Source organism: Clostridium sp. BSD2780061688st1 H5, from assembly GCF_005845155.1.
Taxonomy (GTDB): Bacteria; Bacillota; Clostridia; order Lachnospirales; family Lachnospiraceae; genus Claveliimonas; species Claveliimonas intestinigallinarum.
Window position 1 is genome coordinate 53,204 of the sequence record NZ_SPGT01000012.1, and the last position, 55,476, is coordinate 108,679.

Annotated in this window: 59 protein-coding genes and 1 pseudogene; 18 read left to right on the forward strand and 42 right to left on the reverse strand. The window is 51.0% G+C overall.

Annotated elements, in window-relative coordinates; genetic code table 11:
- From FGQ86_RS16240 to FGQ86_RS09270, 3 genes and pseudogenes are all read left to right on the forward strand, one after another.
- A pseudogene (locus FGQ86_RS16240) lies at positions 1-283 on the forward strand (hypothetical protein); the annotation flags it as partial.
- Positions 284-315: 32 nt separating this feature from the next.
- Positions 316-744: a hypothetical protein gene (locus tag FGQ86_RS09265; RefSeq protein WP_138303624.1), complete on the forward strand. Its 429-nt coding sequence runs from the start codon at positions 316-318 to the stop codon at positions 742-744.
- A 151-nt stretch (positions 745-895) separates the two neighbouring features.
- Positions 896-1,144, forward strand: coding sequence for a TIGR03905 family TSCPD domain-containing protein (locus tag FGQ86_RS09270; protein ID WP_033126194.1), 249 nt, complete (start codon positions 896-898; stop codon positions 1,142-1,144).
- A gap of 344 nt (positions 1,145-1,488) precedes the next feature.
- Here FGQ86_RS09270 and FGQ86_RS09275 read toward each other — a convergent pair whose 3' ends face one another.
- Both FGQ86_RS09275 and FGQ86_RS09280 read right to left on the reverse strand, forming a co-directional pair.
- A complete protein-coding gene (locus FGQ86_RS09275; protein ID WP_138303626.1) occupies positions 1,489-1,980 on the reverse strand; it encodes a DUF6147 family protein in 492 nt (163 codons plus the stop codon).
- Positions 1,981-2,059: 79 nt separating this feature from the next.
- Entirely contained in the window at positions 2,060-2,971 is a 912-nt protein-coding gene (locus FGQ86_RS09280) for a DUF4367 domain-containing protein (RefSeq protein ID WP_138303628.1), read from the reverse strand.
- Positions 2,972-3,085: 114 nt separating this feature from the next.
- On the opposite strand from FGQ86_RS09280, the gene FGQ86_RS09285 reads away from it, so the two are divergent.
- The gene (locus FGQ86_RS09285; RefSeq protein WP_138303630.1) at positions 3,086-4,153 is read left to right on the forward strand and encodes an undecaprenyldiphospho-muramoylpentapeptide beta-N-acetylglucosaminyltransferase; all 1,068 of its coding nucleotides are present in this window, start codon (positions 3,086-3,088) and stop codon (positions 4,151-4,153) included.
- Positions 4,154-4,195: 42 nt separating this feature from the next.
- On the opposite strand, the gene FGQ86_RS09290 is transcribed toward FGQ86_RS09285, so the two are convergent.
- Together FGQ86_RS09290 and FGQ86_RS09295 are read right to left on the reverse strand one after the other, a co-directional pair.
- On the reverse strand, positions 4,196-4,765 hold the full coding sequence (locus tag FGQ86_RS09290; protein WP_138303632.1) for a sigma-70 family RNA polymerase sigma factor: 570 nt from the start codon (positions 4,763-4,765) through the stop codon (positions 4,196-4,198).
- Positions 4,766-4,786: 21 nt separating this feature from the next.
- A complete protein-coding gene (locus FGQ86_RS09295) occupies positions 4,787-5,206 on the reverse strand; it encodes an HIT family protein (protein ID WP_033126135.1) in 420 nt (139 codons plus the stop codon).
- A 90-nt stretch (positions 5,207-5,296) separates the two neighbouring features.
- Between FGQ86_RS09295 and FGQ86_RS09300 the strand changes: the two genes are divergently transcribed.
- Entirely contained in the window at positions 5,297-6,022 is a 726-nt protein-coding gene (locus FGQ86_RS09300) for a HAMP domain-containing sensor histidine kinase (protein WP_138303634.1), read from the forward strand.
- Here FGQ86_RS09300 and FGQ86_RS09305 read toward each other — a convergent pair.
- The 12 genes from FGQ86_RS09305 to FGQ86_RS09360 form a co-directional block, all read right to left on the reverse strand.
- Entirely contained in the window at positions 5,975-6,580 is a 606-nt protein-coding gene (locus tag FGQ86_RS09305) for a rhomboid family intramembrane serine protease (protein ID WP_138303636.1), read from the reverse strand. The genes FGQ86_RS09300 and FGQ86_RS09305 overlap by 48 nt on opposite strands.
- Positions 6,581-6,691: 111 nt before the next feature.
- Positions 6,692-7,519 (reverse strand): DUF6382 domain-containing protein, encoded by an 828-nt coding sequence (locus tag FGQ86_RS09310; protein WP_052084045.1) that lies wholly within the window; start codon positions 7,517-7,519, stop codon positions 6,692-6,694.
- Positions 7,520-7,537: 18 nt separating this feature from the next.
- Positions 7,538-7,969 (reverse strand): TadE/TadG family type IV pilus assembly protein, encoded by a 432-nt coding sequence (locus FGQ86_RS09315; RefSeq protein WP_138303638.1) that lies wholly within the window; start codon positions 7,967-7,969, stop codon positions 7,538-7,540.
- A 49-nt stretch (positions 7,970-8,018) separates the two neighbouring features.
- Complete coding sequence (locus tag FGQ86_RS09320) at positions 8,019-8,507, reverse strand: prepilin peptidase (RefSeq protein WP_138303640.1); 489 nt, start codon at positions 8,505-8,507, stop codon at positions 8,019-8,021.
- A gap of 2 nt (positions 8,508-8,509) precedes the next feature.
- Positions 8,510-9,208 (reverse strand): pilus assembly protein, encoded by a 699-nt coding sequence (locus tag FGQ86_RS09325; protein WP_138303642.1) that lies wholly within the window; start codon positions 9,206-9,208, stop codon positions 8,510-8,512.
- 267 nt (positions 9,209-9,475) lie between these two features.
- A complete protein-coding gene (locus FGQ86_RS09330) occupies positions 9,476-10,975 on the reverse strand; it encodes a DUF5702 domain-containing protein (protein WP_243127206.1) in 1,500 nt (499 codons plus the stop codon).
- Positions 10,956-11,132: a Flp1 family type IVb pilin gene (locus tag FGQ86_RS09335; RefSeq protein WP_081958039.1), complete on the reverse strand. Its 177-nt coding sequence runs from the start codon at positions 11,130-11,132 to the stop codon at positions 10,956-10,958. The genes FGQ86_RS09330 and FGQ86_RS09335 overlap by 20 nt, the downstream gene beginning before the upstream one ends.
- 56 nt (positions 11,133-11,188) lie before the next feature.
- Positions 11,189-12,475 (reverse strand): hypothetical protein, encoded by a 1,287-nt coding sequence (locus tag FGQ86_RS09340; protein ID WP_243127208.1) that lies wholly within the window; start codon positions 12,473-12,475, stop codon positions 11,189-11,191.
- Positions 12,412-13,233 (reverse strand): type II secretion system F family protein, encoded by an 822-nt coding sequence (locus FGQ86_RS09345; protein ID WP_138303644.1) that lies wholly within the window; start codon positions 13,231-13,233, stop codon positions 12,412-12,414. Before FGQ86_RS09345 ends, FGQ86_RS09340 begins: the two co-directional genes overlap by 64 nt.
- Complete coding sequence (locus FGQ86_RS09350; RefSeq protein ID WP_138303646.1) at positions 13,115-14,332, reverse strand: CpaF family protein; 1,218 nt, start codon at positions 14,330-14,332, stop codon at positions 13,115-13,117. Before FGQ86_RS09350 ends, FGQ86_RS09345 begins: the two co-directional genes overlap by 119 nt.
- Positions 14,259-15,233, reverse strand: coding sequence for a hypothetical protein (locus FGQ86_RS09355; protein ID WP_138303648.1), 975 nt, complete (start codon positions 15,231-15,233; stop codon positions 14,259-14,261). Before FGQ86_RS09355 ends, FGQ86_RS09350 begins: the two co-directional genes overlap by 74 nt.
- Positions 15,234-15,482: 249 nt before the next feature.
- Positions 15,483-15,713 carry a pro-sigmaK processing inhibitor BofA family protein gene (locus tag FGQ86_RS09360; protein WP_033126130.1) on the reverse strand — a complete coding sequence of 77 codons (231 nt, stop codon included), beginning with the start codon at positions 15,711-15,713 and terminating at the stop codon, positions 15,483-15,485.
- Positions 15,714-15,835: 122 nt separating this feature from the next.
- Between FGQ86_RS09360 and FGQ86_RS09365 the strand changes: the two genes are divergently transcribed.
- Entirely contained in the window at positions 15,836-16,078 is a 243-nt protein-coding gene (locus FGQ86_RS09365; protein ID WP_138303650.1) for a YaaL family protein, read from the forward strand.
- On the opposite strand, the gene FGQ86_RS09370 is transcribed toward FGQ86_RS09365, so the two are convergent.
- From FGQ86_RS09370 to FGQ86_RS09395, 6 genes are all read right to left on the reverse strand, one after another.
- The gene (locus FGQ86_RS09370; protein WP_138303652.1) at positions 16,075-16,563 is read right to left on the reverse strand and encodes a dCMP deaminase family protein; all 489 of its coding nucleotides are present in this window, start codon (positions 16,561-16,563) and stop codon (positions 16,075-16,077) included. The two genes, FGQ86_RS09365 and FGQ86_RS09370, sit on opposite strands and share 4 nt — an antisense overlap.
- A gap of 40 nt (positions 16,564-16,603) precedes the next feature.
- Positions 16,604-17,233 (reverse strand): uracil phosphoribosyltransferase, encoded by a 630-nt coding sequence (gene upp, locus FGQ86_RS09375; protein ID WP_138303654.1) that lies wholly within the window; start codon positions 17,231-17,233, stop codon positions 16,604-16,606.
- A 20-nt stretch (positions 17,234-17,253) separates the two neighbouring features.
- On the reverse strand, positions 17,254-18,303 hold the full coding sequence (locus FGQ86_RS09380; RefSeq protein WP_138303657.1) for an L-threonylcarbamoyladenylate synthase: 1,050 nt from the start codon (positions 18,301-18,303) through the stop codon (positions 17,254-17,256).
- A 25-nt stretch (positions 18,304-18,328) separates the two neighbouring features.
- Entirely contained in the window at positions 18,329-19,012 is a 684-nt protein-coding gene (locus tag FGQ86_RS09385) for an N-acetylmuramoyl-L-alanine amidase (RefSeq protein ID WP_243127212.1), read from the reverse strand.
- Between the two features lie 133 nt (positions 19,013-19,145).
- Positions 19,146-20,945, reverse strand: a complete 1,800-nt coding sequence (locus tag FGQ86_RS09390) for a glycosyl hydrolase family 18 protein (protein ID WP_138303659.1) — start codon at positions 20,943-20,945, stop codon at positions 19,146-19,148.
- 121 nt (positions 20,946-21,066) lie between these two features.
- Positions 21,067-21,288 (reverse strand): hypothetical protein, encoded by a 222-nt coding sequence (locus FGQ86_RS09395; RefSeq protein ID WP_138303661.1) that lies wholly within the window; start codon positions 21,286-21,288, stop codon positions 21,067-21,069.
- Positions 21,289-21,766: 478 nt separating this feature from the next.
- On the opposite strand from FGQ86_RS09395, the gene FGQ86_RS09400 reads away from it, so the two are divergent.
- The gene (locus FGQ86_RS09400; protein ID WP_138303663.1) at positions 21,767-22,498 is read left to right on the forward strand and encodes an adaptor protein MecA; all 732 of its coding nucleotides are present in this window, start codon (positions 21,767-21,769) and stop codon (positions 22,496-22,498) included.
- A gap of 109 nt (positions 22,499-22,607) precedes the next feature.
- On the opposite strand, the gene FGQ86_RS09405 is transcribed toward FGQ86_RS09400, so the two are convergent.
- On the reverse strand, positions 22,608-22,808 hold the full coding sequence (locus FGQ86_RS09405) for a DUF1858 domain-containing protein (protein ID WP_033126123.1): 201 nt from the start codon (positions 22,806-22,808) through the stop codon (positions 22,608-22,610).
- A gap of 550 nt (positions 22,809-23,358) precedes the next feature.
- Positions 23,359-24,300, reverse strand: a complete 942-nt coding sequence (locus FGQ86_RS09410; RefSeq protein ID WP_033126122.1) for a C40 family peptidase — start codon at positions 24,298-24,300, stop codon at positions 23,359-23,361.
- A gap of 305 nt (positions 24,301-24,605) precedes the next feature.
- Between FGQ86_RS09410 and FGQ86_RS09415 the strand changes: the two genes are divergently transcribed.
- From FGQ86_RS09415 to rbr, 3 genes are all read left to right on the forward strand, one after another.
- A complete protein-coding gene (locus FGQ86_RS09415; protein WP_033126121.1) occupies positions 24,606-25,001 on the forward strand; it encodes a transcriptional repressor in 396 nt (131 codons plus the stop codon).
- 92 nt (positions 25,002-25,093) lie between these two features.
- Positions 25,094-25,636: an NADH peroxidase gene (locus tag FGQ86_RS09420; protein WP_033126120.1), complete on the forward strand. Its 543-nt coding sequence runs from the start codon at positions 25,094-25,096 to the stop codon at positions 25,634-25,636.
- A gap of 156 nt (positions 25,637-25,792) precedes the next feature.
- Entirely contained in the window at positions 25,793-26,329 is a 537-nt protein-coding gene (rbr, locus tag FGQ86_RS09425; RefSeq protein WP_033126119.1) for a rubrerythrin, read from the forward strand.
- Positions 26,330-26,417: 88 nt separating this feature from the next.
- On the opposite strand, the gene FGQ86_RS09430 is transcribed toward rbr, so the two are convergent.
- Positions 26,418-27,035 (reverse strand): ECF transporter S component, encoded by a 618-nt coding sequence (locus tag FGQ86_RS09430; RefSeq protein ID WP_138303665.1) that lies wholly within the window; start codon positions 27,033-27,035, stop codon positions 26,418-26,420.
- A 221-nt stretch (positions 27,036-27,256) separates the two neighbouring features.
- Here FGQ86_RS09430 and FGQ86_RS09435 point away from each other — a divergent pair, with 221 nt between their 5' ends.
- The gene (locus FGQ86_RS09435; RefSeq protein ID WP_171031534.1) at positions 27,257-27,919 is read left to right on the forward strand and encodes a hemolysin III family protein; all 663 of its coding nucleotides are present in this window, start codon (positions 27,257-27,259) and stop codon (positions 27,917-27,919) included.
- Here the strand turns inward: FGQ86_RS09435 and FGQ86_RS09440 are convergent.
- From FGQ86_RS09440 to FGQ86_RS09485, 10 genes are all read right to left on the reverse strand, one after another.
- Entirely contained in the window at positions 27,914-28,198 is a 285-nt protein-coding gene (locus FGQ86_RS09440; protein WP_243127214.1) for a GIY-YIG nuclease family protein, read from the reverse strand. The genes FGQ86_RS09435 and FGQ86_RS09440 overlap by 6 nt on opposite strands.
- Positions 28,199-28,386: 188 nt before the next feature.
- Positions 28,387-29,187 (reverse strand): M23 family metallopeptidase, encoded by an 801-nt coding sequence (locus FGQ86_RS09445; RefSeq protein ID WP_033126118.1) that lies wholly within the window; start codon positions 29,185-29,187, stop codon positions 28,387-28,389.
- Positions 29,188-29,229: 42 nt separating this feature from the next.
- Positions 29,230-30,126, reverse strand: coding sequence for a SpoIID/LytB domain-containing protein (locus FGQ86_RS09450; protein ID WP_138303669.1), 897 nt, complete (start codon positions 30,124-30,126; stop codon positions 29,230-29,232).
- Between the two features lie 43 nt (positions 30,127-30,169).
- A complete protein-coding gene (locus tag FGQ86_RS09455; RefSeq protein ID WP_138303671.1) occupies positions 30,170-32,650 on the reverse strand; it encodes a glycogen/starch/alpha-glucan phosphorylase in 2,481 nt (826 codons plus the stop codon).
- Between the two features lie 24 nt (positions 32,651-32,674).
- Entirely contained in the window at positions 32,675-35,821 is a 3,147-nt protein-coding gene (gene ileS / locus FGQ86_RS09460; protein ID WP_138303673.1) for an isoleucine--tRNA ligase, read from the reverse strand.
- Positions 35,822-36,291: 470 nt separating this feature from the next.
- Positions 36,292-37,659, reverse strand: a complete 1,368-nt coding sequence (locus tag FGQ86_RS09465; RefSeq protein ID WP_138303675.1) for a serine hydrolase — start codon at positions 37,657-37,659, stop codon at positions 36,292-36,294.
- 143 nt (positions 37,660-37,802) lie between these two features.
- A complete protein-coding gene (locus FGQ86_RS09470; RefSeq protein WP_033126113.1) occupies positions 37,803-38,549 on the reverse strand; it encodes a sulfite exporter TauE/SafE family protein in 747 nt (248 codons plus the stop codon).
- A 33-nt stretch (positions 38,550-38,582) separates the two neighbouring features.
- Positions 38,583-39,908 carry an amidohydrolase family protein gene (locus FGQ86_RS09475; protein ID WP_033126112.1) on the reverse strand — a complete coding sequence of 442 codons (1,326 nt, stop codon included), beginning with the start codon at positions 39,906-39,908 and terminating at the stop codon, positions 38,583-38,585.
- Between the two features lie 62 nt (positions 39,909-39,970).
- Positions 39,971-40,417 carry a hypothetical protein gene (locus FGQ86_RS09480; protein WP_033126111.1) on the reverse strand — a complete coding sequence of 149 codons (447 nt, stop codon included), beginning with the start codon at positions 40,415-40,417 and terminating at the stop codon, positions 39,971-39,973.
- Positions 40,418-41,290 carry a DUF3100 domain-containing protein gene (locus FGQ86_RS09485; RefSeq protein WP_033126110.1) on the reverse strand — a complete coding sequence of 291 codons (873 nt, stop codon included), beginning with the start codon at positions 41,288-41,290 and terminating at the stop codon, positions 40,418-40,420.
- Between the two features lie 125 nt (positions 41,291-41,415).
- Between FGQ86_RS09485 and FGQ86_RS09490 the strand changes: the two genes are divergently transcribed.
- On the forward strand, positions 41,416-42,090 hold the full coding sequence (locus FGQ86_RS09490; protein WP_033126109.1) for a Crp/Fnr family transcriptional regulator: 675 nt from the start codon (positions 41,416-41,418) through the stop codon (positions 42,088-42,090).
- 147 nt (positions 42,091-42,237) lie between these two features.
- Here the strand turns inward: FGQ86_RS09490 and FGQ86_RS09495 are convergent, their stop codons facing one another.
- Entirely contained in the window at positions 42,238-43,920 is a 1,683-nt protein-coding gene (locus tag FGQ86_RS09495) for a phospho-sugar mutase (protein ID WP_138303677.1), read from the reverse strand.
- A gap of 117 nt (positions 43,921-44,037) precedes the next feature.
- Entirely contained in the window at positions 44,038-45,426 is a 1,389-nt protein-coding gene (locus FGQ86_RS09500; RefSeq protein WP_138303679.1) for a glutamate synthase-related protein, read from the reverse strand.
- A gap of 190 nt (positions 45,427-45,616) precedes the next feature.
- Between FGQ86_RS09500 and FGQ86_RS09505 the strand changes: the two genes are divergently transcribed.
- A complete protein-coding gene (locus FGQ86_RS09505; RefSeq protein WP_138303681.1) occupies positions 45,617-46,465 on the forward strand; it encodes a pyridoxamine kinase in 849 nt (282 codons plus the stop codon).
- 1,315 nt (positions 46,466-47,780) lie between these two features.
- Here FGQ86_RS09505 and FGQ86_RS09520 read toward each other — a convergent pair.
- The 5 genes from FGQ86_RS09520 to FGQ86_RS09540 form a co-directional block, all read right to left on the reverse strand.
- Positions 47,781-48,239, reverse strand: a complete 459-nt coding sequence (locus FGQ86_RS09520; protein ID WP_138303687.1) for an ATP-binding protein — start codon at positions 48,237-48,239, stop codon at positions 47,781-47,783.
- Positions 48,240-48,247: 8 nt separating this feature from the next.
- Positions 48,248-48,688 carry a DUF4869 domain-containing protein gene (locus FGQ86_RS09525; RefSeq protein WP_138303689.1) on the reverse strand — a complete coding sequence of 147 codons (441 nt, stop codon included), beginning with the start codon at positions 48,686-48,688 and terminating at the stop codon, positions 48,248-48,250.
- A gap of 109 nt (positions 48,689-48,797) precedes the next feature.
- Positions 48,798-50,198, reverse strand: coding sequence for a tyrosine-type recombinase/integrase (locus tag FGQ86_RS09530; RefSeq protein WP_138303691.1), 1,401 nt, complete (start codon positions 50,196-50,198; stop codon positions 48,798-48,800).
- Entirely contained in the window at positions 50,164-51,159 is a 996-nt protein-coding gene (locus tag FGQ86_RS09535; RefSeq protein ID WP_138303693.1) for a helix-turn-helix domain-containing protein, read from the reverse strand. Before FGQ86_RS09535 ends, FGQ86_RS09530 begins: the two co-directional genes overlap by 35 nt.
- An 83-nt stretch (positions 51,160-51,242) precedes the next feature.
- Positions 51,243-51,425, reverse strand: coding sequence for a helix-turn-helix domain-containing protein (locus FGQ86_RS09540; RefSeq protein WP_138303715.1), 183 nt, complete (start codon positions 51,423-51,425; stop codon positions 51,243-51,245).
- 491 nt (positions 51,426-51,916) lie between these two features.
- On the opposite strand from FGQ86_RS09540, the gene mobC reads away from it, so the two are divergent.
- The 5 genes from mobC (at position 51,917) to FGQ86_RS09565 (ending at position 55,423) form a co-directional block, all read left to right on the forward strand.
- On the forward strand, positions 51,917-52,312 hold the full coding sequence (gene mobC, locus FGQ86_RS09545) for a plasmid mobilization relaxosome protein MobC (protein WP_138303695.1): 396 nt from the start codon (positions 51,917-51,919) through the stop codon (positions 52,310-52,312).
- Entirely contained in the window at positions 52,221-53,936 is a 1,716-nt protein-coding gene (locus tag FGQ86_RS09550) for a relaxase/mobilization nuclease domain-containing protein (protein ID WP_243127215.1), read from the forward strand. Before mobC ends, FGQ86_RS09550 begins: the two co-directional genes overlap by 92 nt.
- 62 nt (positions 53,937-53,998) lie before the next feature.
- Positions 53,999-54,259: a hypothetical protein gene (locus FGQ86_RS09555; protein WP_243127217.1), complete on the forward strand. Its 261-nt coding sequence runs from the start codon at positions 53,999-54,001 to the stop codon at positions 54,257-54,259.
- Entirely contained in the window at positions 54,246-55,013 is a 768-nt protein-coding gene (locus FGQ86_RS09560) for an FAD-dependent thymidylate synthase (RefSeq protein WP_171031535.1), read from the forward strand. The genes FGQ86_RS09555 and FGQ86_RS09560 overlap by 14 nt, the downstream gene beginning before the upstream one ends.
- Entirely contained in the window at positions 55,010-55,423 is a 414-nt protein-coding gene (locus tag FGQ86_RS09565; protein WP_138303700.1) for a deoxyuridine 5'-triphosphate nucleotidohydrolase, read from the forward strand. The genes FGQ86_RS09560 and FGQ86_RS09565 overlap by 4 nt, the downstream gene beginning before the upstream one ends.
- Positions 55,424-55,476 lie beyond the last annotated feature (53 nt).

Sequence of the window (55,476 nt, forward strand, 5' to 3'; positions counted from 1 at the left end):
TGCAGTGAAATTTTTGAAGGACGATGACCTGGAAGCAATAAAGGAGGCGATTGCCATGACAAAACTTGGACAGATGATATGGGATGACGCCATAGAGAAAGGGCGCGAGGAGTGGACGCGGATTGGAAGGCAGCAGGGTGAGGCCATTGGGCGGCAACAGGCATCCGACCGCTACAGCAGACTGATTCTTATTCTAAATAGGGAGAAAAAGGAAGATCAGATCATAAAAGCTGCATCCGACTCTGCGTACAGAGAGGAGCTTTATCAGAAATATGGGATCTGACCTGGTCATATGGATGAGCGCTGATATAGCCGTTGATTGCATCAAGAAAGGAGGACATCATTCCCCTGCTCCCCTCTCCCCTGATGGGAGGCAGTCTCAGACAGAAGGATCGGATCCTGCAGGCTATTCAGCTCTTGCGGGCAGCCGAGAGCTCCTTTGATCCGGAGGAGATCCAGAAAATGGAAGCGATACTCTACGCTTTCGCAGTGAAATTTTTGAAGGACGATGACCTGGAAGCAATAAAGGAGGCGATTGCCATGACAAAACTTGGACAGATGATATGGGATGACGCCATAGAGAAAGGGCGCGAGGAGTGGACGCGGATTGGAAGGCAGCAGGCATCTGACCGCTACAGCAAGCTGATCCTTATTCTAAACAAAGAGAAAAAAGAAGATCAGATCATAAAGGCTGCATCCGACTCTGCGTACAGAGCGGAGCTTTATCAGAAATATGGGATCTGACCTGAACACCTGGATGAACGAATGGCCAGGCTCTGACCCAGCCGTTGATTTCAATCTGTCTTTTTGATATAATTCCTTCGACGAAAGACATCATCTCCTCTGTACAAATTTCTGTGCAGGGAGTACAAAGGATAAGGAGGTTTCTATTATGATACAGTTCAGACCACAGGGCGTCTGTTCACAGCTCATCAATGTAGAGCTGGACGGCGACACCATCAAATCCGTAGAATTTGTAGGCGGATGCGCCGGAAACACCCAGGGAGTTGCCCGGCTTGTGGAGGGCATGAATGTGGACGAGGCCATCTCCCGCATCGAGGGCATCCAGTGCGGCTTCAAACCCACATCCTGTCCAGACCAGCTTGCCAAGGCTCTCCGCATGGCAAAGGCACAGGAGAACTAATGCGAAAGCACTAAATTGGAAAGAGAGGGCCCGCCGCCACTCTTACTTGTGGCAGCGCCCTCTCTTTCGTTTAGTTTTTTCTTTTTTGTGTGCGTTCTCTTATGTCCCGCCAAGTTGCTGTATCTGCTGCCTCACGACGTCTTTAGCCCTTTCGGGCCTGTATGACGGCTTCTCAATGTAAGGAAAAAATAAATTGTTATTTGATTATTGTTTCCAGGTGCGCCACGAAGCAGCAGATACAGCAGCTCGGCGGGATGGTTTGGTGCCCATTTGGGCTTTTCGATCAAACGATCGATTTTAAAATGTTCTCTTGGCTTGGTTTTTTAATTATTTCTTTTTGTTTTTTAGTCTTCTTCGGACACTTCAATATAAAGGCCATTAGTGTAAGAACTACTCATGTCATTCCCTGCCGAATGGATACAGCGAACTCTGTAATACCAATCACCTTCTACTTCCAGCATCTTGCTTGTGCTAACAGCATAAGTGTTTGTATTCTCTTTGTGCCAGGTATCGACATAATGCCAGGTATCGTTTTCATCTTTCGCTCTTTCCACCATAACAGTTACTTGAACAGATTCCACTTCATGCTGTGCAATAGTCGTTCCACCTGCATAGATTTTTCCATTGCCTATATCCCTAAGCTTGGAATACCCTGCCTGCAGATCCACACCTCTGGTCACTGCGCCCGCAATACCTGTAGATTCATCTTCGCATGTCAGGTATGAGCCGTCTAACATAGGCTTGCTTTCATTTGCATTTGTTGGGAATTCTGCCATTATTGTAAGGCCCATCATCAACATAGCTGCGAAGCATACAGATATCAGTCTCTTTTTCAAAAAATGTCCCTCCTTTTCCTTGTTCTGCTTTTCTTTCCGTATAATAAGACACATAACTTCGCAAAAACTGACGGCTTTTTTACAAAAAATGCAAATTATTTAAAATTTCTTCCATTTCTTTTTTTGTCATGATACCCGTAAGTTGATAATGAACATCTTTATAGTCAAAGCTTGAAACATATTTATTTTCTTCTGTTTCTCTAAATTTATATTCTTTTATTGAAACCTTTACTTTTTCCAAGCTATATGGGTATTCGTTTAATAATATATCCTCAACATCAAACCCCCACACTTCATCTGTTTGCGCACAACTAATTACATAAGAAACTATTTCTTCGTTCTTCCGATATAGTAGTAACGCTGTCCCCAGTTGTCCATCAATCTCTGCTGAAACAAACTCTATCTCTGTAGAACTATTCACCAATCTAACTGGATCAATTCCTAGTTGATCCTTTATTTCTTGATAAGCTTTCTCTTCGCTGCTTTCACCTGACTTTAAGGTTTCGTTATCATCAGACTCCACCTGCGTCATCTCCCTGCTCCCCACCACCTGCTGCAGCACCTCCATCACCCTATCCGGTCCGCCGACACCTGTGATCCCCACAGCAGCCACAATGACGAACACTGCCGCAACACCGGCCAGGCGCTTGAAGAAGCGCTTTTTCCCATGCCTGGATCCGGATTTGGAATCGACTGTGTTTTTCCTCTCCAGGGCCTTCTCCTTCTGGATCTGCCGCCCAAGACGCAGCGCCTCCAGATCCTCCGGAGACAGTCTGCGCACAGCCTGCTGCCGCTCATACTCCTCTATTTTTTCGTACAGCTTATCCTTAGCGCTGTCGTCAGGGGACAGCCCGGCAATCTCGGGATTATTTTCCAGTTCCTCTTCAATCTGCTCAGCTTCTCTGCGCATCTGCTTTTCCAGGAGAGCCTTGAACTGCTCTTCCTCTCTCTGCTCCTCGCAGGACTGTTCATTATTAGAATATTCTCTCATCGGCCACCTCTCTGACTATTTCTTTCGTACTGTGATTGCTACTTTTCCTTGACCCCCGACGTACTTACGTTTACAATTGTTAATAGAAATTAAAATCGGAGGAATACAGATATCATGAAACGTATTATTTTAACTGGCGGCGGTACTGCGGGCCACGTCACCCCGAATATCGCACTGCTTCCCCGGCTGCGGGAGTTACAATATGATATTCACTACATCGGCTCCTACAATGGCATTGAGAAGGAGCTGATCGAACAGTTCGGAATTCCTTACCACGGGATCTCCTCCGGAAAACTGCGCCGCTACTTCAGCGTCCAGAACTTTACAGATCCTTTCCGGGTGCTGAAGGGCTTTGGCGAAGCGAAAAAGCTGATCAGGCTTCTCAAACCGGATGTGATCTTCTCCAAGGGAGGATTTGTGTCTGTCCCGGTGGTCGTGGCAGGGAAACAGTGTAAAGTCCCCGTGATTATCCACGAGTCCGACATGACGCCCGGACTTGCCAACAAGCTTTCCATACCTTCCGCAGTGAAGGTGTGCTGCAATTTCCCGGAGACATTGGATCTTCTTCCTGCCGACAAGGCTGTTCTGACCGGATCCCCCATCCGCCAGGAGCTTCTTGAGGGAGATGCTGAAAAAGCAAGGAGTTTCACGGGCTTTACGTCTGATAAGCCGGTCATTCTCGTAATCGGCGGAAGCCTGGGAGCTGTAGCTGTGAACAATGCGGTGCGGAGCAATCTCCCGGAGCTTCTGAAGGATTTTCAGATCATCCACCTGTGCGGCAGAGGCAAGCTTGACCCCACCCTAAACAATCTGAACGGCTATGTCCAATATGAATACATCAAGGATGAACTGAAAGACCTCTTTGCCCTGACAGACATCGTCATTTCCAGGGCGGGAGCCAATGCCATCTGTGAGCTTCTCGCACTGCACAAGCCGAATCTGCTGATCCCCCTCTCCGCAAATGCGAGCCGTGGCGACCAGATCCTGAACGCCCGCTCCTTTGAGCGCCAGGGCTTCAGCATGGTATTGGAGGAAGAAGACATTACAAACGAAAAATTCCTCTCCTGCGTCCATACTCTCTACGAGAACAGACAGCAGTACATTGAGGCCATGTCCAAATCCCATCAGCAGAATTCTATTGATACTATTATTGATTTAATAGAGTCTGCTGTCAATGAATAGACGCGCATCCTTAAAAAACAGGTGTCAGAACGACACCTGTTTTTATGCTTCATGGATGTGGTCAAATTCTTCTCTGTAATTTTTCTTTATCCAGTTTCTTGCTCTATACAGCATACTCTGCAGACTTTCCAGACTCATATCCATACACGCAGCGACCTCCTTCTGAGGTTTCTCCATACAATACACAAGAGTAACCGCGTCATACCATCTTCTGTTCTTGCGGTAAAGCGCATCCAGGATGGTGTCAGCGGCCTCAAGCACTTCTCTCCTCCACAGCTTGTCAAAGAAGATTTCCTCGCCGCCTTCCACAGAACCATATACTCCCTCCTCTTCATCCTCCATGTCGAGGACAGTACTGCGGCTGTTATCTCTGATATAATTCAGCGTAATATTCTTTGCAGTGGTGAGAAGCCAGTATTTTGTGTTCTCCACTCTCGTGTGTTCCATGTAAATGTAGTACCACAGAAAGGTTTCCTGCATGATATCTTCTGCCGCGTACCACTCTTTTATGTACAGAAACGCCGTCTGGAAAATGAGGTTCTTGTACTTTTCGTAAACAGCATCGAATCCCTGTCTGCCTATGAACTCAATTCCCACATCATTTTCCTTCATCTTCAGTTTTTCTTTTCCGGATTACTGCTGGCCTTCTCTCAATTTTGCCAGGATTTCATCTCTGTCCGCATCGCTGAGCTCGCCCATCTTCCAGCCAAGCCCAACCTCGTCATCCTTATAGCGGGGGATCATGTGCAGATGGAAGTGGAAGACTGTCTGCCCCGCGCACTCTCCATTGTTCTGCACCAGATTGTAGCCGTCACAGCCCAGCACGTCCTTCATGCGGGATACGATCTTCTTGGCTGTTGGAAGCACCTTTGCCGCTGTCTCATCCGGCAGGGCATAGAGATCCGCATAGTGCTCCTTCGGGAGAAGCAGCGCATGTCCCTTTGACGCCGGGCCAAGGTCCAGGATAGCCCGGAAATCATCGTCCTCATAGATTGTCGCTGACGGAATTTCTCCGTTTGCTATTTTGCAGAAAATACAGTTGTCATCTCTCATCTTCTTTTCCCTCTTTCTTTCCTAAAATTGTGATTGAATATTTTAACCGCCGATGCTAAACTTTTACTTCAGAAAGGCGGTAATAAACCTATGTTTACAAGTACAGATTACGACAAATTACAGCAGCTTATGGCAAAATCCCCGGAGAACCGCGCCCTCATCGAGAAGCTTCTGGCTTCCCATGAGGAGTCGCTGTCCACCATCAGCCATGAGATCCGGAATCCTCTGACTCTTGTATACAGCACCCTCCAGCTTCTGGAATCCCGGCATCCCGGGATTGCATCAGACCGGTACTGGGTATCCATGCGGGAGGATGTAGAATATATGCAGCAGCTCCTGACAGATCTGTCTTCTCTGAACCACAGCCGCTCACTCTTTCTGACAGAATTTTCCTTCCGCTCTTTTATGGAACAGATTGTTCTCTCCTTTGCCGCCTCCTGCGCCGAGAGCCCCGTTGAGTTCACTTCCCGGCTGGCGCCGGATCTTCCCTCTTTCAGGGGGGATCGGGTCAAATTAAGAGAGGTCTTCTTAAACCTTCTTCGAAACGCGCGGGAGTCTATTGACGGAAAAGGCTCTATCCGTCTGGATGCAGCCTGTTCTTCATCTGAAATTGTCGTCGCCATCCGGGATACCGGCTGCGGCATCGGTCAGGAACAGTTGGATCATATCTTTGAGCCCTTTGTCACCTTCAAAAAAGGAGGCACCGGGCTGGGCCTCGCCGTTGCGGACCGGACAGTCCGGGCCCACGGAGGAAAGATCTCTGTGACATCAGCGGTAAATGCCGGAACGGAATTCTGTGTCTCTCTTCCTGTATAGGAGGACAGCCAGCACAAATCCCACCGCCAGTCCGCCGATGTGAGCAAAATTATCTACCCCCGAGCTGGTAAACCCATAGTACAAAGTCAGGGCGATCATGACAAGGATGCCCTGGCCGGAAACATTGCCGATCTGACCGTGGTTGCGCACCGCAATATAAAGAAGGGCTCCTATGATTCCGAATATAGCGCCGGACGCCCCTGCGCTCACAGCAAAGTCCCCGGTTCTCATCTCTACCAGAGCAGACAGCATATTGCCGCCAATGCCCGCCGCGAAATAGATGATCAGAAATTTAATCTTCCCGACCACCAGCTCCAGCTGCCAGCCCATCACACCCAGCATAAGCATATTGTTGACCAGATGGGAAAATCCAAAATGCAGAAAAATAGATGTGATCAGCCGATAGTACTCTCCCTGCTGCAAAAGGGGAAGATACATGGCTCCGTTCTGAAGCATATAGTATGCATCTTCTGTCATCCCTCCAAAGCTGAGAAAAATAAACACTGCCACATTCACCACGATCAGAGCGACCGTACAGGGCGCTTTCTTTCGGTACATGCAAGACTCCCTTTCACTTTCCGCATTGTTATGTCTGTGTCACATTTGTTCCATTATACCATATATTCCCATTTTCCGGATATCTTTCTTAAAAAATCAACATATTGAAGCCTACAGCTCCTCCTCATCTATATAAATGCCATCCCAGTCTCTCCAGGCTGGCTTTTTGTGGCGTCGGAGGAAATCCCGGACCGGCCGCCACATATTTTCCGTCTCCCGCATAATGCTGCTCCCCGCTTCCTGCTTTGCGATCCAGTCGTGCTCTGATGTGTCGTAGGCGGAACCGGTAGCAGCCGTCAGCGCCTCGCCGCCCCTGTCTTCGGGCCATCCTGTCTGACCCGGCCTCTCCTCCCCGGCTCTCCTCTTTTTCACTTCTTCCTCCTGCATGGCCTCTATCTGCCTGGCAATCTTATGCAGACTGTAGTTTTCCTTCATTGTCTCCTTGTGGAGAAGGAAGGAAGTGCGCACGCTGGCGTCATCCCTGAAATCTGTCCACTGTACAAACTGCTCTGTCAGGCGATGAAAAGCTTCCCACACATTCCAGCCCCCGCCAGGATAGTAGCAAAAGTAGTATGCCCCGTCCTCCCAGAAGATATACTCCGGATCCAGGAGCAGGTGATCCGCATCCAGAAGATGGGCATTGATCTCTCTAATCACATTCAGCAGCTCCGTTATAAACTTTATCATTTCTTTCATATCTATTTTTATTTCTTTGTATCTTGTCTTCAGCGAGGTCTTCCCACTGATATCATACTCGTACATACTGGTGCCCTCTTCGCCATGGCCGCGCAGACACAAGAGCCCTTCCATATCGTTTTCCTCCAGCATACGCATCTGGTAATCTTCTGTATACTCTCCTTCGCACTCCACCACGAGAAAGGTAGTATCCAGTCCTCTTCGTATGCCGACCTGCTTTATTCCATATTCTTTTACATCCATTTTTTCTCTTCCTCTTTTTCATCCTGTAATTCTCCGTATTCTTCTTATATGATCTTCCGGTTCTGTCACAGCCGCCCGCTGGACAACCCGCAAACTGAAGTATCTTCTGGAAGCCGAGGCAGTGACTGTGATCTCATCCTCTCCCACCTGGATATCCGCGCTGGCCCCCGGAAAGAAGATACATTTCCCCTGTATCCGTTCCTGAAAGGCCTGGTTCAGGAGGGACGCCTCCACTCCCCCCTTCTCTCTGGCCTTTGTACTGCCTACAACTGCCGTCTCATAGGCACAGGAAGAAATTATATTCTTGTCATGAAAATAAAATAATAATAATATGCTGCTCACAAGGATCAATCCCACAAGGGGCATCAGGCAGGCAGCCTCCACGGTCAAACTTCCTTGGCAGCCTCCCGGGTCTCTCTCCTTCCTTTTCTCTCCATACTTCTTTCCCATATTTTTTCACTCCTCAGACTCCTTTCCCCGCCGGTCAGTCTCTTACCTTTTACGCCCGGAAATATTCTCCTGCCAGCAGGATCACAAAGCCTGCCGTTAGAAACGGTGTCATGGGCAGGACTGCCTTGCGGGACCATTTCTTTTTGACCAGGCACACTGCCGCAGCAGCCGCCAGCAGCACCCAGGCGGCAGCGAGCACCTCCATAAGCCCCCAGAGGCCAAGGTAGATCCCCAGCGCCATGACCAGCCAGCCGTCCCCGTATCCCACAGCCTCTCCCGTGAGCCGGGCGACTCCCAGTAAAAGCAGCCCGGCTCCGGCTCCCGCTGCTGCCCAGATCAGATCCATCTCATCCGCCCTACCCAGTTTTCCTTCCGCCATTGTCAGCGTGTACAGCGTTCGAAAGGCTGCCAGCAGGTTGGCCAGTACAAGGACTGCTTTGGAGATCCTGTGAAAATAGATATCATAGACCGAGATGCCCAGCAGAAAGGCAAGGCAGATCAGATTTTCCACCGACAATACTTCCTGTAACTTTTCCATTTCTATCCACACTTGGAACAAGCCCCCTTCCCCACCGCCTCAGACAGAGGGACCGCATAGATGGTCCTCTTCAGCCCACTGCAGTTCAAGCTACTGTGATATCGGTCTCCGTAATCAGTGATATACACTCCGCCTGCGGTTCCTCTCCGGGCACAGGTCTCACATGGATAGTACTTTCCCTGGCTTTCGTTTCGCAGATGCTCTACACTCTCTGCAGGCACCATCCGTATGGAAAGCTCCAGATAGCTGCAGTGATAATCCCGGTGATACACCATGCCCGTCTCCGTAATGTAGACGGTTTCCTCATTCTCTGCCAGAAAGCCCGCCCGCTCATAGCCGGTCCATCCCTTGACCCGGCAGCTCTCCTCCATGGGCACCACCGCGCTCCCGAAAACGGGGAGCGGCAGATACACACGGTAGCTGGCCTTCATCTCCATGATCCCGGTGCTCATGGACATATAGGATTTTTCACAGTGCACGCCGCTGCTTCCGTTCTCCACAATGCTCCTATCCAGCCGCTCCGCCCCCACTGCGTTCACAAGATCCCTCTCTATGCTGCCCGGCAGAAGCAATGGTTTTCCATAGGAACTCTCGGCTGCAATCTTCCCCGCGTACTGAAGGCCGCTTCGGATACTTGTCCGTATCGCCATGACCTCAGACATATAGCAGAGAACGAGCACTGCGAAAAAGAATAGGGGCATGGCAAGCGCCGCCTCTACCGTGATGCTGCCCTTTGTATGTTTTCCGGGAGTGCACAGGGGCGCCCTCCTGGTGGCAGGGAAATCCTTCCAAGGAGGATTACCTGAATAAAAATATGAGAGTATGTTTTTGACGTTATATGGGAGTATCATGCCAAAGCTCCTTTCTGACCAAATATTAAAAGAATACAGGAGGGCGCCCCTGTGCACTCCCTTCCTGTGGCCGGCAGCCTTGCCGTCTCACCAGCCGGCCAGTCACGCGGCCCGCCGTCATCGGTAACCAAAATAGGTGGAAAAGCTGTACGTGATCCCTCTGCGCAGACTACAGCTGCTGTCCAACTCCATCTTTGTGATGCAGTGGTCGATGCGAAACCATTCCAGCCCCTTCCCCAGCCGCATGTGCTGCTCGATAAGATCCAGACTCCGCATAGCCACCTCGTCTGTGTCCGTGAGGAAGAGAAGGATCTGCAGGTACTCTTCATAGCTCATGCCGCCCTGGGTGTCCTTTCCCTCATTCCACTCGTCCTCACTTCCCAGAGTCAGAAGCCCGGAGAGCTGGAGCTGCCAGCTCTCACTGTCCTTCACAAGGGGAACGCGACTGCCCTTGAGCAGGGCCCGCAGGTCTACGATGCTCTCACCGAAGGACCAGGCGAAAAGGAGAGCCTGGGTGACCGCCTCTATGATGGCAGGCACTGCCAGCAGAGTACAGAGAGTGGCCGCCATGGCCGCTGCCTCGGCCCTTTTGGCGCTGTCGGTCTGGATGTAGGCAAAATTGGACACAAGCCGGATCAGGAGCAGCCTCTGGACTGTCTTTTCCAGATTTTCCGCATCTGACGCCTGGCCGCTGACCACATACTCCAGCTGGTAGTCCAGCCCGCTCCCCGGGGCTTTGGCCTCTCCTGACAGTGCCGTCTGTCCGGCGCCCGCTGTTCCTGTCCCCTCCGGAACCGCCGAGGAAAAATGATCCATCAGGTACACGCCCAGGGCCAGTCTGGAGGCCTCCCCCTGCTCCGCCATATCCTCGAAGGAACCGTACCCCTGCTGCAGCGCCCTCCCGGAGGGCTGCTCTGCCAGGGAAATCTGCTTCTGGGACACCTGCCTGTCCTTTGGCATTACAAGGGCAAGAAGAGGAGACTGCTTTAACTGCTCCACCGTTTCCAGCGGGTTGTCCTCTGAGGGAAGGCTCTGCTCTTGCTCCTCCAGAAGGGAAGAGAGCTCCCGACTGCCCTCCTGTTCCTGCTCCTGGTAGTCCCTGATCCCCTCATCCTGGGATTTCCAGGTCTGAGCGCTTCCCAAAAGTCCCTCCAGCTTGTCCAGCCCGTACCTGTACTTCACCCAGTCGCTGACCTGGGACAGGAAGGGACCGCCCCCATCGTCGGTGAGAAGCTGGAGCCTGGCCATGGTGTGATCCATATTGGACGCCCCGTAGTAGGCCAGCCGGTCAAACACCTTTTCCTCACTGTAGCTTCCGCTCTCATAGCTTCCCTCAAGAGCAAACAGCTCATACTCCTCCAGCAAATCCTTCTGATATTCCGCAAAGACCGATTCAATAGCCCGGTTCATGTCCGCCCGCCTGTAATTCTTGGCCGACTGGATGGAGGCGCTCTCCATAAGGGAGCCTGCAAAGGCGATGAGAAGGATGAATATGAGGGCCAAAAAGGCTGTCATCTCTCCCGGCAGAGCCTTGGCCGGCCGCACCATCCCCGGGAAATCCCCGCCGGGCCTGCCAGAGAGAGCCCTGCGGATCGCCCTATATACCTGCGCTTTCACTTGTAATCTTCTCAAAGATAGTCTGTACCAGGCTTGTGAGCTGGGACTTGAATATGATCACGAGTCCGATAAGCACCACCAAAATCAGAATGACCTCCACCACGCCAATCCCCTTTTTATCCTTCATCAAATGCATCAGATAATAGATTCTCCACATATGTTTTCCTCCTTTTTCTCGGATTTATCTTTCGCCAAATCAAAGCCGCCGGAAAGCTAAAGCGAGATGGACAAAAAAGCCGGGACGATGACAATGACCAGCACCACGGCCAGCATAAGGAACATGGGGAGCAATAACTTAGTCCCCGCCTCCTCGCCCCGGCGCCTGGCAAGAGCCTTCCGCTCCTCAAAGGCGTGGATGCCTTCCAGCCGCAGAGCATCCGCCAGCCCCTTTGTCCCTCTCCGCAGATTCTGAGACAGGAGGGCTCCCAGCTTCATGTAGGCCTGCAGGCCGCACCTGCCGCCAAAGCTCTCATAGCAGTCCTTCTCCGGGACACCTCCGCACATCTCGTTCCAGGCGGCGGCCATCTCCTCGTAGGCGGCCCGCTCCCCTCTTGCCGGCTTTCTCCTCTGGTAGTCGTCCACAATCTTCTTCCAAGCGCTCTTGCTGCTCATGCCCGCTCCCAGAAGAAGGTTCAGCTGGCTGACGATCTGGGGGTAGTCCATCATCATCTGCTGCTTTCTCTTCTCCTCGTCCTTTTTCTCATTCTGCTTTTCCAGGCAGAACAGAAGAACCACGGTCATAAGTCCCATCGCCAGGATCACTGCCCCTCTTGTGTCCATGGGGTAGTGGTAGCTGATCTTCTGTCCATCCACCTCTTTCGGTAATTTTATCGTTTCTTTCGTCTTGTTTTCATTGTCATACTCTGCAATCCAGGCTCTGATCTTCTCGATCAGCTTCTCCTCCTTTGTCCTGGCGGCAGGGCAGAGCCTGACCGTTATCTCGTGAACCGCCTGCCTGGTCTGGTCCTGGGTGTAGGTCATAAAGGCCTTCAGGTTCACAAGCACGCCTTCTCTCTCCTCCACCAGCGCTTCCCGCAGGGCCTCCTCCTGGATCTCACCGCTTACATTCAGAACCTCGTACCTGTCCAGCTCCCACTCCACGGCGATGGGAAGGTCCGGCAGCTCTGTTACCAGGGACAGATCCGCCGTCACCTTGTCCAGACTCTCATTTTCTCCCAGCACCAGCACCTCCAGCTCTTCGGCTGCCCTGTCAAATATCTCCTGCAGCTCCTCCGCTGTGTACTGCCGCTCTCCCACGGTGACATCCAGCCTCTCTTTGGCCTCTTCTCCGTCCGCTGTAACCCGGAAGCTTTCACTCTTCTCTCCCTTCCCGTAGCTGTTTCTCTCTATCTGGCTCTGGTCTGCTGCCGCTCTGCCTGCATCTGACACCAGCAGGGCCATAGCGCCCAGGACAGAAAGGACTGTGACAAGAAGGATCAGATTTCTATATTTACAATTTTTCGCCCGAGATACCAGGCTGCCAAATACACTGCCAGACATGCGCTCATCACTCCTGCTCCTATGAGATTTCCGTACAGCGCGCCCATAAATTCCGGAAAGCTCAGCTTCATGTAAGCCACGATGCCAAAGGGAATCACGGACATCACCCTGAACTCATATTTTCTGGCTGCAAGAATGGTGTCAATCTCTCTTTGCATCTCCATCTTGTCCCGAATCTGGGCAATGGAATCCCGGATGACCTTCAGGGAGTCACCTCCGCTCTTTTTTGCCGTGACAAAGACATTGACGAAGCTCTGGAGATCCTCCTGGTCTATCCTCCGGGCCCACTCGTACAGGATCTGATCCATGGGGATCTGCAGATAAATCTGCCGGATCATGTAGTCAAACTCCCGGCTTATGGCCGTCTGTTCACTATATAATATATTAATATCTTTTTTTGTTTCTTTTATGGCATTTTCCAGGGAATACCCCACGTTCAGAGCTGCCGCAAGAGAGCGGATCGCCTCCTGAAACTGGAGGGCAAATTCTCTTTTCTTCTTTTCCAGGCACTCTGCCTTCCAGTATCTGAGATACAGAAAGACTCCCGGTGCGCACAGGAGAAAGGCCCATATCGATTCATAGTAGAGCCAGGCAACCGCTGCAAGAAATCCTGCATATTTTAAGACCGCAAGAATATACTCATGGGGTCTGATATCCTGCTGAAAGTAATTTTTCTGTGTGCAGGAGCGGCCGGACCTTCTGCCATCTTCCCTCGATGACGCCGTCTGTCCTCCTGCATTTTGTCTCCTGAAATTCATAGAGACAGCCTGTCTGAATTTCCCCGTCCTCATAGTCCAGCACCTCCACGATCTCCAGCACCTTTCTGCTCTTATCCCGAAGCCGCCCCACGTGGATGATGATGTCAATGGCAGAGGCGATCTGCCTCTGTATGGCCGCCAGGGGAATGTCCATCCCCATGAGCACCATGGTCTCCAGTCTCCGCAGCATGTCTCTGGGGCTGTCGGAGTGGCCAGTGCTGAGGCTACCCTTATGTCCGGTGGACATAGCCTGTATCATGTCAATAGTCTCTGCTCCTCTGACCTCCCCCACGATGATGCGGTCCGGCCGCATCCTGAGGGCAGTCCGGATAAGCTGCCGGATGGTGATCTCCCCGGCTCCCTCCATGTTTGGATTTTTGGCCTCCATCCTCACCAGATTGGGCACTCCCTGGATCTGAAGCTCCGCGTTGTCTTCGATGGTAATGACTCTCTCCTCCGACGGTATGAACTGGGACAGGGCGTTGAGAAGCGTGGTCTTGCCGGAACCGGTGCCTCCGCTGATGAAGATATTGTACCCGGCTACGACCAGCATCTTCAGAAAGCCCGCCGTCTCCTCGCTGAGGGCTCCCAGGCGGACCAGGTCCTGCATGGTGATCTGCTCTGAGGGAAATTTCCGGATCGTCACCACCGGCCCGTTGAGGGCCACAGGATAGAGGACCACATTGACTCTGGATCCATCTGAAAGGCGCGCATCGGCGATGGGCACCGACTCGTTGACCATGCGGTTGGCCCCCGCCACGATCTGCTGGATCACGTCCTCCAGCCTGCTCCGGGAGGGGAAGCGCTTGTCTGTCATGTATATCTTCCCTTTTTTCTCCACGAAAATATTCTGTGTGCCGTTGATCATGATCTCCGTAATCTCCTGGTCCTCGATCAGATCCTGCAGAAGGTCCAGCCGGCGAAAGGCATTGTAAAGCTCCCGCCCCAGCTCCGCCTTCTTCTGGAGAGGAATATACTCTCCTGCGCTCTCCTCGTCCAGCACCCGGAAGATCAGCTCTGTCAGCTCATCGTCTCCGATCTCTCTTGACAGATCCAGTCTGGCCAGTACCTTTTCCTGGAGCTGTTCTTCTGATATCACATCGTACCACCCTTTCTGCCACATGCCCGCAGCCGGCCTGTTCAAGGGCTTCCTCGAACTGCCGTATCTTGGAGGAGGCCGCAGGGTCATCTGCCGCAGACATATAGATCTCATCACAGGCTTCCAGTATTCTGTACAGCCCCTGCACGCTGTCGCCGATATCCAGCACAAGGGTGTCATAGATGCTTGTCCGCAGGATCTCCTCAAATAGCCAGATCCATTCTCCCGGGGACACGTCTCTGATGTCATCCGGTATGACCGCCGGCGGCACATAGTCCAGGCCCTCCAGGCTCTTTACCAGCCCTGCCAGGACACCCGCCAGCTTCCTCGACTCCTGCTTTGCGTAGTAGAGAAGCTCAGACATGTTCTTCTGCCTCTCCTCCGGGAAATACGAGCCTGTCCCCGCATAAACCTCCATGTTTAAGTACAGCACGTTCTCTGTGCGGGACAGCTCTCTCCCCTTCCGGAGAGCCATTCTTGTCTGCCCGAGCCGGCGCACAGGCGAATAAAATCCTATGATTCTTCCATTTCCTTTCTTGCGTATCCGGAGAAGCTCCGCCTTCTCCCCTCTTGCCAGAAGCTGCATCAGACACATACAGATCTGTTCCCCTGACTGATATTTGAAAATGGTGTCCATGTCCTTGCCCTCGCCTCTCTCTGACGTGAGAAGAACGGTCTTGGCCGCCTTTTCCCCTTCGCCCTGAAGATCGTACAGCTCCCTGAGATCCTCAGAAATCAGCAGGATGTCGATCGGCATCTGCCCTGCTGCCTCCTGGATCTGATCGGGACTTTTACATATTTTTACTTGAAAGGCAAGTTCCCTTTTCCCGTTCAGAAACCCGGCAAGCCTGGCAGCGTACTCTGTCTCCTGATCGCAGATGACCAAATTTCTGCTGCTCACATACATCCTCCCCACACGCTTTGCGCATGCGTAAAACTATTTGCTTGTTCTGTTTACAGTTCCATATTCAGTTGTGCTTGTCTGTTTTTGAATTCTCTGCCGAAAAGGCCTTGAATTACAGAAACATTTGTCAGATTTTCAACAAGATTTAATCAGATACAAGTTATGAAAACTTGTACGATGTATTATAGCCCTACACCGCACAAATGTCCATAGCTTTTTCAGAAATATTTTTTCTTTGTGAAATTCTCACAAAGATTGGTAGATCACAATCCCGTAAAGGAGCGCAACCCCAGGTATTCCAAGGACTCCGGATGTCAAAAAGGACACCGGACTCAGGCCCACCGCCATGTCTATTCCCCGCAAGTCAAGGAAATAATTTACAAAGAAAATGACAGCCATCCCCACCATCGCGCGTATCACAAAGTTCAGCACCCATCCTGTCTTTTCTCCCGGCCCATACTCTCTCCCGTCTTCCATACGCCCTGCCCGACGCTCCCTGCCTGCTCATTTTTACATATATATGACAGGCTTCAGGTATTTTATTCACAAAATCTGGCTATACTGGAAATAAAGAGAAATGACTGTGGAGGTGACTGCAGATGAAGCTGTTTCAGCGGGGACGGGCAGCCGAGGAAGACATCTACAAAAGGCTGTCCTTTGACCGGGACAATTTTGACATTGCCGAGGAGATCGCGCAGGCCAGGCAGGAGATCGAAGACGCCTACAACAACTTTCAGAACGCCTGCGATCCCGACCTGATCGACTGCTATATTTACCGGGGAAACGCAGCATGGAAGCGCTACTGTTTCCTTCTCCGCCAGGCAAAGGCCATCCAGTCCTAAAGCTCGATCTCGATTTTCCTGCCGGTCCTTCGGTAGGGGTGGTATTTGACTCCGGCCGCGTCGAACATCCGCATGGATGCAGCCACGGACGGAGTCCCTTTGTATTTGTTGCAGTCATAGATGACTTCCTTGATGCCGCTCTGGATGATCGCCTTGGCGCACTCGTTGCAGGGGAAGAGGGACACATACAGCTTGGCCCCCTCCAGGCTGCCGCCCCTGTAGTTCAGGATGGCATTGAGCTCGCTGTGGACGGTATATACATACTTGGTCTCCAGGGGATCCTCCCCCTCCCTGTTCCAGGGAAACTCCTCGTCGGAGCAGCCTATGGGGAGCCCGTTGTAGCCCATGGACAGGATCTTGTTGTCCTGGCTCACGATGCAGCACCCCACCTGGGTGTTGGGATCCTTGGACCGCTGTCCGGACAGGATCGCAACTCCCATGAAATACTCATCCCAGGTTATATAGTCTTCTCTTTTATTTGCCATAAAAATGCCTCCCGTTCCATTTCCCTGACACTCTGTTCTCCTATTTTGTTCCGAAAATGCGGTCTCCCGCGTCTCCAAGGCCGGGCACGATGTAGCCGTGATCGTTCAGATGATCGTCCAGGGCCCCGATGTAGAGATCCACATCCGGGTGTTCCTTCTGCATCCGCTCCACGCCCTCCGGCGCCGCGATGGTGCACAGGAAGCGGATCTTCTTTACCCCCTTTGCCTTCAGGAGCTCAATAGCCGCCGCACAGGAGCCTCCTGTGGCCAGCATGGGATCCACCACAAAGACCTCCCTCTCGTCGCAGTCTGCAGGCAGCTTGCAGTAGTACTCCACCGGCTCCAGCGTCTCCGGATCCCGGTACAGGCCGATATGCCCCACCTTGGCCGCCGGTATCAGTGCCAGCATACCCTCCACCATGCCGATGCCCGCCCTGAGGATGGGGACAATGGCCAGCTTTTTTCCCTCCAGCTGCTTGGCTGTGGTCTCACAGATGGGGGTGGTGATCTTCACATCCTCCAGCTTCAGGTCCCTCGTGGCCTCATAGCACATGAGCATAGCGATCTCCTCCACAAGGGCTCTGAAATCCCTGGATCCTGTCTCCTCTCTCCGGAGCAGCCCGATCTTATGCTGGATCAGCGGGTGATCCATTACGTACACATTTGACATTCTTTTTTCCTCCTGCATTTTTAAACATTTATCACATGATGCCCTGCGGCCTTCAGAAGCCTGTTCATGACAGCGCTCCCGATTCCGTCAGACGCAAATGCTTCGCTGTAGATAAACTCTGTCCCATCATCGTCAAAATCACGCAGGATGGCGTACAGATTGGCCGCCACTGTACTCTCATCCTCCCTGGTGCCGATGCACTTCACATTCCTGCTGGTGTACCTGTCCATGGTCTCCCGGGTGGCTATAATGCCGGTGCGGTGTCCTTCCCTCTCCCGGGCGGCTGCAAGCTCGCTGATCTTGTCCACCACCTTCTCGAGAGATCCCTCCACGACAGTCATCTCTGCCCTGGGCGCATAGTGGCGGTACTTCATTCCCGGGGCCTTGGGCGGGGTCTTGCTGTCCGCCGTGAGGATGGTGTGGTCCACAGACACCTCCCCCACCGTCTCCTCCAGCATCTCCTTCGTGACAGCCCCCGGCCGCAGGATCATGGGCGGCTCCACCGTCATGTCCACGATAGTGGACTCCACGCCGATGTGGACAGGGCCACCATCCAGGATCATATTGATCTTTCCATCCAGGTCGTCCAGAACATGCTGCGCCGTGGTGGGGCTTGGCCTTCCGGAGGTGTTGGCGCTTGGGCCTGACACGTAGCCTCCCGCCGCCTTGATGAGAGCCAGCGTTACCGTGTCGTCAGGCATGCGCACAGCCACTGTGTCCAGTCCCCCCGTTGTCCCGTGGGGGACAATTTCACTTTTCTCAAAGATCATGGTCAGCGGGCCGGGCCAGAATTTCTCCGCCAGTGCCACCGCCTTCTCCGGCACTCCTTTTGTGATGGGATACAGGTCCTTAAGGTCGGCGATGTGGACGATAAGTGGATTGTCGGAGGGCCTTCCCTTGGCGGCGTAGGTCTTTCTGGCCGCCTCCTCGTCCAGGGCATTAGCCCCCAGTCCGTACACTGTTTCCGTAGGAAATGCAACCAGTCCGCCCTGCCTCAGGATCTGCCCGGCTGCATCTATGATATCCATATTCATTTGTGCTTTGTCTATTTTTTCTACTCTTGTCTTCATGCCCTTTATTATAGCATCAATCCGCCTATTTTACCACCCAGCTTTCAATGCCTTTGGCAATGGCCCCAGCCAGCTTCTCCTGGTACGACTCGTCTGTCAAAAGAGCCGTCTCCTCGGGGCTGGAGAGAAAGCCACACTCCACGATCACAGTGGGTACCTCCGTCTTTTTCAGCAGGTAGTAGGTGTCGTTTGCCTTGATGTCCCTCGTATTTTCCTGATCAAATTCCAGCAGCTCCTTCTGCAGCGCCTCCGCCGCCTGCTTTCCTTTGTCCGAGTGGGTGAAATAGAAGATCTGGGCTCCTTTTACGGAAGGGTCGGGATAGCTGTTCTGGTGGATGCTGACAGCGATGGCCGGCTGGCGCTCATTGATGATACTGATCCTGTTGTTCAAATCCTCCAGCTTCTTGTTGTCCGCATCCTCATCTGCCAGCATAGCGTCCTCCTCCCTTGTCATCACAACCTCCATCCCGTCCTTCTCCAGCTTCTCCTTCACCTTCAGGGAGATGGCCAGGTTGATGTCCTTTTCCAACTCCTCATTTGCCCCGATCTTGCCGGGATCCCTCCCGCCGTGCCCTGGATCCAGAACGACCAGATTTCTCCTGACATTCTCCTGCTGCACGCTGACATATGTGCGGACCTTTCCCCCGGCGAAGAGAAGACCGGCCAGCACAGCCAGCGCAAACAGCAGCTCCATGATCCTTTTCAGCAAAAAAGCACCCCCCTGTCAGCATATACCAAAACGATCATTTTCTTATCCGTCTATAGTATATGCCGCCCGGAGGGCGCTTATTAATGCCGTCGCCAGACTGCTCCTGCCTTGCCTGACATGATTTTACTTTACGTTAATTTACATACTGCAGTATCAGCTCCCAGATGTCCGATGTCTCCTGTCCCAGACGCCATGCGGCTGTGCCGGCCAGCCCGTAGTCCTTCATGAGCTTCAGCCGGGGCTCCAGTGACTGGGCGTCCTCGAGCCACACTTCGTAGGTGACTCCGTTCGCCTCCCAGGTAGCGTAATTCTGCTGTGTCGTCTCATCCCAGGTGATCTCGGCTCCCGCCTGCTCCACCACAGCCCTGGCGTCCGCCATCCCGTAGGCGGTGCTGGTCACATTCGTGGTGTACTCAGCCGCGTCCGTGCCCTGGTCAGCAGCGATCTCCTCCTCCGTCTTGGGAGTCTCCTCCCACACTCGTGTAAAGAAGGGCACCGCATTGATCACCTTCTCAGCCGGAACCTCCTTCAGCGTGTTCTCAATGCCTGCCTTCACAAAATCGTAGGAGGCCACTGAGCCCGCCTCAGGTGAGCCGCCGTAGTGCTCGTCGTAGCCCATGATGACCACGTAGTCCGCCACTGCGCCCTGCTCCTCCCGGTGGTACTGCTGGTTGTAGCTCTGAGGAACGTAATTGTCCACGGAGAGCACGATGTTGTTCTTCCTGCACTGCACGGACAGCTCCCGGATAAACTGGATATAGTGCTCACCGCACTCCTCTGAGATCATCTCAAAGTCCACATTGATGCCGTCGATCCCGGTCTGGAACACGGCCGCCATCAGCTGGTTGATCAGGTTTGTCCTGCTTGAAGTGCTGGAGAGCAGCGCATAGGACTCCTCCTGGGAGCTGATGCCTCCGTCGAAATCCCGAATAGCCGCCCACACCTCGATATTGGACTGATGGGCATAGTTCACATACTCCGAGCTGGCGATAGACTCCAGGTTGCCGGACGTGTCCGCCACGTGGAACCAGGTTGGAGAGATAGTAGTGAGCCCCTTTGTGTTGGCGATCATCTCCAGGACGCTGCTATTGGCGTCAGAGTTGGTCACGTTGTGCCATGCCATGTTGATCACGTAATCCTCGGAAATATTTGTATATACAGGCTCCTCGAAGCCTCTGTCGTAGGTTGTCTTTTTCTCGTTCCGGAGCCTGTTCTTCTTCACATATCCGATGAAGCCGTCCTGGGTGCGCACCTTCTTCCAGTCGCCCTCGTCCTCGATGACAGCCACAGTGTCTCCCTTGGAGACCTCCGTCAGGATGGGACTCTTCACCCCGCCCTGATAACGCACCTGGGTGTCTCTTTTCACCTCCGCCACTTTCTCTTCCTTCTCTGTCACCACCACCGCTCTGTCCGGGTCGGTGAAAACTTCGTAGGACATGTCTGTGTACTGAGCCACAAAATCAAGCGCAATGTACGCTGTACTTCCCTCTGTCCTTAAAATGACGTAGTCTGTGCTCGTTTTCTGATTTGCGAGAGTGTACTCGCTGGCTCCCACGCCCACGCTGACCGTGTCAGTAGGCAGCGTGTAGAGCAGCACATTCTCACCTGGATCCCAGTAAAATCTGGAGTTGATATAGTCCCGCACGGTTGCGTACTCCACATAGGCTCTTCCATCGGAGATCATCCCCCTGGGTTCAAGGATCTCATTATTCACGACAATAGCCAGCTGACCGTCACTTTCTATTCCATAATATTCATTCCTGTCAGCCTGCTCATCTGAGGGGCCATACCGCCTCCACAAAAAGAACGCTGCAACAGCCGCTATGATCACTATAATAAAAAATCCTGTCTTCAGGATAAGATTTCTCTTCCTTCTGCGCCTTGACTGTTTCCGTCCGCGCGCAGTCCTCCTCCTTCTGCGTCTCTGATCCATGCTGCACCTCCCACACACATATACATTATTATACCAATGTTTCCCGCACACGTCATTATATATTTCGACATTTTCAAGACTTTTGCGAGGGGTGTCCGCACTGTTCGGTCTTTTTTATTGTCTACTGTTCCTTTTCAATGTGATTGAAGTACAGCGCTTTCAGATCTCCTTTCTCGTTGAGCACATAATCCCGCATATAGCCGGAATCCTCCTGCAGCATATGCGCCTGTACAATCTGTGTCGGGCTTGCCGGTTTCCCCTCAAGTTCTATGTATACTCCCTTTTTCTCGTAGCCGCTCAGCTCCCTGAACAGCTCCTGAAATTCCTTCGTGTCCTCCGGCATAACAGCCTCCTTTTTCTGCCCGGACGAAACTTTTCCCGCCCGCCGCATAAAATGGAATATAACTAAAACATCTGAAGGCATATCTCCTTTTGGAAGTGCGTGATATATCAGGATAGGCCTTCACACAGAAACCGTATTCTCTTGGGCCGCCATGCTGCCCTCTGAATCTGCTCCTGCCGAAAATCCGACCTTGGGCAAAAAATGATAAATCTGATTAAAATCTTTAAACTGAATAAATACTTGTCTTATCTGACTTTTTTTGGAAATAAATGGTTGATAGGTTACCTGATCTTGTTCTGAAAATCCCTGATAAATAAATCTGACCTGCAGATCCATTCTAAGAATAAATGAAATGGGAATACTAATTTCTGTGACTGTATTATACACCAGCCATTATGTTGACGCAAGCTTTTTTTATTTTTATTTTATTGAACTTAACTTATCCCTTATGCTATACTGTGAAAAAGGAAGTGATATTATGAAGATTGAGAAGATCAATGACAACCAGATCCGATGCACTCTTACCCGCGCCGATCTGGCAGCCAGGCAGCTCCAGCTTAGCGAGCTGGCCTACGGAACTGAAAAAGCAAAATCACTTTTCCATGATATGATGCAACAAGCGGCATTTGAGTTTGGCTTTGAAGCGGACGATATCCCTCTTATGATAGAAGCGATCCCCGCGTCAGCCGACTCCATTGTGCTGATAATCACGAAAGTCGAGGATCCGGAGGAACTGGATACCAGATTTTCTAAATTTGCTCCCTCACCCGGAGGTGACTGGGAGTCCGCAAAAGAAAGCGCTCTTGAGAAGCTGGAGGGGGCAGAAGAACTTCTGAACCTGATCGGCAAAGTGAAGGAAAGCGTCTCCGCTCTGTCGGAGAAGCCCTCCAAGGAAACTGCCGAGGAGGAAAAGAAGCCGTCGCTCCGGTTCTTCTCCTTTGAGACCATGGACCAGGTGATCCAGGCAGCCCATCTGCTGAAATCCATCTATTTCGGTTCCAACACATTATACAAAGACCAGAAAGCAGACCTCTATATCCTTGTGCTGACACAGTCTGATCTGAAGACAAGGGATTTCAACAGGATCTGCAACATGCTCTCCGAGTATGGTTCCCTGGAGAAGGCGTCCAGCGCCTCCCTGGCCTTCCTCGAGGAGCACTGCGAGATGCTGGTGTCAGGCGACGCCGTGCAGCAGCTGGCGGAGATTTAAGACAACGATAAAACAGAAAGCCAAAATAAGAACGGGAAGCTCCGGACTATCGGACGCTTCCCGTTCTTTGCATTTAAAATATATTTCTCAGAAATACTTTTTTCAATCCCTATGCATTCGCCTTCAGAAATGCATTGATCTTCTCTACCAGTAAATCTGCGTCAATGCCATGTACCATTGCTGCCTCTTCCAGTGACTCTCCCTGTGATGCAGGGCAGCCCAGGCAGTGCATTCCGATTTCCATGAGGATCGGTGCAATGTCCATGTTGATGTTCAGCACTTCGCCGATAGTCATTTCTTTCGTTACCATCTTCTGTTACGCCTCCTTTATCTTTCGGTATTCCTTATTATATCCGCTTTGACCCATTGTGTAAACATTTAAAATTAATTTCTCGTAAATTTCTGGTTATTTATTTGTCAAGTTTTCATCCCCGTTTTTTCGACAAAAACAAATTTTTATCATTTCTCCACAAAACATCCGTTCTTTTGTTTACCATAAATAATCCACCAAAATGGGGGATTTCGATGTGGATAATGTGGATAAGTTTTCAAAAACTCCGGTTTTTCCACCTTTTTCATGTTTTTTTCTGTGGATAACTTGGATAAGTGTTTTTTCCAAATTTTTACAGCATTTTACAAATTTGTGTAAATTGCACATTATTTCGATTTTCGCAAGACGACATAATAAATTTATCCCTATGTTTATCGCCGGGCCGGGCTCATCTCGCGGCATTGCCGCTCGATGACCGTTGACCGTCGGATGCCCGCTCGTGCGAGCACGGCGGTCGCCCTCCGGGCGTATCCGCACAAAAAACCGGGCGGAACCTGTTCTGTTCCGCCCGGCCCCATGCCGTTCTTTTTCAGATGACCCGCCGCACAGTCTTGATCTGCATGCACGTGGCGGGTATGACGCCGATCCCCTTGGAGGGATTGATAGCGTTTACGATCTGTCCGTCTCCCATATAGATCCCCACATGGCCCTCGTACAGGATCAGGTCCCCGGGCATGGCCTGGTCATAGCTGACAGCCGTGCCTGCGTACTCCTGATCCCAGGTGGTCCTGGGAAGACTAATGCCAAAGTGGGCATACACGGACTGTACAAATCCGGAACAGTCCGCTCCGTCTGTCAGGCTTGTCCCTCCCCAGACGTAGGGGTTTCCGATAAACTGACAGGCGTAATCCACAATAGCCTGTCCTGTCCCCGCCTGGGAAGCCTGGACCTGGGCCGCAGCCTCGGCGGCCTGCCTTTCTGCCTCCGCCTGAGCGGCCGCTGCCTCGGCTGCCTCCCTGGCGATCCTCTCCTCTTCCTCCTGCCTGGAGACCGCGTAGTGAAAGGCGCTCTCTTCGCTCTGGCCCTCGGAAGACTGTATCAGCTCCTGGGCTTTCTGCTGTGCGTTATTTCCTATTATAATATACTGCGTGTACACATAGCCTGTGACGGATCCGCTCTCGATCTGCGTCCACTCGCCTACAGGGCCTGTGATCTTCGCCGCATAATCCGTGTACAGCTTTCCAACCCATTCGCTCTCTGTTGTTGGTTCGCTCCGCACAAACAGAAATGTGTCTGTGTCCACGTTCGCGAACGCCATATTTGAATACTCACCCTTTTCACTCGGCACAAGATAACTCTCCACGTCTATATCGCTGTCCGCTGCGCGGCAGTCATCCAGCACCGCCTCAATTCCCACTCCGGGCAGGGACATCTCCACATGATCGTCAGACGCCTCCGCCGTCTCCCCGGAAATTGAGATTACTCCAGTTAAAGTAACGATGAACAATCCTCTTTTAAAAGAAGAATTCATAAACAGCCTCCTAACTTCTTGTTTATGTTTTCTTATCTTTTGTAAATATTACAGAATTGTTACAAATGTTACGGTAAAATTATAACAACGTAAAACAGCTTTGTCAACACAATACCCCCGGATTTTAAGCGTCATATTATTATGTTTTTCTTAATTTGCCATTATTTTCCTGTCGATAAATGTTACAAATTGTTACATTCAAATTTCCCGGTTGACTTTTTGCTCAGAGCTGCTATAATCAAATTACAGTAATCATTATTATTATTGGTTATTGTTTTCATCTTAAAAAGGAAGGAGGCTGGCATATGGCAACTCTGAAATACAGCCGGCAGAGGGAGGCTATCAAGGAATTTCTTGCAGGCACAAAAGAACATCCTACCGCTGACACTGTCTACATGCATGTGCGCGAAGAATTTCCCCGCATCAGTCTGGGAACTGTCTACCGCAATCTGAACCTACTCGCCGATATCGGAGAGATCACGAAGATCACTACACCGGACGGCGGCGACCGATTTGACGCAGTGACCAGTCCACATTACCATGTAATATGTACCTCCTGCGGCAGGGTGATAGATTTGGAGATGGACCCGCTGGATACCATTGACAAACTGGCCGAAAAGTGTTTTGATGGGTGTATAGACCACCACACGGCTCTGTTCTACGGAACATGCGGTGATTGTTTGAAAAAGAATACAAAATAGGTATTGACAATCAGCGCGCAAAGGTGTAATTTAATATTAGTAATTGTTACTAATATTAAAAATATAAAAATAAAGAAAGGAAGTAGAAGATCATGAAAAAATTTGTTTGTACAGTATGCGGCTATGTTTACGAGGGAGAGGCAGCTCCGGCTGAGTGTCCAGTCTGTCATGCACCTGCTGAGAAGTTCAAAGAGCAGACAGGCGACAGAGAGTGGGCTGCTGAGCACGTTGTAGGCGTTGCACAGGGCGTAAGCGAGGACATCCTTGCAGATCTGCGCGCTAACTTCGAGGGAGAGTGCTCTGAGGTTGGTATGTACCTGGCAATGGCAAGAGTTGCTCACAGAGAGGGCTATCCGGAGATCGGCCTGTACTGGGAGAAGGCTGCTTACGAAGAGGCAGAGCATGCTGCTAAGTTCGCTGAGCTGCTTGGCGAGGTTGTTACTGACAGCACAAAGAAGAACCTTGAAATGCGCGTAGAGGCCGAGAACGGCGCTACAGCTGGAAAATTTGATCTTGCAAAACGTGCGAAGGCTGCCAACCTTGACGCAATCCATGACACAGTTCACGAGATGGCAAGAGACGAGGCTCGTCATGGAAAAGCATTTGAGGGACTCCTCAAGAGATACTTTGGCTAAGATCGGTCGGTCAATACAGTCAAATATACTTGTCGTCAACGACATACGCTTAAACAGAGGCTTGCAGGATGACAGTTCTGCAGGCCTCCTTTTACATTTATAGCATGGTTTTACTATATTCCAAAATATATTCACAAAGCAAAGGAGGAAGAAAATATGTCCAAGTACGCAGGAACAAAAACAGAGAAGAACCTTATGGAGGCATTTTCAGGCGAATCCCAGGCACGCAACAAATACACCTACTATGCCAGTGCCGCACGGAAGGCCGGCTTTGTACAGATGGCCAACATTTTTGAGGAGACTGCCAACCAGGAGAAGGAGCACGCAAAAATGTGGTTCAAGGAGTTCCACGGCATCGGTGACACTGCCGAGAACTTAAAGGACGCCGCTGAGGGCGAGAACTACGAGTGGACAGACATGTACAAGCGCATGGCCCAGGAGGCAAGGGAAGAAGGCTTTGAAGAGTTGGCTCAGAAATTCGAGGGCGTGGCCAGAGTGGAGGCCGCTCACGAGGCCCGCTACAAGAGGCTCCTGGAGCACTATCTGGACGGAACTACCTTCAAGGGCGAGGCTCCTCTTGGATGGAAATGCGGAAACTGCGGCTTCATCTACTACGGTGAGGAGGCGCCGGAGGTATGCCCGGTATGCAATCATCCCAAGGCTTACTTCGAGAGAAAGGCTGAGAACTACTAAAAGCAAAATACAAACGCAAAAAAGGGCGGCTGTCCGGAGATCCTGTTTCCCCGGGCAGCCGCCCTTCTGGCCTTCTGTCCTGTATCAGCTACTGCGCCATGGGCCTTGTGTGCCCTGTCGGCCCTGTCAGAAGGCCGCTCCGAAGGAGAATGGGACGCACCGCATTGTACAGGAAGCTCACCAGCACTGTGGAGACAATGGCATTTACAAATGTGGTCGCTGTGCTCCACTTTGCCAGCACCTCTGCCATCTGCTGGGGCTGGCCCAGAATGTACATCTTATAGAAATATCCCACCACCGGGTCTGCCACCACGTTGAAGGCAAGCCCCGCGATTGCCGCGATGGTGCTCCACTTTGCCACGTAGGCCCTGTCGCTGCTCTCGTTGATCTTCGCGATCCTGTGGGCCACCAGGCCAGTGATAAGTCCGATACAGAGCTTCAGAAAGAAGGTCTTGGGCGCACCGGTGATGTAGATGGGATCCATGACATCCGCAATGCCCATCCCGATGGCTCCCGCCAGTCCGCCGTACCATCCGCCCAGAAGGAGTGCGCCCAGCACACAGAAGGCATTTCCTATGTGGAGGGAGGTGGCATCTCCTCCCGGCATGGGGATCTTTATCTGAAGATAGGTAAATGACACATAGCACAGGGCGGCCAGTATGGCCGTCTGGGCAAGCTTCATGACGGTCTGATTTCTCTGTTCCATACGATTACTTCCTTTCCTATATCGTATGTCTATGATAGCACCGCTCTGGTTCTGTATAAACATCCAGTTTTGTTTTTTTTGACCATACCAGTTTTAAAATTAAGAAAAAATTTTCTATTCCTTCTGTTGCTTTTTTCATATGAAGGGGTATAATAGATATAAACATATAATGTAGTTTCGAAAACCACTTTCAATAATATTTATTTCTAGGAGGTACGGTTATGACACAGATGATTAAGACACATGTAAAAGATCCTGGAAGCGCAATCACACACTTCATCGGCATGCTGATGGCTATTTTCGCGGCAGTTCCGCTTCTCATCAAGGCGATGCACGAGCCCAGCAGAATTTATGTGATATCCATAGCGGTCTACGCGGTAAGTCTGATCCTTCTCTACGCGGCCAGCACCACCTACCACACATTCGACCGCTCCAAAAAGGTGAACACAATACTGAAAAAGATAGATCACATGATGATCTTTGTACTCATAGCGGGAAGCTACACGCCCATCTGTCTTCTGGTCCTTCGGAACCGGACCGGCATCATTCTCCTCTCCATCGTGTGGGGGATCGCCATCCTGGGCATTGTGCTGAAGGCCTTCTGGGTGTACTGCCCCAAATGGGTGTCCTCCGTCCTGTACATCGGTATGGGCTGGACCTGCGTGCTGGCTTTTACACAGATCCTTAACTCCATGTCGCCGGCGGCCTTTGGATGGCTTCTGGCAGGGGGCATCATCTACACTATAGGCGGGGTCATCTACGCGCTGAAGCTCCCCATCTTTAACGGAAAGCACAAGTACTTCGGAAGCCACGAGATCTTCCACCTCTTTGTGATGGCCGGAAGCGCCTGCCACTTTGTAGTCATGTACGCTTTCGTGTTATAAGCTCTCTCTTATGAGCATTTCCTTCTCACTCCTGGTCATATGCTTGATCTCGTACTCACGCCGCATGGCCTCCTCCTTCGTCCCAAAGGCTTCACAGTGGACGAGGGTGACGGGCCGGCGGCTCTTTGTATATTTGGCTCCTTTTCCCTCGTTGTGGGCCCTGATCCTCTTTTTCAGGTCGTTGGTCCACCCCGTGTAGAGGCTGCCGTCTCTGCATTTCACAATGTATGTATAATTGTTTTTTCCCTTTTTATCCACGGGCTTTTCCACATTATCCACAGAGTTATCCACCTTTTCCACATTCATTACACAAATTATCCCCATATTGCGACAGCATTTTCCATGGAGCCGCCTTTTTTTCCACTGCTTTTTATTATAATGGAAGCAGTGCTTTTCTGGCAAGGCGTAAAAAAAGGGGCGCTCCCTTGCGTCCCTTTTTCCTGCCTGCCGGACATCTCAATCAGCCCTTAGTCAGCCATGTAGTCCATGGGATTGACCGGCTGCCCGTCCTTCCTCATCTCAAAGTACACGTTACAGCCCTCCACGCTGTAGTACTTGGTCGGCTGTGCCACATAGCCGATGACTGTCTTCGCCTCCACGTAGTCCCCTGTGCTGACCGTCACATCCTTGAGCTGGCCGTAGAACAGCTCGTAGCCGTTCCCGATGTCGATGTTGACCGTTGTACCTGTCTGGGCGTTCTCATCGATGGATTTTACGATCCCTGTAGTGGAGCTGATCACCTGATCGCCCTCCGCCCCGGAAATGATCAGCGCCGGATTATACTTGTACTGATCCAGGGTGGAAAAATAGACCGTCTTGTCCATACTGTAGTTCATGATCACGTTGCCGTCCACAGGCCACAGCAGGATGCTCTCACCGTTAAAGCTCACGTTCCCGGCACTGCCCGCTGTCTGGGAAGAGGCTGAAGCCCCGGAGGCTGTTCCCTGGGAAGTGCCTGCCCCGCCGGTCTGGCCCTCCGCTGCCTCACCTGCGGCTCCTTGTGCCGCGCTGCCCTGGTCCTCTCCGGCGGCCGCCCCGTCTGCCGGATCCTCCTCTGTGTTGATGACCAGGCTGCTGCCCGCCTCCTCCTGGCTCTCCTTCTCCTTTGTATCCGCATTTTCCTCCGCCAGCGCCTGCTCCTGCTGCTTTGCCTCCTGATAGTTCCGAAGTGTATATGTTCCCACCATGACCGCGGCAGCCACAAAGCACACAGCGAGGGTAATGCCTGCTCCTCTTCTGGATTTTGAGGGCTTCTGTCTCTTATTCATATTCATCACCTCTGGCTATATTTTTGCCAGAAGCAGGGTGCATTATTCTGTATCCTGGGAATTTGTAACGATTTCTGCCACCTCCCGGATCTCGGTTCCCTCAAAAAAGTACTGCAGGATTTCCGCTGCGTCTTTCCCCTCTTTTGCCATCTCGTTTGCGGTGTACTGGGACAGCCCAAGGCCATGGCCCACCCCTCTTGTGGTAATTCGCAGCTTGCCATCGTACTTCTGCAGAATAAAACAGCTGGAGGCCAGGCCGTAGGTCTGCCGGAACTCCTCTCCGTTCACTGTCTCCTGCCCCACCCGCACTGAGGTCACATATCCCGCCGTGTCCATGGCTGTCACCTCTGCGTCCATGTCGTCCACAGTCACTGTCTGAATCTGCTCAGGAGATTCTATATCAAGCGGACAATCCTTGATCTTCAGGTAGGGGTAATCCCCGCTCCCCAGAACCTCGCTACCGTCCCGGGTGTTTCCGTTGGTCAGCCTGGTAAACGGCGTGTTGGCCAGATCCTCTCCGTACATGACAACTTGTCCCTCCGTGTCATCCCATGCCTCCTCCATCTTCCTGTGGTATCCGGAGTATCTGCTGTCCCCCCACTGCTGCCTCATCTCCTCCTCTGTCCAGAAATCGTCCTCCAGAAGAACCTGGGTTCCGCCCTCCTTTATACTCTTATAGACAGAGGTGCGCACCAGCACTGCCTGGGCTTTCAGGGCCTCCTCCTCGTAGTCCGCGGGTATCTCCTTTGCCATACGGCCGATGCAGTACTCGTCCAGCGGCAGCTCCAGCTCTGTGTCGTCCTTTTTCACCTTCACACAGGTGGTTTTCACGGCCGTGTCCGCCGGGATGGCCGGGCCGTTCATGAAGACGGTGACTATATAGGGAAGCAGCACGATAATGATGATGTAGCAGCCGATTTTTTTCAGTCTGTTGCGCATAAAAAACCCTCCCATACAGTAGTGTATGAGAGGGTTTGTCTGTTTATTCTTCTTCTGTCTCCACTTCCACTTTGATCTTGTCAAGATGCCAGATGTCATCCACATATTCCTGGATGGTTCTGTCGGAGGTGAATTTGCCGCAGCAGGCTGTGTTGAGAAGAGCCTTCTTTGCCCAGCCCTCTGTGTCCTTGTAGGCCTCCTCCACCTTCTTCTGGGCCTCCGCGTAGGAGCGGAAATCCTTCAGGATAAAATACATATCCGCCCGGCTGCCGCCCTGGTTTGTGAGAAGGGAATTGTACAGGTCGCGGTACATCTCCGTGTCGCCGTTTGAGTAGGTGCCGTCCACCAGCTGATCCACCACCTTGTGGATATCCTGGTCATTGTGATAGATATCCTGGGGATGATAGCCGCCGTAGTTCTCGTAGTTGATAACCTCCTCAGAGCTCAGTCCGAAGATGAAGGCGTTCTCCGCGCCCACTTCCTCCACGATCTCCACGTTAGCACCGTCCATAGTTCCCAGCGTGGGAGCTCCGTTCAGCATAAACTTCATGTTTCCGGTTCCGGAAGCCTCCTTGGAGGCTGTGGAAATCTGCTCGCTGACGTCCGCCGCCGCGAAGATGATCTCCGCGTTGGACACGCGGTAATCCTCGATAAATACAACCTTCAGCTTTCCGTTGATGCTGCGGTCATTGTTCACCACGTCTCCCACGGAGTTGATCAGCTTGATGATCTCCTTGGCCCGGATGTATCCCGCGGAAGCCTTTGCGCCGAAGATAAAGGTCCTTGGATAGAAGGACATCTCCGGGTGCTCCTTGATCTGGTTGTACAGGTACATCACATGGAGGATATTGAGAAGCTGTCTCTTGTACTCGTGGAGACGCTTCACCTGCACGTCAAAGATGGACCGGGGATCCACCTCAATGCCGTTGTGTTTTAAAATGTAGGCCGCGAGGCGCTCTTTGTTCCTGTACTTGATGTCCATGAACTCAGCCAGCGCCTTCGGATCATCCGCGTATTTCTTTAATCCGGACATAAGAGACAGGTCTGTGATCCAGTTCTTTGTGCCCAGCTTTTCTGTTACCCAGTCTGCCAGAAGCGGATTGCCATGCATCAGGAAGCGCCTCTGGGTGATGCCGTTTGTCTTGTTGTTGAACTTCTCCGGCATCATCTCGTAGAAATCCTTCAGCTCCTGGTGCTTCAGGATCTCTGTGTGGAGCCTTGCCACGCCATTTACAGAGAAGCCCGCCACGATGGCCAGATGTGCCATGCGCACCTGCCCGTTGTAGAGAATGGCCATCTTCCTGACCTTCTCCTCATTGCCCGGATACATCTCTCTCACCTGGACGAGGAAACGGCGGTCAATCTCCTGGATGATCTGGTACACTCTCGGAAGCAACTTGGAGAACAGGTCAATGGGCCATTTCTCCAGGGCTTCCGCCATGATGGTGTGGTTCGTGTAGGCGCAGCAATGGGTGGTGATATCCCAGGCCTCGTTCCAACCCAGCCCCTCCTCATCCAGAAGGATGCGCATAAGCTCTGCCACCGCCACTGTTGGATGGGTGTCGTTCATCTGGAAGACCACCTTCTCCGGCAGCTTGTGCAGGTCATCGTGTGACTTTTTATACTTCGCGATAGCCGCCTGGATGCTGGCTGACACGAAGAAATACTGCTGCTTCAGTCGGAGCTCTTTTCCAGCGTAGTGGTTGTCATTGGGATAGAGCACCTCCACGATGGTCTTTGCCAGGTTCTCCTGCTCCACTGCCTTGTGGTAGTCGCCCCTGTCAAAGGAGTCCAGCTGGAAGTTGGTAATAGCCTGGGCATCCCAGATCCTTAGGGTATTTACATGATGGTTGCCGTAGCCCACGACAGGCATATCGTAGGGGATAGCCAGGACTGACTCATAGTTCTCCTGGACGAATTTCGTCCGGTTCGTGGCGTCATCGTACTCTACGCGGATGTTTCCGCCAAAGCGGACTTCCTTTGCGTACTCCTCCCGGCGCAGCTCAAAGGGATTGTCCTCCTTGAGCCAATCGTCCGGCGTCTCCACCTGATAGCCGTTCTCGATCTTCTGCTTGAACATGCCGTAGCGGTAGCGGATGCCGCAGCCGTAGGCTGCGTATCCAAGGGTTGCCAGGGAGTCCAGAAAGCAGGCTGCCAGGCGTCCCAGACCGCCATTGCCGAGGGCTGGATCCGGCTCCTGATCCTCGATGGCATTGAGGTCAATGCCCATCTCGTCCAGAGCCTCCTTTACCTCCCGGTAGGCTGTCATATTGATCAGGTTATTCCCCAGGGCCCTGCCCATGAGGAACTCCATAGACATATAGTAAACTGTCTTCGGGTCATCCTTCTTGAACTGATCCTGTGTGGCGATCCAGTCGTCGATGATGACCTCCTTTACCGCGTAGGACACAGCCTGAAAGAGCTGCTGTGGCGTGGCCTCGTCGATGGTCTTGCGGTAGAGGGTCTTTACATTGTGTTCTACTTCCTTCTTAAAAGCCTTTTTTTCAAATCTGGGATTATACATTTTTTCCATTCCTTTCTTAGAGCCTTATCTTTCGACGCCGATGGTCACTTTCTCGCCGTTGATCTTCCACTCCTTCACATAGCCTGCAGGCTCGGCTTTCTCAACGGAGAGGGCAAGTGTCTCGCTTCCAATCTCCTCCCTGTGGTCGGCGAACACCTTCTCGGCCTTCTCGCTTCCCTGATAGGTGATATGGATCTTGTCGGTCACTTCGAAATCGGCCTCTTTTCTCATGGTCTGTACTTTGCTGATGATCTCGCGGACAAATCCTTCCTCAAGAAGCTCCGGTGTCAGATTTGTATCCAGCACAACGGTGATGCCGCCATTGTCCTCGGACACGTAGCCCTCCATCTGCGCTGTGTCGATGAGAAGATCCTCCCTGAACAGAGTGACCTCCTGCCCGTTTACCTCCAGCTTTAATGCTCCTGTGGCATTGACCTCGTCCATGGCCGCGTTTCCGTCGACCGCGTCCAGGGCCGCCTTGATGCCACCTAACATTTTACCATATTTTGGCCCAACTGTCTTTAACTGTGGTTTAAATGTATATGAAGTAAAGGCACGCACATCGTCTGTAAAGGTCAGCTTCTTCACATTCAGCTCATCCTTGATGATATCCTGGTAAAACTCCGGAAGCTGCGCACCGCTCTTTACGAACATCTGGCCGATGGGCTGGCGGTTCTTGATGTTGGCTGTATTTCTGCATGCACGGCCCATAACGACCACCTTCAGCACCTCGTCCATATTGGCCTCCAGCTCCTTGTCGATCCACTCTTCCTTCACTGCCGGGAAGTCGCACAGGTGAATGCTCTCCGGTGCGGAGGGATCGATGCTGCGGACAAGGTTCTGGTAGATCTCCTCTGTCATGAAGGGGATCATGGGCGCTGCTGTCTTGCAGAATGTAACAAGAGCTGTGTACAGCGTCATGTAGGCATTGATCTTATCCTGGGGCATTCCCTTTGCCCAGAAGCGCTCACGGCTCCTTCTCACGTACCAGTTGCTCATGTCATCCACGAAATCCTGGAGCGCTCTGGCAGCCTCGGGGATCCTGTAATTGCCAAGGTGATCGTCCACCTCTTTCACCAGTGTGTTCATCTTGGACAGGAGCCATTTGTCCATGACAGGCAGTTTTTCATAGTCCAGTGTATATTTTGTGGCGTCAAACTCGTCAATATTCGCGTAGAGCACAAAGAACGCGTAGGTGTTCCAGAGAGTGCCCATGAACTTGCGCTGTCCCTCCACAACGGCTTTGCCGTGGAAGCGGTTAGGCAGCCAGGGAGCGCTGTTCACGTAGAAGTACCAGCGGATGGCATCCGCGCCGTATTTCTCCAGAGCGTCGAAGGGATCCACCGCATTGCCCTTGGACTTGCTCATCTTCTGGCCGTTCTCATCCTGCACATGTCCCAGGACGATTACATTTTTGTAGGGCGCCTTGTTGAAGATCAAGGTGGACACTGCCAGCAGGGAGTAGAACCAGCCTCTTGTCTGATCCACAGCCTCGGAGATAAAATCTGCCGGGAACTGCTGCTCAAAGAGCTCCTGATTTTCGAACGGATAGTGGTGCTGCGCAAAGGGCATGGAGCCTGAGTCGAACCAGCAGTCGATAACCTCCGGCACACGGTGCATCTCCTTGCCGCACTTGGGACACTTAATGGTCACATCATCGATGTAGGGGCGGTGCAGCTCGATGTCATCCGGGCAGTTGTCGGACATGGATTTCAGTTCTTCGATGCTGCCGATGGAGTGCTGGTGTCCGCACTCGCACTCCCAGATATTTAACGGAGTTCCCCAGTAGCGGTTCCGGCTGATACCCCAGTCCTGGACATTTTCCAGCCAGTCGCCGAAACGGCCTTTGCCGATGCTCTCCGGGATCCAGTTGATGGTGTTGTTGTTGGCGATGAGCTCGTCCTTCACAGCCGTCATCTTGATAAACCAGGACTCGCGGGCGTAGTAGATGAGCGGTGTGTCGCATCTCCAGCAGTGGGGATAGCTGTGCTCAAATTTGGGCGCGTCGAAGAGAAGTCCTCTTGCGTCCAGATCCTTCAAAACCTCCGGGTCCGCCTTCTTGACAAACAGGCCGGCAAAGGGTGTGGTCTCGCCCATATTTCCCTTTTCATCTACCAGCTGCACAAAGGGCATGTCGTACTTGCGGCCCACCTTGGCGTCGTCCTCACCAAAGGCAGGGGCGATGTGAACCACGCCGGTACCGTCTGTCAGGGTTACGTAGCTGTCGCATGTCACGAAGAATGCTTTCTTGTTCTGCTTTGCAGCGCAGTCGTAGGCGCACTGATACAGGGGCTCGTACTCCTTGTACTCCAGCTCTTTTCCCTTATAGGTCTCCAGCACCTCGTAGGCCGGCTGTCCCTCTGTGGCCAGCCTTCCAAGGACTGTGTCCAGCAGGGCCTGCGCCATGTAGTACACATAGCCGTCCGCGGCCTTTACCTTTGCGTACTCCTCGTCCGGGTTCACACAGAGGCCGATGTTGGAGGGCAGTGTCCAGGGCGTGGTGGTCCATGCCAGGAAGTAAGCGTCCTCGTCCTTCACCTTAAAGCGGACAATGGCGGAGCGCTCCTTTACATCCTTGTAGCCCTGCGCCACCTCCTGGGCAGACAGAGGCGTGCCGCAGCGGGGGCAGTAGGGAACGATCTTGAAGCCCTTGTAGAGAAGGCCCTTGTCCCAGATTTTCTTCAGCGCCCACCACTCGGACTCGATGAAATCATTGTCATAGGTAACGTAAGGATGCTCCATATCTGCCCAGAAGCCGACTGTGTTGGAGAAATCCTCCCACATGCCCTTGTACTTCCAGACGCTCTCCTTGCATTTGTTGATAAATGGCTCCAGGCCGTACTCCTCGATCTGGTCCTTGCCGTCCAGGCCAAGAGCTTTCTCCACCTCCAGCTCCACCGGCAGACCGTGGGTATCCCAGCCCGCTTTTCTGGGCACCATATATCCCTTCATAGTGCGGTATCTGGGGATCATGTCCTTGATAACACGGGTCAGTACATGACCGATGTGGGGCTTGCCGTTGGCTGTCGGCGGCCCGTCGTAGAAGGTGTAGGTCTCGCCCTCCTTCCTGTTATCCATACTCTTCTCAAAAATGTGATTGTCTTCCCAGAACTTCTCAACCTCTTTCTCGCGGTCCACAAAGTTCAGGTCTGTTGGAACTTTCTTGTACATGGCTTCCTCCTTGTGAAAATGTTAACAGGGGACGTAATACTTTTAAAAAGTATTACGTCTGAACTTACACTAACTCCTGTGTTATTGTGTATATTGTTTGGAACATTTATGAAAAAAAGACCTTCACCCGATTAGGATGAAAGTCGTATTCCCTCATTTATAAACCACCTAACATACTATCATATGCCTTCCGGTAACGGCGGACTCCGTCAGCTCTTACTCATACTCTTTTCGGAAGCTGCGACTCTGAAGTGATGTTCAGGCACACCCTACTTGTACCGGCCTCACACCGCCGCCGGCTCGCTTTGACGTTCCCGCATGCCCTACTGTCTTCGTCACGGTCTTTCTCATATGGTTTTCTAAGACTATTACTTTTTACACGGTAAAAATTATAATAGGAAACCCCTGATAAGTCAAGGGTTTCCCTTTTATTTTCGACATTCTGCGTTATATTCCCGGCCAGTCCTCTGTCAGGGTCTTCGCCTGCGGCGTCCCCTGCGTCTCCTGCGCCTCTGCCGCCTGCACCAGGTAGTAAAGAGGATAAGCACAGCCAGGATCAGGATAATGACTGCCGCCACGACCATAAGGATCTTCCACACGCTGATTCCCCCGGCCTCTTCCTCCTGCGCCTCCGCCTCCTGGAAGGAGGCGTTTTTGTTCACCTGAACCTTGATCCGGCCCACCGGGTTGTCCTCATAGGTGTAGTCCAGGAACGACGTGCTGTTTCCCCCCGTGACCTGTTCCAGCTTTGCATCCAGGCTGGACAGCTTAAACCCGGATGGGATGGTGACATTGGCTGAGTCCAGTATCTTTTCTATGGCCTCATTGTCACCCGCGTCAATAGAAGCGTGCTGAAAATTGTTAAATCCGTACTCCAGAAGCGCCGTTGTGTCAGAGTAGACATGCCCCGGGAACACCTTCAAGGTGACGCAGACAAGCTTCATGTTTCCATTGTCCGCCATGGTCACCAGAGTATTGTTCGCCTCGGTCGTGTAGCCCGTCTTTCCTCCCACCGCGTACTCATAGTAATCGCTGTAGCCCGGCACCAGCATCTCATGCTTCTGCTGGAAAATATGTTCCTCTGTGGTGGCAGATGCCGGTATGGTATAGTTTGCCGTCTGGCAGATGGTAAAAAACTCCGGATAGTTAAACAGCTCTTTTGCGATCAGCGCCATATCCCTTGCGCAGGTATAGTGATTTTCGTCCTGCACGCCGTTTGTGTTGACAAAGTTGGAATTGGTTCCCCCCAGCTCTTCCACCTTGCGGTTCATCTCATCTATAAACCACTGGTAGTCCTCTCCCTGGGTCTTCGCCACCGTCTCTCCCACCGCGTAGGCTACTTCATTGGACGAGGCCAGGAGCATAGCGTAGAGGGCCTGCTCCATGGAGATGACATTTCCCTCCTTCAGGCCGATGGAGGCATAGCCGCTCCCTAAGCAGGTCAGGCTTTCCGCCGTGATCACCACGTCCTCCGTCATATCACAGTATTCAAAGGCCAGCAGGGCAGTCAAAAGCTTGGTGATGCTGGCCGGGTACTCCTGCTGATCAATATTCTTTCCATATAATACAGCCCCTGTCTCTGCGTCCATCACAATTCCCGCGTCACCGTAAATGCCGGGTCCCTGGGGCCACTCCTTCAGATGGTTTGTCTGTACCTCCTGCTTGTAGGTGTCCTCCAGCTGCTTCTGATAGGGATCCTTCCCCTCTTCGGCCTGAGCTCCGTCCTGGGGCTGAGCTGTGTCCGCCGGGGCAGTGGCGCAGGCTGTATGCGGCACTGCTGTTATAGCGATCATTACTGACATGAGCAGACAGCCCGCTGTCCGTAAACCTTTTTTCATCTTCAACAGTCTCCTAAAAGAATTTGCGTCTATTATTATAGGCTATTTTTTCTTTTTCTACAACCAGAAAAACAGCCCATCCCGTATTTGCCGCTTACTCCAATACGACAGAAAACCTTTCTCCGTCCCCGCCGGAAATCCGCTTACCCGGTGATCAGCTTAAAAACCGCGATACATACAGAAAATACGGCTACGCCCTTTTTTAGAGGCTCCGGCTTCAGGAAGGAGGTATTTCTGCTTCCCGCCCAGACCCCGGCGCCGTGGCTGATCATGGAGACCGCCAGGAGGGAAAGAAAGGTTCCCGGATCACACTGGAGGCTGTATCCGATGCAGGAGGGAATGGCGATGAAAATAGAGTTAAAAAGAGCCACACCCACCGCGGTCTTCACAGGCACGCCCAGCACTACCAGCAGAGGCATCACAAGAATGGGACCTCCCGCACCGGAGAGAGCGCACAGGGCTCCGGTCACAAGTCCAAAGGCGACCATTCCCCACGCCGGAAGCTTTTCCCTCCCCCCTGTCTTCCTGTCCCTGTCCTTTCGAAGCAGAATGGAGATGCCGGAGGCCAGCACTACGAGGTAGAGGATCCTCTTGACCAACGACTCGTCCATCAGAAGGTTCAGCCAGACGCCAAGAGACGCCCCTATAAGGCTCCCGGCGCTGATCAGAAGTCCCAGCCTGACATCCAGATTTTTCGCTCTGTGATAATTCCACGCTCCCAGCACGCCGGAGATGAGGAAAGCAAAAAAGCTGAGCGCCATCCCCTGGGCCGCCGGCATGCCCATGAACCCGGAGTACAGCATGGGCAGGAGAAATCCGGCAATTCCTGTCAGCCCGATCATACCTCCCACCAGAAGATTTGCAAGAATAACGATCAAATATTCCACCATTAGGTCTGTATCCTTTCTGTTTTTTGCAGGATTTTATGCAAAATTATTTCTGTAGGAGACTGCCTCCCGGTAAATCTCCTCCTCATCCAACGTCTGAATCTGGTAGTCTCTCATGAGTACCTTTCCCCCACACACTGAATCCCTCACGTCGCCGGCCCCCACGCTCTCCAGCACTGTGTTGGCCATGTGCCCGTACACAGCCATGTAGATCCGCTTCCTGTCAATTCCTATGATATCGGCCCTGGCTCCAGGCAGGATCCTCCCGTCTCTGTCCGGGTCTCCTCCCAGGCATGCCTGTCCGCCCCGGGTGGCCATGTCGAGTATGGTCCTGGCCGGCATGATGGCGGGCTCCGACAGGGGCACGCCCCAGGTCAGGTTCATGACGGACCGGAAGATCTTCATCTCCTGGAACAGACTCAGGCCCCCGTGGGCAGCCCCGTCTGTCCCCAGCCCCACCGTAATACCTCTCTCAAGGAGCTCCGGTGTCCGGGGCGCGGCCTTGCCGCAGTTGCTGAAGGGACAGTGGCAGACCTTCACTCCCCGCTTTTCCAGCAGACGGATCTCACTCTCCGACAGGAGCAGGCTGTGTGCCCCCAGGAAATCCGGCCCCAGCACACCCAGGCTGTCCAGATACTCGTAGGGGCGCAGCTGCTTTCTTTCCATGTAAAAATTGATCTCTCCCGGGTACTCGTTCATGTGGGCCTGCAGCATGGTCTGGTTTTCCTTCGCTCTCTCAGCCGCCATGAGGATCAGTTCCTCCGAACAGGATATAAGAGATCTGAGAGAATAGTAAACTTTTAAATTTTCTTGTCCATGAAATTCTTTATATAGTTCATCCGTTTTTCGAATAGCTGTCTCCGCATCCATGGCGATGGACGCAGGCAGACCCTTCTGGTCCATGGTGGAGTAGGAGAGGACTCCCCGCAGCCCACTGCGGGCATAGACGCCTGCTGCCTCCTCCATAAAATAGCTGCCCGCGTCGATAAATCCCGTTGTCCCCGCGTGGATCATCTCCACTGCCGCCATCCGGGCGCTGAGCCTCATCTTCTCCGGTGTCAGGGTACTCTCGTAGGGCAGCATGATACGTGTCCAGATCATGGGCATCTCATCCAGCACTCTCCCCCGCAGGAGCTGCTGCCCTGTGTGCATGTGGCTGTCCACAAGCCCGGGCATGTACACGCAGCCTCTCCCGTCCAGCTCCTCCTTCCAGTCATAGCTTTTCCTCAGCCTTTCGGCCGTGTCAATTGCTTCTATTCTTCCGTCCTTTATGAGGATACTTTTTCCTTCCACCAGCTCAAAATCTTCATCCAGATAATCGCTGTCCCGGATCAGAAGATCCGCTTCTATTTTCCTATCCATTTCTTTCTCCCTATCAAACTCACACTTGCAATGGTCCGCAATAGTTTTTCAGTATCATCCATCTATATAGCGTTGGTCAGTGACAGGACGATCTGCGCAATGCAGGCTGATCCTAGAAAGGTGCCTGTCATGACAAGTACGCCCACTATGATCATCTTCCAGCCCTGCTTTACAAAGGATTTGATCTGATCCCCGATGGAGATGCCCGCGTAGGCTCCCACCAGTGTGAGGGGCGCTGTAAAATTGATGCTGTTCGCCGACGCGATGACGAACTCCCTGGCCGGACATAAGGGGCTTGCCACGAGCAGCCCGATGATGGAGCAGTAGGCCACGATGGGCAGGCGCAGAGGCACCAGCTTGCTGACTACCACTGCGGCAGCGGAGATGCCTAGTAAGATGAGGATTCCCGGAAGGGACTCCATAAAGCCCACATCAAACCCGATAAAGTTGGCCAGGGCAATGCCAAGTCCTGATATAACTAATAAAATTCCCCACTCTGCGTATCTCATCTATCTTTCCTCCTCTGTCTTTTTTCTGCTCTCCAGCACCTCGCTTGGCTCCCGACGCAGCCGAGCGATGGGCGGCTCCAGCAGCTGATACAGCTTCTTCGTCAGCGGTATGCCCACAAAGATCGCCACATAGATGCCGGTGATTCCGGATATGGTCTCGCTGGTACTCGCCAGAGCGGACAGCTCCGCCGCCATATTCGGGTAGATGAGAGCCAGGCTGGCTGTAGCGCTGGCCATGAGAATGCCGGCTCCCACACCTGAGGCCATGCCCAGAGCGTAGGGATGGAAAATGTGAAGCGCCGCCACCATGGTGGTCATGAAGCCAAAGTAGATCGTTCCCACCATGCCCCCGACTACATAGATAGACAGGCTTCCTCTCGTCTCCGGCGAGTCCGGACCGAACATGTCCGTGATCAGAGCCAGGTTGGACTCTCTGTTGATGGAATGGGTGGCTCCGATGGCCTCCCTCTTCAGGCCCAGGAGCAGGGCAAAGGGAAGGGCCAGAAAAATGGTTCCCAGATTGCCGATCTCCTGCAGAATCAGGGCAGGCCCTGCCGAGAGGATCACTTCAATGCTGGCTCCTGCATTGATGCCCAGCTTAGCGATAAAGGGACAGATGGCCACGATGACCAGCTTGGACGCCGCCTTTACCTCCTTCTTATTAAAGATCTTCAGCACCTCCGGCCCTGAGATCACTCCCATGATGAGGGAGTAAAAGATCGGGAACAGGATCAGCGTCCCCGGTCCAAGCGGAACCTGGATCTGTCCGATGCTGTCCGCGATCACGATAAACACAAATGCCAGAATAAAGATCTTGTACTCCGCCTTCAGTCTGGCCATGGTAGATGGATAAGCGTAGGTCTCCTTTTTCATCTCATTTCTCCTCGTTCTATTAAGAATTCTTATAACATCCACGTATTATATAAGAATAACTTGTATAAAAAAAGGACAAATGGGCTGTTTTTGATGTATACTGTAAAAAAAGAGGGGGATTTGTCATGACACTGTCAGAACTGCTCATAAGAGTACCGGAACTGGAAAATTATATCCGCTATATGCCCGATGAGCTGCGGGACCGCTGTACGGTCCGCACCTATCCGCCCGGAACCATCATCCACCAGAAGGACGCCGAGCTGGACTACTTCGGCATTGTCTGCGAGGGCTATCACCGGGTCATCAATGAATTTGAAAATGGAAATGTTTTTATGATCGAAAGAAACGATCCCATTGACTTTGTGGGGGAGGTGGCCATCCTTGCCGGAAAGCCCCGCACCTCCGTCACCTTAGAGACCACCACAGAGTGCACGGTTCTGTATTTCTCCAGAAAGGATTTCGAGAACTGGATCTCAAAGGACATTCATTTTCTGCGGCTGGTGTCCCAGAAGGTGGCCTACAAGCTGTACCGCTCCTCCTACAACCGGGGCAACCGCCTGTTCTACCCGCCCCAGCATCTTCTTCTGGCCTATATTCTCCAGTACATAGAGGAATACGGCTCCTGCGTTGTAAAAAGGACCCGGGAGGAAATACACGAGGAGACCGGCATCTCCGTGAAGACGCTGAACCGGACCATCCGAAAGCTGAAGGAGGAGGGGCTTGTGGGAATCACCAAGGGGAAGGTGTCCATGACCAGGGAGCAGCAGGCGATGGCCAGGGAATATCTGAAGAGAGAGTAGACAGATCATGTCCACAAACTGCTTCCCGCACTCAAATGTGGGCTTCAGCTTTTTCTTCCCAACAGCCAGGAAAGGGACAGATCTCCCTGTCCCTTTCTTAGCTGCTCTTTATGTATTTTTATGCTGCGTATATTTCTTTTCCCGCTCCTATGCCATCACAGACTTCATAGCCTCTGCCAGCTTGTCTTTCTCGGCCTGGGCCTCTGCCAGATCCTTTCCGAGCGTTGTGTAGTAGATCTTGATCTTCGGCTCTGTTCCGGAGGGGCGGACGATGACTGTCTCGCTGTTCTCCAGCTTGTAGATCAGCACGTTGGCTGAGGGAAGTCCTGTCTCCTCCGGCTTTGTGTAGTCCGTCACAGAGGCTACCTTGTACCCCGCGATCTCTGTCAGCGGGTTGTCCCTCAGGCTCTGCATGATGCCTGCCATCTTGTCCATGCCGCTCAGTCCCGGGAACTCAAAGCTGTCCACCTTGTTGAGGTAGCGGCCGTACTGAGCATAGATCTCCTCCATCCTCTGCTTCAGGGAGCTTCCGATGCTCCTGTAGTAGGCTGCCATCTCGCAGATCAGCATAGAGCCGATGACTGCGTCCTTATCACGCACATAGGGGCCTGCCAGATATCCGTAGCTCTCCTCAAATCCGAAGATGAAGCGGTCCACTTCTCCTGCTTCCTCCAGCTGCGCAATCTGGTCGCCGATCCACTTAAATCCTGTCAGCACGCTGCGCAGCTCCACGCCGTAGTGCTCTGCCACTGCATCTGCCAGCGGTGTGGATACGATGGACTTCACAGCAACTGCCTTCTCAGGCATGGTTCCCTTCTCAATGCGTCCCGCGCAGATGTAATCCAGAAGCAGCACGCCCACCTCATTTCCGCTCACCAGCTCGTAGGAACCGTCCGGGCACTTCATGGCAATGCCCACCCGGTCTGCGTCCGGGTCTGTGGCCAGCATCAGATCCGCACCTGTCTCCTTCGCCAGGTTCAGTCCCTGCTCAAGGGCCTCAAAAATTTCAGGGTTGGGGTAGCTGCATGTGGTAAAGTATCCGTTGGGGTACTCCTGGTCCGGGACGATCGTGATATCTGTCACACCGATATCCTTTAACACCTGTGTCACCGGCACAAGTCCGGAGCCGTTCAGGGGGCTGTACACAAGCTTCAGCCCTGCTGTCCTGCAAAGTCCCGGACGGACCTGTCTGGACTCGATAGCGTCATAGAGGGCCCTCTTACAATCATCGCCCACAAAGCGGATCAGTCCTTCCTCCACGCCGGCTGCAAAGGACATATACTTTGCGCCTGTCAGCACGTCCGTCTTCTGTATCTCCTCGTATACGATGGCCGCCGCATCGTCTGTCATCTGGCAGCCGTCCGGCCCGTAGGCCTTGTATCCGTTGTATTTTGCAGGGTTGTGTGAGGCTGTCACCATGATACCTGCATTGCAGTTATAGTAACGGGTCGCAAAGGAGAGCGCCGGCACAGGCATGAGCGCGTCGTAGATCCGCACCTTGATACCATTTGCAGCCAGAACCCCTGCCGCGTTTTTCGCAAACACATCGCTCTTGAGGCGGCTGTCATAGCTGATGGCAACAGTCTGTGTGCCTCCCTGTGTCTTTACCCAGTTGGCAAGGCCCTGTGTAGCCTGCCGTACTACATAGATATTCATACGGTTTGTTCCTGCTCCCAGCACGCCGCGCAGTCCGGCTGTGCCGAATTTCAGCGCCACAGCAAAGCGCTCCTTTATCTCCTCGTCATTTCCCTCGATCCGGGCCAGCTCAGGATGAAGATCTGCATCCTCCAGGTCCGCTTCCAGCCAACGCTTGTAATCTTCCTGATACATTTTTACCACTCCTACTACTTGCTTATTGATTTTTTTGTGTAAAAATTACAACACTTAGTAATAATATACCATGTTTACCGCTGAACGGCAATCAATATATCGCCCCCTGGCAGGAAATTATGCGTGGGGGATGTCCGTGTACTCGCTGATCTCCCGGCTGATGGTGCACAAATCCTCCACAGACAGGTCATGGAGATCCGCATGCCCTGTGATCCGGGCGAACATCTTCAGCTCCTCCAGGGAGACGTTCAGAAAGTTGGCCACCCTGGCTGCCGCCGCATCCTCGTGGAGCCGGGCCCGCAGGTCCTGATCCTGGGTGGCGATGCCCATGGGACACATGCCTGTTCCGCAGATCTTATACTGCTGACAAGCCATGGCAATGAGGGCCGCGGACGCCACTGCCACCGCGTCCGCTCCCATGGCGATAGCCTTGGCGAAATCCGAGGACACCCTCAGTCCGCCGGTGATGACAAGGCTGATGTCCGAGTGGATGCTGTCCAGGTATTTTCTCGCCCTGTGGAGGGCATAGATGGTGGGCACACTGGCAGAGTCTCTCAGGAGCTTCGGAGAGGATCCGGTTGCCCCGCCTCTCCCGTCTATGGTGATGAAATCCGGCTCCGCGTACACGCAGAAGGCCAGATCCCTCTCGATCCTTCCGGCCGCTATCTTCACGCCGATGGGCCGCCCCTCGGAGGCATATCTCAACTGAGTAATAAGATTTTTCAAATCCTCCTTTGTCTCAATGCCGGGAAATCTGGATGGCGCGATCACATCCTTTCCCATAGGCTTATTCCTCACCTGACTGATCTCACGGGTCACCTTTTCCCCCGGGAGATGGCCCCCCATGCCCGGCTTTGTCCCCTGCCCGATCTTGATCTCTATGGCATCCGCGTTTCTCAGATTTTCCGGCGTTACGCTGTAGAGGTTGCCCACATACTCAAAGATGTACTTATCGGCTGCCTCCATCTCCTCCGGGAGTATTCCCCCCTCTCCCGAGCACATGGCGCTTCCTGCCATGGCCGAGCCTCTTGCCAGGGACATCTTTGCCTCCCTGGAGAGGGCGCCAAAGGACATGTGGGATACATAGACCGGATTTTCCAGCACCAGAGGCCTGGCCGCATACTTTCCGATCACTGTGGTCGTCCGGACAGGCGCGTTCTCATCCAGAGGCATGGGATCCAGCTGGGCTCCCAGAATGAGAATATCGTCCCAGGACGGCATAGGCAGCTCCGTTCCCATGGAAGCTGAGATGCTCTTCCCAGTCACCGCCATCTCGTGAATTTCCTTCATGTACCTGCAGGACTCGTCCCTGCGCACAAACTCCTTCGGATAGTCCAGCTTCAGCTCCTTTTCCCGGGGCGGCTCCGCACCCTGCTCCTCCTCGTAGACCGCAAACCTCTCCGTGGGCTGGTGACAGACAGGACACTCCTTCAGCCTGGAGAAAGGCGCTTTCTCCCGCTCCTCATCGTAAATATACCCACACACCGTGCATCTGTACTTTGCCATTCCTTCCACCTCCTGAAATGTATTTGTTTCTGTCTTATTTCGTCTTTTATCTCTGATAGCTTCAGTATAGCATGATTTCTCCACGCCGCAAACTGGACTGGTCACTTTTTACAGTTTTGGCTATTGCTGACCAGTTCACTTTCTGTTATATTTCCAATACAATCTACAGATCAGGAGGCGGTATTTAGTCATGAAACGAATTGTTACTCTTCAGGATATTTCCTGTGTGGGGCGCTGCTCAACCACAGTAGCCCTCCCTGTCATCTCAGCTATGGGCGTGGAGTGCGGCATCCTCCCCACGGCGGTTCTCTCCACCCACACCATGTTCCGGAATTTCACCTGCAAGGATCTGTCCGACCAGATCGATCCCATCTCCGATGCCTGGGAGAAGGAGGGCATCTCCTTTGACGGGATCTACACCGGGTACCTGGCCTCCGGCCAGCAGTGCGGTCAGGTCAGAGAGTTCTTTAATCGGTTCCGCACAGAGAAGAACCTGATCCTTGTGGATCCTGCCATGGCGGACAACGGAAAGCTCTACCTTGCCTTTGACGAGAGCTTCCCCGCCTCCATGGCAAAGGTCTGCGCGGGTGCGGATGTAATCCTCCCCAACATCACCGAGGGATGCCTTCTCACCGGCATGCCCTACCGGACCGAGTACGACGACTCCTACATCACAGAGCTTCTGCAGCGGCTCCTGGAGCTGGGATGCGGCGCAGCGGTCCTCACGGGAGTCAGCTATGAGCCGGACCGACTCGGGGTGGCCAGCCTGGACAGCAAGGGGAACGCCTTTTCCTACTTTACAAAAAAATGTCCCCAGAGCTATCACGGTACAGGGGATCTCTATTCCTCCACCGCCTTCGCAGGACTGATGCGGGGACTCTCTCTGGGCGACGCCCTTTCCCTGGCAGCGGACTATGTGGTGGCCTGCATTGAAGCCACCGCCAGGTCGTCCGAGGCCAGATGGTACGGCGCGGAGTTCGAGTCCCAGATCCCTTGGCTGTGCAGGGAACTGGAGGAGAGACTTGGGAAAGAGAGATAAAAATAACCTGGTCGGTTTTTCGGAACCTGACCAGGTTATTTTTAGATTTAAAATTTTTTATATTAATCATACTCATCTTCACTTTCTTCATACTGTCCAGCACCTTGTCAGCATCAAAATATGAGTTGTTTAAAATGGGTTCCAGATCAATATATTTATGTTTGTATTTTGCTGTAATAGGAATGTGAAGTCAAACTTTTTTCTTCCGGGAACAAAAAAGTTTTCCCTACTGTAAAAAAGCAGAGCCCCCGCAAACGCAGAAGCTCTGTCCTCATCCCGTTCCCTGCAGGAATCGAACCTGCACTTGATCCTTAGGAGGTCTCCTGACCACTGTCAATCCAAGTCATGTTCAGTTCACACAAGGCACGCTGTTAAAGCATTTTTACTATTGTTCAAATCGTTTCTGGTCAATTGCTGTCAGCCTCTGTAAACCCGGAACAACCGGTAGATATTAGCCGGATATTGGCTGCGGCTAATAAAAGGTGTTCGGCTTACTGTCAACGGCTTCCTAAAGGATCGGCTACCATGCCCGCCTTAGCAGGAATGATATACAATATTCAATTGATCAGATTTACTATCTATACTATACCGTGTAATGGTCAGTTTGTCTACGTTTTTTCGACCACTTCATTTTTGTCTTACAAATTGATATTTTCCATAATCTCTTTTCTTCCAAAAATCTTATCAAATCCCATTTTCTCAAACAAAAGATTTGCTTTTTCTTTGCTGCCTGGTTCGCATTCAGTTTATCAATAGCATTATGAATTGAAATTTTTTCCAAATCAATTAACGCTTTTTTCGGATCAATTAACACCTTTTCCGGATCAATTAACACCTCTTTTTCTGGACCATTATAATTCAAATTATAAAGAATAACAAAAAAGAGGTTGGAGTTGATCTAAAAAGTGGACTATCACTTCTCCTCTGAAATCTCCCAATGGCCATTTGATCCCCGTCCAATATAATTTACGTGATCCATTTGTTTTATACGGCGTTTTACCGTCTTAGAACTCACGCCTAAAATCATAGCCATCTTTTCTGTGCTCATCTTGTTGTTTTTTTGAATTAAGCCAATAATCTGATCCTCCATATTATCCTGGGGGACATTCTGAGGGACATCCGGGGGACATTCTGAGGGACATCATAATTCAGATTTGACATCACCACCGTAAACTGATATCTGTCTGAACGAAATATAGGCTTTTTTGTATCGTCATAATTTATCTGAAACTCATATCCATAAGACACATCCTCTGCTTGACTCTTTAAGATGCTTCATCTACGTGATTTACTGTATTTATATTAAAGCGCAATTCTAAGCTTCCGCCGGACCCAGCCGATACATTTGCTGATACATCCTTTTTGTATCACGATATCGTCCGGAACAGCGCAGCCCGTATATTTCATCTGCGCTATACGGAAGATGATACAAATTTTCTCTGGTAACAATGACAAAATAACTGTCGCTTCTTTTTACAGCATCCGCGAACTCTTCCGTAGTGACAAAAACATTCCCGTCATCAATAAAAAATATAGTATCTGCTGCCTCCTCCACAGACCACTTCCAGTTATCCCTGTACAATACTTTGCATGGGACTTCACTGATCAGCTCTATTCCGCTGGAATCTTCATAATGCCGTGCCTGCCATATCATATCAATGAGTGTTGTTTTTCCTGTTGCACTGTCTCCACGGATTATGGTTATTTTTTCTTCTATTTCAAGCTCGTAATAAAGCCTGTTGTTTTTTACAATAATCTTATGCTTTCCCGTCATCTTCTCACCTACACGTACTTAGCGGCAACCGCTATAAAACGATCAAGATCATGCACCATTTCCCCATTGTTAAGAATTTTGATTTCAAAAGGCCCTTTTCCAAAATTCATAATATGCCGCAGATTAATTGTCAGATCCTTCCTTTTTCCGATTTCCAGAATCCATTTCGCACAATTGTTGCCACAAGCGGATGCATTGAATATTCTTCCTGAATCATCAAAAGCCATCAAAATCAATGTTTTTACACCGCCTGATATCTCTTTTACAGAGATCGGACCCAATACAGGACTCTCGATAAGATGAGGACCGATGACTTCTGATTTATCTACATCTTTTATCATTTCTACAGTCAGGGAATCTGTGATCCACTCATCATCATACGTATTATTAAAATAAGCAGGCGGATAATAGATTGCCTCTTCCATTTGCCCCAGATAGATGCTCAGCATGACATACCTCCATTTTTCTGTTGATCTTCTTTCTAAAAAATCAACAAACAAAAATAACTCAACCTAATACCTTCATTATAAGCAAATACAGATTCCCTGTCTATCTTGATTATACTTTACTGTTCATTTTTGACGCCATCGATACCAGCAGCGCAGCCATCTCCGGATCAGCCAGCACTTTTCCAAGCAATTCCGGATCCACTCCCTCTGGCACCTGCAGCACATTCTCCGGCATCTTCTGGTGGATATCCGGATCAAGTTCTTTCTTTTCATAAAATGCTTTTTCAAAAAGTTTTGCATTTTTCCTCCTGTCATCATCCAGGATATGAGAATAAACATTCAGGATCATATTGGCCTGGGAATGACCGGAATCTCCCTGCGTAGCCTTGATATCACCGCCATTCAGCTTCAGCTTATAAGTAACGCTGGTATGCCGGAGGCTGTGTGTAACTACAGAAGGCAGATTGTTTTCAGCAATAAGTTTCTTCAATCCATTCAAGATCACATCTTCACCGACAGGAAGGCCATAGGGTGTTGCCAGTACCAGGTTATAGTCCATATATTCATCCCCCATTACTTCTTTTTCCAGATCCTGTTTCTTCTTCCACTCGACAAGCATAAGCGCCACAGTCCGCGGGATGAAAACTTTTCTTTCGCTGCCTTCTGTTTTTGGCTTTTTTAAAATACGGACTGTTTTGTTGGATTTTCTGGTTTCTGGAAATACAAGGAGTACATCTTTTCCATCCAATGCTTTCAAAGCCTCCTTACTTACTCTCTGCAATTCTTTATTGATAACGATATAAGCCCGATCCTCTTCAATCGCTTCCATAGAAATATCCATAGCGTCCCAGGAAAGCGCTGTGACCTCGCCGGGACGGAGAGTACCGGCAAAAATAATATTACAGGCCAGGACAACTCTCTCATCAACACATACATCCATTGCGTGCATCATAGTGTCTGCTTTCCATATCTCGCGCTTTTTAGGCGTATGTTTGGGGACAGTCGCCCGCTGACATGGATTTTTCTCCATCAGTTCCCATTTAATTGCCTGCTCAAAGCAGTTGCGGAGCAGCTTGTGAATTTCCCGTATCGTTCCTGTTGTAACATACTCGCTTTTTGGTTTTTTGGTCATCGGATTGACAACAGCCGGTGTTTCCAAAAGTGTCTGATAGTATTTTTCTATAAAATGCGTATTCAAATCCGAAAGTTTCACTTTGCCTATCATCGGCTTGATATAATTCCTGATCAGCCCAACTTTTCCCTGATATGTAGACATTACCCAGGCTTTTGTTCCATAAATAAAAACATATTCATCGAGAAGATCCGACAGGTAGGTACACTTAGGCGCAACAAATGTTCCCAACTCCTGCTTATACTCAATTTCCTTCTTGCGTTTGCGGGCTTCCGCCTTTGTATCATATGTTTCCCATTTTTGCTTTCTTTCGCCCGCATCATTCTTATAATAATAGACAACTTTATACTTGTGGTTTCGTTCCTGTATGGACGCCATTCTTCTTTCTCCTTTCTTCCAGCCATGCTTCAAATTCTTTTCTGCAAATCCGTACCCGGTTTCCAATATGTATGATTGGAAATTCTTCCCTCTGATACCAGTTTACAATCATGGATCTTGAAACCTTTGCCATCAGTGCTGCTTCTTCCGGAGTCAGATAACTAAGATTTCCATTACATCTCCGATCTCCGGTCTGCAAAAGTTTCTTTCGTCGGTAATTTGCCAATGCTATATTTTCTTCCACAGCAAGTTCTTTATAATCATTGCAGGGTGACAACTGATACTCTTCCTGCTCATCAAGAAATTTCTGGAAGCTTTCTTTTGTGATCCGTTTCTGATCAGCAATAATAACTGTAGAAAAATATTTTCCATATTTTCTGCTTTTCAGCAGCGTATAAACAGTTCCTCTGCTAACACCAAGCAGTCTCGCCATATCCGGCATACTGATGGTTGCCTCATATAATTCTCTCTTTGCTTTACGATCCTCAGCCGTCTGATACTTCGTCTGTCCGTTGTACCAATTCCAAAATACATCTTTCGGTATCCGCTTCCAGTAATCGATCGTAACTGTCTCAAGCCTTGCCCTTTTAACCAGGTCATAGGCAACGCTTTCTTCAATTTCCAACAGCTGCGCGATATCACGTACAGAAAAGGACCATTCCTTTAGTTCCAGTCCCGGTTCTTCCCCGGTCACTTTCTGATATTTCACTTGATTGGCATACCACTTTTCAAAACTGGCAATATTGACCCGCAGCTTGCCGGCAATCTCTCTGGACTCAAATACATTCTTATGAAGAAGCCAGTACCGATCCGTCTTCTTAAGTCCTAACAGTTCTCCCATTTCCGCTACACTCATCCATTTCTTTTGAGGAGATGGTTTTCTTTTGTATGGACTATGGGATTCAATGGCCTCGATCATGTCCTGGTATTCTTCTTTCATCCATTCTTCCTTTTTATTCATAGTCAATTCTCCCTTCCTGCTGAAAGAATAACGGAAATATAAAAATAGCGTTACTATGTCGATGAACTTTTTCCATAGGAAAATTATTCTTCAGAAGGCTGTTTATCCAGCCAGTCGTCAAAACTTTTCTTGGAAATCCGGTACTTTCCGCCGTCCAACTGGATCCAGCGAAATTCATTTCTTTTCAAAAGGCTGTAAACTGTCGGCCTGCTGACTCCAAGGATTTCCTGTAATTCTGCTACTGTATAACACCGTTTCTCTGCCATCATGCATACCTCTTTCCATTCATTAATACGAAGAGTCATGATATTAACCTCTTCATATATAGAAAGGAAATCGGGGAATTTTACAGCGTCTGTGATTAACTTTTTTTGATTATTTTTGACAGTCCAAATAAGAAATAAAAAATAATTTGAAATTTTTCAGGACTCACACTGTAAAACAAGCCCTTTTCGTTTCTATTAGTGAGAGGGTTTGAATTTTCAAAGAGCAAGATCCACCCCGTAATACAAAAGCAGATTTTCTGACTTTTGCATTCTCCGTGGTCGGGCTCTTGATGGGGATTCCGTTTCCCCATACCCTCGGCAATTCCCATACATTTCTTTATCCAACACTGATCAAGAAAGTATCGGAATTATATTGGCTTCCAACAGAATGTTGGGCGCAGCACTGAAATCTACACGGAAGGGACAGCCGGTATTTCAGTGAATGGCGCCGCTTTTGGCGGCTCCATTTATCACACAGTGGAAGGAGGAGTATGAAGAAGATCAAGAAAAATAACGAACAGCAACGCACACACATCATCTGCTTAAGGCTGACGGATATAGAACTGTCTGTATTAGAGGACCGGGCTGAAAAGTGCAGGATGACAAGATCAGACTTCATCCGAAACGTGATCTTAAACAGGAAACTGACTCCGAAATACCAGATTGTAATTGACAGCGAGGAAGTCAAATCACTTCTCGCACAATATGGAAAAATCGGATCCAACCTGAACCAGATCGCCAGGCATTTTAACAGTGGCGGGGAACGCTCTCTTGCCATGCAGGAGGAGATAGAACGTGCAATTGCAGAACTTTATGCACTGCGGAAAGAAGTACTTCGATTGGCAGGTGATTATTCTGGCAGTTATCAAACACATAAAAAGTCATAACGCCAATTATTCTGACACAATGGAGTATTTGCTGTTTCAGCATGATGAGAAAACCGGCAAGATGCTTCAAAATGAACTGGGACAGAAAATTCTCCGGGATGAATTCTATCTGGACGGGCTCAACTGTAATCCTGATACATTCGATATTGAATGCAGAATGACAAATGAAGCATTTAAGAAAAACCGCAGGCGAAACGAATTAAAAAGTCACCATTACATCATCAGTTTCGATCCAGCGGACGTCTCGGAATGTGGGCTTACTGGGAAAAGGGCACAGGAGCTTTGTCTGGAATTTGCAAAAAAGAACTTCCCAGGCTATCAGACGGTAGTGGTCACCCACACAGACGGCGGCAATCATTCCGGCAATATCCATACCCATATCGTAATCAACAGTGTCCGCAAAAATGCCGTGGAACGACAGAATTATATGGATAAGCCAAATGAAGAAAAGGCCGGCTATAAGCATCGGTCCACAAACCGGTTTCTGGGACATCTGAAAAAGGAAGTCATGGCCATGTGTGAGCGGGAAGGACTACATCAGATTGATCTTCTCTCTCCTGCTCCGGAAAAAGTAACAGAGGCAGAGTTCCGTGCAAAGATCAGAGGACAAAAAAAGCTGGAGCATATCAATCAGGAAATTGTACGGAAAGGTCTCAAACCAGTTTCCACAACATTCCAGACACAGAAGGATTTTCTTCGGAAAGCGATTGATGAATGTTCTGGATCAGCCAGAAATTTTAAAGAGTTTCAGTCTCTTCTCCTGGAAAAATACAACATATCCGTGATTTTGCAAAGAGGAAGATATAGATATCTGCATCCGGATCGTAACCGCGGGATCACTGAAAAAGCACTAGGGACAGACTATGGCATGGAACACCTGGAAAAGAGATTTCTCCAAAATGAAAAAGGGATCCAGCCAGAACACAGAACAGCTACACATCATTCTGTCCAGGGCGATTACCACAAAGATCCAACTGCTATCTTCTACTATCGGACACATCTACGTCTTGTGGTTGATCTGCAGACAAATGTTAAAGCCATGCAGAGTGAAGCTTATGCCCGTAAAGTTAAGATCACCAATCTGCAGCAAATGGCGAATACCCTGATCTATATTCAGGAACATGGTTATGACACCAGAGAAAACCTGTCCAAGATCATATCGGAGACAAGTGCAAAACTGAATGAGGCACAAGAAAGTTTAGATGAACTCTCTGCAGAATTGAAGACCTTAAATTCGCAGATCCACTACACAGGACAGTACTTTTCATCTAAAGGAACATATACAAAATTCATACGATCCAGAAGCAAAAAGAAATTCCGCAGTGAGCATGCTTCCGAACTGCAGGCATATGAACAGGCCCGGGACTGGCTGAAAAGCTTCTATACTGACGGGAAAATGCTTTCAATGAAATCATTAAAATCCCGCAAACAAAACCTGCAGGATAAAATCAGTTCCCAGAAACAGGCATTACAAGAACTAAGAAGCCGCTACACAGAACTGGAGACGGTTTCCTATAACGTAGATGCCATTCTTGACAGAACGGCGATGGAGACAGAAAAAGTTTCCGCTCAATCAGCAACGCATCACAAGTCACAAAAAGAAAGGAAAGAAGAATCATTATGACACAATCAGAATTTAGGCTGATCTTTGCAGATCAGGTCAATAAATGCGAAGAAACATTACGGATGAAGAAAAAAGAATATACCGGCGACCGTGAAGACAGACTCAGTGCTTTCCGGATCGCTGCTTCCCTTCAGGACTGCACGCCCCAGCGGGCTCTTGTCGGGATGATGGCAAAGCATATCGTATCTTTATATGATATGTGTTATGCCAAGAACACTTCCTTCACAAAAGAATTATGGGATGAGAAAATCACCGACAGCCTGAACTATCTCTTCCTGCTGGCAGCGATCATCAAAGAGGAGGGTACCTATGAACAGAATTGAAACGAAGATCCTGAACTGCTCCGCCGTTAGCGAAGCTGAAAAAACGATGGTATTTGCAGCCAGGCTGACACAGCGCGGGCATCTGATCCACAACATGAAAGATCTGATCCGACTGTACAATCAGTCCTTTACTAATGATACGATAAAAAACATGGGACAACTCCCGCATCCTGCAATACAGAAATTTGCCGTGATCACAGTAGCTGTAGTAGGCGCCAGTCGGAGATTTCTTTCCCAGATCACCCGTCATCAGAATGAGGTAAAATTCATGAGCGCATCCCTCCAGTACAGCAATTATTCCGGGGAAGCAGATTTCGCAATACCCTATGAGATTCTCACCGCGCCAGCAGCTATCAAAGAATTATATGAAAAAAGCTGCCGGACCGATATGGATAATTATGAGCGTCTCTGCAAAACCGGCATCAGCCACGATTCGGCAGGATATCTGACGCCACAGGGATTAAGAAATGTTCTGCTTATCAGTGCGACACCTTACCAGTGGAAACATATGATTGGACAGCGTTCCTGCAGACGCAACACGGATGAAATGAGGATCGTGATCCTGAATATCTGGAAAGATCTGTACGAATTAAGTCCGGTACTTTTTCTTCCGGAACTGACAGGTCCATTCTGCCAGCGCGGAAAATGCCTGGAAGGGAAAATGAGCTGCAGAAATCCTCTCGACGTATCATTAACTCCGGCTGATATCATCTTACAGGATTATCCGCTTCTCGTGGGAGGTGAACTCTCATGAAAATACGACTGATTGATTTTGGCGTTTCCAAAGAACATTGTCCCTTCCGGCCTCATGAAAATGATGCCGGAGCGGATGTATATGTTCCCTTTGACTGTACCCTGAACCCCGGTGATATCATAAAAATACCTCTTGGATTTGGACTGGAAATCCCTGACGGATACGCAGGATATGTGTTTCCCAGAAGCAGTCTGGCCGTCAAAGGTCTGGTATGCGAACTGCCGCCCATCGATTCCGGATATCGTGGTGAAATCCATGCCATTGTCAGCAATGTGAGCAATATCCAGCAGACAATCAAGAAGGATACCCGGATTGGCCAGCTGGTCATCACCCCTGTGATTATTGCCGATTTTGTACTGGATCTAGGCAGGGGACGTGGCACCGGAGCCTTTGGCAGTACTGGAAAATAAACTTTTACAGGCAAAGACGCCGTATATATCGGCATCTTAATACCAAACAATAC

What these genes read in the sequence shown, in the direction of transcription:
- FGQ86_RS09500 (WP_138303679.1), bottom strand. Translation starts at nt 45,426, where the DNA reads ATGGCAAAGTACAGATGCACGGTGTGTGGGTATATTTACGATGAGGAG.
- FGQ86_RS09420 (WP_033126120.1), top strand. Translation starts at nt 25,094, where the DNA reads ATGAAAAAATTTGTTTGTACAGTATGCGGCTATGTTTACGAGGGAGAG.
- FGQ86_RS09280 (WP_138303628.1), bottom strand. Translation starts at nt 2,971, where the DNA reads ATGAGAGAATATTCTAATAATGAACAGTCCTGCGAGGAGCAGAGAGAG.
- FGQ86_RS09435 (WP_171031534.1), top strand. Translation starts at nt 27,257, where the DNA reads ATGACACAGATGATTAAGACACATGTAAAAGATCCTGGAAGCGCAATC.
- FGQ86_RS09380 (WP_138303657.1), bottom strand. Translation starts at nt 18,303, where the DNA reads ATGAAGACAAGAGTAGAAAAAATAGACAAAGCACAAATGAATATGGAT.
- FGQ86_RS09390 (WP_138303659.1), bottom strand. Translation starts at nt 20,945, where the DNA reads ATGGATCAGAGACGCAGAAGGAGGAGGACTGCGCGCGGACGGAAACAG.
- FGQ86_RS09325 (WP_138303642.1), bottom strand. Translation starts at nt 9,208, where the DNA reads ATGCCCCTATTCTTTTTCGCAGTGCTCGTTCTCTGCTATATGTCTGAG.
- mobC (WP_138303695.1), top strand. Translation starts at nt 51,917, where the DNA reads ATGAAGAAGATCAAGAAAAATAACGAACAGCAACGCACACACATCATC.
- FGQ86_RS09415 (WP_033126121.1), top strand. Translation starts at nt 24,606, where the DNA reads ATGGCAACTCTGAAATACAGCCGGCAGAGGGAGGCTATCAAGGAATTT.
- FGQ86_RS09540 (WP_138303715.1), bottom strand. Translation starts at nt 51,425, where the DNA reads ATGGCAGAGAAACGGTGTTATACAGTAGCAGAATTACAGGAAATCCTT.
- FGQ86_RS09505 (WP_138303681.1), top strand. Translation starts at nt 45,617, where the DNA reads ATGAAACGAATTGTTACTCTTCAGGATATTTCCTGTGTGGGGCGCTGC.
- FGQ86_RS09295 (WP_033126135.1), bottom strand. Translation starts at nt 5,206, where the DNA reads ATGAGAGATGACAACTGTATTTTCTGCAAAATAGCAAACGGAGAAATT.
- FGQ86_RS09300 (WP_138303634.1), top strand. Translation starts at nt 5,297, where the DNA reads ATGTTTACAAGTACAGATTACGACAAATTACAGCAGCTTATGGCAAAA.
- FGQ86_RS09410 (WP_033126122.1), bottom strand. Translation starts at nt 24,300, where the DNA reads ATGAATTCTTCTTTTAAAAGAGGATTGTTCATCGTTACTTTAACTGGA.
- FGQ86_RS09465 (WP_138303675.1), bottom strand. Translation starts at nt 37,659, where the DNA reads ATGAAAAAAGGTTTACGGACAGCGGGCTGTCTGCTCATGTCAGTAATG.
- FGQ86_RS09470 (WP_033126113.1), bottom strand. Translation starts at nt 38,549, where the DNA reads ATGGTGGAATATTTGATCGTTATTCTTGCAAATCTTCTGGTGGGAGGT.
- FGQ86_RS09475 (WP_033126112.1), bottom strand. Translation starts at nt 39,908, where the DNA reads ATGGATAGGAAAATAGAAGCGGATCTTCTGATCCGGGACAGCGATTAT.
- FGQ86_RS09340 (WP_243127208.1), bottom strand. Translation starts at nt 12,475, where the DNA reads ATGTCTGGCAGTGTATTTGGCAGCCTGGTATCTCGGGCGAAAAATTGT.
- FGQ86_RS09445 (WP_033126118.1), bottom strand. Translation starts at nt 29,187, where the DNA reads ATGAATAAGAGACAGAAGCCCTCAAAATCCAGAAGAGGAGCAGGCATT.
- FGQ86_RS09535 (WP_138303693.1), bottom strand. Translation starts at nt 51,159, where the DNA reads ATGAATAAAAAGGAAGAATGGATGAAAGAAGAATACCAGGACATGATC.
- FGQ86_RS09530 (WP_138303691.1), bottom strand. Translation starts at nt 50,198, where the DNA reads ATGGCGTCCATACAGGAACGAAACCACAAGTATAAAGTTGTCTATTAT.
- FGQ86_RS09405 (WP_033126123.1), bottom strand. Translation starts at nt 22,808, where the DNA reads ATGGTAACGAAAGAAATGACTATCGGCGAAGTGCTGAACATCAACATG.
- FGQ86_RS09490 (WP_033126109.1), top strand. Translation starts at nt 41,416, where the DNA reads ATGACACTGTCAGAACTGCTCATAAGAGTACCGGAACTGGAAAATTAT.
- FGQ86_RS09360 (WP_033126130.1), bottom strand. Translation starts at nt 15,713, where the DNA reads ATGGAAGACGGGAGAGAGTATGGGCCGGGAGAAAAGACAGGATGGGTG.
- FGQ86_RS09450 (WP_138303669.1), bottom strand. Translation starts at nt 30,126, where the DNA reads ATGCGCAACAGACTGAAAAAAATCGGCTGCTACATCATCATTATCGTG.
- FGQ86_RS09285 (WP_138303630.1), top strand. Translation starts at nt 3,086, where the DNA reads ATGAAACGTATTATTTTAACTGGCGGCGGTACTGCGGGCCACGTCACC.
- FGQ86_RS09565 (WP_138303700.1), top strand. Translation starts at nt 55,010, where the DNA reads ATGAAAATACGACTGATTGATTTTGGCGTTTCCAAAGAACATTGTCCC.
- FGQ86_RS09495 (WP_138303677.1), bottom strand. Translation starts at nt 43,920, where the DNA reads ATGTATCAGGAAGATTACAAGCGTTGGCTGGAAGCGGACCTGGAGGAT.
- FGQ86_RS09365 (WP_138303650.1), top strand. Translation starts at nt 15,836, where the DNA reads ATGAAGCTGTTTCAGCGGGGACGGGCAGCCGAGGAAGACATCTACAAA.
- FGQ86_RS09555 (WP_243127217.1), top strand. Translation starts at nt 53,999, where the DNA reads ATGAAGAAAAAAGAATATACCGGCGACCGTGAAGACAGACTCAGTGCT.
- FGQ86_RS09560 (WP_171031535.1), top strand. Translation starts at nt 54,246, where the DNA reads ATGAACAGAATTGAAACGAAGATCCTGAACTGCTCCGCCGTTAGCGAA.
- FGQ86_RS09335 (WP_081958039.1), bottom strand. Translation starts at nt 11,132, where the DNA reads ATGTGGAGAATCTATTATCTGATGCATTTGATGAAGGATAAAAAGGGG.
- FGQ86_RS09320 (WP_138303640.1), bottom strand. Translation starts at nt 8,507, where the DNA reads ATGGAAAAGTTACAGGAAGTATTGTCGGTGGAAAATCTGATCTGCCTT.
- upp (WP_138303654.1), bottom strand. Translation starts at nt 17,233, where the DNA reads ATGTCAAATGTGTACGTAATGGATCACCCGCTGATCCAGCATAAGATC.
- rbr (WP_033126119.1), top strand. Translation starts at nt 25,793, where the DNA reads ATGTCCAAGTACGCAGGAACAAAAACAGAGAAGAACCTTATGGAGGCA.
- FGQ86_RS09485 (WP_033126110.1), bottom strand. Translation starts at nt 41,290, where the DNA reads ATGAAAAAGGAGACCTACGCTTATCCATCTACCATGGCCAGACTGAAG.
- FGQ86_RS09400 (WP_138303663.1), top strand. Translation starts at nt 21,767, where the DNA reads ATGAAGATTGAGAAGATCAATGACAACCAGATCCGATGCACTCTTACC.
- FGQ86_RS09370 (WP_138303652.1), bottom strand. Translation starts at nt 16,563, where the DNA reads ATGGCAAATAAAAGAGAAGACTATATAACCTGGGATGAGTATTTCATG.
- FGQ86_RS09305 (WP_138303636.1), bottom strand. Translation starts at nt 6,580, where the DNA reads ATGTACCGAAAGAAAGCGCCCTGTACGGTCGCTCTGATCGTGGTGAAT.
- FGQ86_RS09345 (WP_138303644.1), bottom strand. Translation starts at nt 13,233, where the DNA reads ATGAATTTCAGGAGACAAAATGCAGGAGGACAGACGGCGTCATCGAGG.
- FGQ86_RS09455 (WP_138303671.1), bottom strand. Translation starts at nt 32,650, where the DNA reads ATGTATAATCCCAGATTTGAAAAAAAGGCTTTTAAGAAGGAAGTAGAA.
- FGQ86_RS09290 (WP_138303632.1), bottom strand. Translation starts at nt 4,765, where the DNA reads ATGAAGGAAAATGATGTGGGAATTGAGTTCATAGGCAGACAGGGATTC.
- FGQ86_RS09395 (WP_138303661.1), bottom strand. Translation starts at nt 21,288, where the DNA reads ATGCCGGAGGACACGAAGGAATTTCAGGAGCTGTTCAGGGAGCTGAGC.
- FGQ86_RS09315 (WP_138303638.1), bottom strand. Translation starts at nt 7,969, where the DNA reads ATGGGAAAGAAGTATGGAGAGAAAAGGAAGGAGAGAGACCCGGGAGGC.
- FGQ86_RS09430 (WP_138303665.1), bottom strand. Translation starts at nt 27,035, where the DNA reads ATGGAACAGAGAAATCAGACCGTCATGAAGCTTGCCCAGACGGCCATA.
- FGQ86_RS09520 (WP_138303687.1), bottom strand. Translation starts at nt 48,239, where the DNA reads ATGACGGGAAAGCATAAGATTATTGTAAAAAACAACAGGCTTTATTAC.
- FGQ86_RS09310 (WP_052084045.1), bottom strand. Translation starts at nt 7,519, where the DNA reads ATGGATGTAAAAGAATATGGAATAAAGCAGGTCGGCATACGAAGAGGA.
- ileS (WP_138303673.1), bottom strand. Translation starts at nt 35,821, where the DNA reads ATGTACAAGAAAGTTCCAACAGACCTGAACTTTGTGGACCGCGAGAAA.
- FGQ86_RS09480 (WP_033126111.1), bottom strand. Translation starts at nt 40,417, where the DNA reads ATGAGATACGCAGAGTGGGGAATTTTATTAGTTATATCAGGACTTGGC.
- FGQ86_RS09525 (WP_138303689.1), bottom strand. Translation starts at nt 48,688, where the DNA reads ATGCTGAGCATCTATCTGGGGCAAATGGAAGAGGCAATCTATTATCCG.